Origin of the sequence: Delftia acidovorans SPH-1 (assembly GCF_000018665.1) — a bacterium.
GTDB lineage: Bacteria > Pseudomonadota > Gammaproteobacteria > Burkholderiales > Burkholderiaceae_C > Comamonas > Comamonas acidovorans.
Genome location: NC_010002.1, coordinates 446084 through 501236, shown reverse-complemented (window position 1 = coordinate 501236; position 55153 = coordinate 446084). Strand labels below are relative to the sequence as shown.

Below are 55153 nucleotides of genomic sequence, written 5' to 3'. Positions count from 1 at the left end.
AACGCGGGCCATCCCAAGTGACCGCGTTCCATCCGGGGCCTGCCAGAAGGCCGGCCCATTTTTAAAGCTCAGAAAAGGAAACTCATCATGAAACTCGTCTCAACCGCAACGCTGATCGCAGCCTTGTCTTTCTCCGCCATCACCTTCGCTCAATCCGGTGACATGGGCGGCATGAAGATGGAGGGCAAGGGCATGCAGAACTGCATGGATATGAAGGGAATGAAGGGCATGGACATGAAGGACATGGATGCCAAGAAGTGCCAGGACATGATGAAAGGCATGGACGCCAAAGGCACCGCCAAGTCCGCGGCCCATGAGGCCGATGCCGTGGTGAAGGAATTTGACGCGGTCCAGGGCAAGGTCACCCTTGCGCATGGCCCCGTCAAGAGCCTGGGGTGGCCCGCGATGACCATGGCGTTTGGCGTCAAGGACAAGGCCCTGTACGACAAACTCGCCGTGGGCGCGAAAGTCCACGTCGGGTTCAAGAAAGAGGGTGACGGCTACGTCGTGACCTCGGTCAAATAACGCGCCGCAGACGATGTGAGCCTGCGACTACGGTGAACGCGCACGCGTTTCGTAGTCGCATCCTTCCTGCAAATTGATCAAGGTGATCAGCATCGTCACCCAAGGCGTTTTTCTGTTTCACCGCAGATGCAGGGCGATCCCGGCCACTGGAGCATGGCCGGCCACGCTGTCGTGCTGCGCATTGAACCCCTGCGGGTTTCGCCCCATGCGGGCTCTCATCGCTGACACCTCCGGCCCAACTTGCTGACCAGGGCCTGCGCGCTGCGCTTGCCAAGACCGGGTGTAGCTGGATGGTGGGGTGTGGCGGCTTGCTGTCTCCCCATGGTGCCACGGCGTTCGCGCCGTAAAGGGCGGCGCGCCATGGGCGCTTGCGGCCTGCGGCCGTCGTGCCCCTTGACGGCTTGCGCTGCGCCGTGACCCGCAGGGGCTGGGCAATTCCGCCCGGCATCCTTTCAGGAGTTCAGCATGAACTACGCATTCATCACCGACGAGCAGCGTGCGCTGCTGCTGGCCAACGGCCGCGCATCCTTGGAGAACCCGGACTTCGATCCGGCGCCCGTAGTCAAGCTGTTCACGCCCGATGCGGGCGCGACCTGGCTGCTGACCGAGATTGATCCCGACGACCACGACCACGTCTTTGGTCTTTGCGACCTGGGCCTGGGGATGCCGGAAATCGGCTGGGTCAGCCTGGGCGAGCTGGCAGCGGTGCGCGGGCGGCTGGGGTTGCCGATCGAGCGTGACCTGTCTTTCCGCGCCGAGAAGCGGTTGAGCGCCTATGCGCGCGATGCGCGCTTGGCCGGGCGGATCGCTGTCTGACCTGGCCTTGGGAGCGCCGCAAGGCGCTCCTTGTGCTTTCTCGACCATCGAAGGAGATCAATGCCATGAGCAGCCATCACGACTACATCATCGAAATCACGGCGCAGCACGATGCGCTCAAGCCGTTCGCGCCGGAGAACGGCCAGCCCTTGCGCTTCAAGATCGGCGACGCGGTGATCTACACCAACGAGTACGGCGCACAGTTCCGGCGCCGCGTCACCGGGTTCTACCAGCCCACCGGGCTGTCGGGTCTGTACGCGCGCGGTGCGCGATACCTGCTGGACTCGTCATCGCCGTGGATGCCGGTTGCGGAATCCAGCCTGCGTCCTGACGACTCGGCATGATGCCTACGCGCCCCTGACGGGGCGCTGCGCGCTTCGCTTGCCTCCAGGGGAAAGCCCTGCGGGCTATCCCCGCCGCGCGATGCTTGGCACCCCTCAAAGACCGCCGAACCGGCTGCGCCGGATCGGCCAGACAACATCAGCCGCAGATCGACGATGCCTCGCGTTTGCTCATCCTGATCCAGTTGTTCATTCCACTTTGAAGGCTGGGCGTCCCCGGCCACCTGGGAGATAGCCGGTCGCGCTGTCGTGCGCGTGGCGCATCGAGCCGCCTGCGGCGTCTCGCCCCTTCGGGCTTCCATCGTTCCCTCGCTCCGCTCGGCTGACGCCTCCGGCCCGGCTTCCAGCTTCGGGCCTGCGCGCTTCGCTTGCCGTGCGGTCGGTGTGTAGGGACGGCCGTTGCCATGTCCAGCCGTCTTCCCTGACTTCATCACCTTCACCGCGACTGTAGCCCGCGGCTGTGTGCCGTCAAGGCGCGCAGGGCCGTGTCCTCGGCTGCGCCTGCGGGCCGCACCAACCCTGCGCTTGTCTCCTTGACGGCCCCCGTCCGCGCGCTCCTGACCGTCGCGGGCGATGAACTCAGGAAGGACGGTGGCAACAGGGCCAACCGGGTTCCTCGTGCCGACCGCACCGAACAGCCGAAAGGCTGGGCTCCGAATCTAGGAATCCGGTGTGCGGTTTTCTTCAACAGCCTTTTTGTTCAGGAGAACGACATGCTTGCAACCCGTTTCGCTTCCCACTCCCCGGCGCTGCGCAGCGGCTACCCGCTGTCCGATGACCAGATTCGCAGGGTGGCCCCGTCCATCTTCGCGGATGCACCGCATGAGAGCCGTTCCGAGCGGTACGCCTATATCCCCACCGCCGCCGTGCTGACCGAACTGCGCAAAGAGGGGTTTCAACCCTTCATGGTGACGCAGACCCGCGTGCGCGATGAAGGCAAGCGCGAGCACACGAAACACATGCTGCGCCTGCGCCATGCCAGCCAGATCAACGGCGCGGAAGCTAACGAAATCGTGCTGCTGAACTCCCATGACGGCACGAGCAGCTACCAGATGCTGGCCGGAATGTTCCGCTTCGTGTGCAGCAATGGGCTGGTGTGCGGTGACACCGTGGCCGATGTGCGCGTACCCCACAAAGGCAACGTGGCCGGGCACGTCATCGAAGGCGCTTATGAGGTGTTGAGCGGCTTCGAGCGGGTGAAGGAATCGCGCGACCTGATGCGCGGCATCACCTTGGACGATGGCGAATCGGAGGTGTTCGCCCGTGCTGCGCTGGCGTTGAAGTACGACGACCCGGACAAGCCAGCGCCTGTCACCGAATCGCAAATTCTGATGCCGCGCCGCTTCGACGACCGCCGCCCGGACTTGTGGAGCGTGTTCAACCGCACTCAAGAAAACCTCACCAAAGGCGGCCTGTCCGGGCGCAGCACCAACGGACGCAGGCAGCAGACCCGCCCCGTGCAGGGCATTGATTCCGACATTCGGCTGAACCGTGCCCTGTGGCTGCTGGCCGATGGTATGCGCCAGCTCAAGGCTTGAACCGTTCCCCCGCCGGAGGGGCGGTTCCCCTCCATTTCCTTGTTTCACTTATTGGAGATTCACCATGAACGCCGTTACCACTACCGAAGCCCGCGCCGTCCACACCGCAGCCAGCAGCGCAGCGAACGTGCTGCAAGCCGCCGACCCGAGCAAGCACATGATTCTGGTTCCGCTGTCGCGGCTGGTGCTGCGCCCCACGGGCCGCAATGTGCGCAAGACCCCGCGCATGTCCATCCCCGAACTGGCCGCGAGCATCCAGGGCGTTGGCCTGCTGCAAAACCTGATCGTGATTCCCGCCGCTGATGGCGAGCATTACGAGGTGGTGGCCGGTGGCCGACGCCTTGCAGCCCTCAAGCTGCTGGCGAAGAAACACCGCATCGCCAAGGATTGGGAGGTGCCTTGCCTGCAGGTGGCCGATGGCACGGCCCGCACGGCCAGCCTCACCGAAAACGTGCAGCGCGAAGCCATGCACCCCGCAGATCAGTTTGAAGCGTTTGCGGCATTGGTGGCCGAGGGCCGGCCCATCGAGGACATTGCGGCGGATTTCTCCGTCACGCCGCTGGTGGTGCAGCGCCGCTTGAAGCTGGCGAATGTCTCGCCCCGCCTGATGGCCGACTATCGCGCCGATGCCGTGACGCTGGATCAGTTGATGGCGCTGTCCATCACCGACGACCACGCCGCGCAGGAGGCCGCGTTCTATGATGCGCCACAGTGGCAGCGCAACCCGTCCAACTTGCGCGAGCGGCTGACCGAGCGCGAGATTGGGGCATCGCATCCGCTGGTGCGCTTTGTCGGGTTGGACACCTACGAGCAGGCAGGCGGAGGCATCCGCCGCGACCTGTTCGCGGAAGGCGATGCGGGCGTGTACCTCAACGATGCCGCTCTGCTGGAAACGCTGGTGCGCCAGAAGCTGGCGAGCATTGCCGACACAATCCGCACCGAGGGCTGGGCATGGGTGGATGCCACGCCGGGCGTGACCCATGCCGACCTGCACGCCTTTCAGCGTGCGCCGAGGGAGCGCCGCGCACCGGGCAAGCGCGACGCACAGCGCATCGAGAAGTTGCAGGCCAAGATGCAGGAAGTGGCCGAAGCCATTGATGCCGCGATGGACGCCGACGACGAGGACAAGGCCGAAGCCTTGCAGGAAGAAGGCGAGCGCCTGGGCGAGCAGTTGCAGGCATTGGAGGATGGCTTGCTGGACTATGCCGCGAGCGTGAAGGCCGCAGCCGGTGCCATCGTCACCATCGACCGCAACGGCGAAGCCGTCATTCATCGCGGGTTGCTGCGCGAAGCCGAGGCCAAGGCGCTGCGCACGCTGGAGAAGCTGCGCCAAGGTTTTAGCGGCGCGGAAATCGAAGGCGACGACGACGGCGAAGATGCCGACGAAGCACCCAAGGCCGCAGCCATGTCCGACCGGCTGGCCCAACGCTTGAGCGCCCACCGCACCGCCGCGCTGCAAACCGAAGTCGCCCGGCATCCGCAGGTGGCGCTGGCGGCGCTGGTGCATGGCATGGTGCAAACCATCTTGCAGGGCAGTCACTACGGCCACGATCTGCCGCTGGGGGTTCGCCTCACGGTGCAGGACAGGCTGGAAGGCATGGCCCCGGACTGGCCGGAATCGCCTGCTGCTGTGGCTCTGCACGAGGCGCAGCAGGCATGGGGCGAGAAGCTGCCCGAGGACAGCGCCGAACTGTTCGCTGCGCTGCTGGCGATGGAGCAAGGCGAACTGGTCAAGCTGCTGGCCGTGTGCGTGGCTTCGACGGTGGACGTGGTGACGCCGCGTGCCACGGTGCAGCAGCCGGGCGCGGAACTAGCGCAGGCCGTGGGGCTGGACATGGCCGCGTGGTGGCAGCCGACTGCCGAGGGGTATTTCCGGCATGTTCCAAAGGCCGTGATTCTGCGAGCCGTGGGCGAGTACGCGCCCGAGCACGTCACCCGGTTGGCAAAGCTGAAGAAAGCCGACATTGCCAGCGAAGCCGAACGACTGGCCGATGGTACGGGCTGGATGCCCGCCATCTTCAAGGCCATAGGCTCGCAGGGAGCTGCGCAGGAGGAAGGCCCGGAACAGGACGCCCCGGAGGATGCCGAGGTAATGGCGGATGAACCCGCCGAGGCGCTGGCTGCTTGACCCGCGCCAATGGCAATCGCCCCGGCCTTGACCGGGGCGCTTCGCTGGAAGGAGAACCGCCCCATGACCCGCACCACGACCAGCCGCCCGCGCATGGCGGCGATCTACGCGCCCGGCACGGTGCGCGCCCGCCGCTGGCGCGGCGATGGCGACGTGTGCGGCTACCTCCCGCCCTCGGGCTGGACGACGCGCGCCGACCTCGCCGACATTCACCCCATCACGGGACGCGCCTTGCCGCGCGCCGTGTGGTGGCTCATCAAAACGAAGGAATAACCGCGATCAGCACCGCGCCCAGGCCGTTCCGTCCTGGGCGCGGTAAAAGCCCAATCCGGGCGCGGCGGTGGCCGCGCCCGGTGTTGAAGGCCCAACAGCTCCATCAGAACGCCGCCGCCTTCGCTGGCACTCAGGCGGCGGCGTTGAAATTGCCGGGCGTCACGCCCGGCAACGCGCTGTCGGGTTTTCCGGCTGCGCCTCATGCCGTCTTTGCTGTTGTTATAATATAGCCCCCTAGACTATATTAATTGTCGGCTGTCATGTCCCATACCTCTCGCCAGAAAGACAAGCTGGTCGCCCGTGTTCGCCGCATCAAAGGGCAGTTGGAAGGCATCGAGCGCGCTTTGGAATCAGACGCGGCGTGCGTGGAAGTGCTACGCCAGATCGCGTCAGTGCGCGGCGCGGTCAATGGCCTGACCGCCGAGGTGATGGAAGACCATTTGCGCGAGCACGTCCTGGAAGTTGAAACGGACAAGGAGCGCCGCCAGGGCGGCGAGGAAATGGTCGAGGTCATCCGAGCCTACATGAAATAAACCCGCCGCCCGCCGGCGACCTTTTCCAGATGACAGGGACTCCCCGATGACAATGACCTATACCCCCTCGGCCTCAGGCCACGACCATTTCTTTCTCGGCAGCGACCACCAGCGCAATGAGCGCAAGGTGTGGCTGGTGATCGCTCTCACGGCCAGCATGATGCTGGTGGAAATCGTGGCCGGTTCGATCTACGGCTCCATGGCGCTGGTGGCCGATGGATGGCATATGTCCACCCATGCGGGCGCGATGCTGATTACCGCGCTGGCCTACCGCTTTGCGCGCCAGCATGTGGGCAATCCGCGCTTTACCTTCGGCACGGGCAAGCTCGGCGATCTGGCCGGCTTCGCCAGCGCGATCGTCCTGGCCTTGATTGCCCTGCTGATCGCTTGGGAAAGTCTGGTACGGCTCACCCAACCCATCCATATCGACTTTAACCAGGCGATCGCCGTGGCTGTCGTGGGCCTGGGCGTCAACCTGGTCTGCGCTTGGCTGCTGAAGGACGACCATGCGCATCACGGTCACAATCATGGACATCACCACCACGATCACGACCATCATGTGCCAGGCAAGAGCCGCGACAACAATCTGCGCGCCGCGTACATCCATGTGTTGGCCGATGCGCTGACATCCGTATTCGCCATCGTCGCGCTGCTGCTCGGCCGCAGCTACGGCTGGCTGTGGGCTGATCCGGTCATGGGTGTGGTGGGCGCGCTGGTGATTGCCCGCTGGTCATGGGGGCTGATCCGGGACTCCGGCAGCGTGTTGCTCGATGCGGCAGTCGAGGGCGAGGAAGTGCGGCAGGAGATTCGGGAGGCCGTGGAGCCGACGGGAAGCGAGGTTACAGATCTGCATGTCTGGCAGGTGGGGCCAGGGCATTTCGCGGCCATCGTCTCACTGGTGGCTCGGGAGCCCCAGGAGCCCGCGCACTACAAGGCACTGCTCGCGCATATTCACGAACTGTCGCATGTCACGATCGAAGTGCAGCGCGGGGCCGCATGAGCATCGGCGTCACCTTGAAGGCTTGGGCCAGGCGGATCAAGCGTGATGGCGTGACGCTGTGGTTTGCCGGCAAGCATCCCGGCACGCCTTGGTATGCCAAGGCGCTGGGGCTGTTCGTGGTGGCCTATGCGCTCAGTCCCATTGACCTGATTCCAGACTTCATTCCGGTGCTGGGTTATGTGGACGATGTGATCTTGTTGCCCGTGCTGATCTGGTTGACTGTGAAGCTGCTGCCATCCGATGTGCTGGCGCAATGCCGTATTCAGGCCGATGAATGGATGCTGGCGGAAGGCGCCAAGCCGCGGAGCCGGTTCGGGGCAGTGATGATCGTGGCGCTGTGGCTGGTGATGGGGGTGGCATTGTGGTTCTGGCTCATGCCGCATCTTTAGTTTTTCCTGAGGGCATATTGAATGGCATGGGCGTGTCGGCGCGAAGCGCCGCCGGGCTTTCGAGCTGCGTCCCGTGCTTCGTGCCGAATTACGGCCATTCGGCTTCAATCCCTCACGCCTTCGCGCCTGCGCTTGCCTCCTGAGGATCGGCGCAAGGCTCATCCCTGCCGCGCGGTGCTTGACGCCCGTCGAATACCGCCGAACCGGCAACGCCGGATCGGCCAAGCCGGCGCCCCCGCCGCGATGGGCGGGGAACTGGCGAATACGCTGGAGCTTGCTGCGGCAGGTTGTACGGATGCGTGCCGTCCCCGACGCTGACGGTTCCTGCCCATCACGTTACGAAGGACGGTTCACGGGCATCCCGCCCGGCATCGCTATGGAGCTTCCATGCCACGCCTCAAGACTGGCGCCGCAAGGTGTGACCGGGGCGTTCTCGCCCGTCATTGGGGTGTTGACCTGGCCCGCGTCTGGGAGCGAGCCAGTGCAGCGTTCGTGCGGGGATGCCGAGTCAGCCCTGTCTCCTTTCGAAGCGGTTCGGCCCAAGGCGTCCTTGTCTTGTTGTGAATCCTGGCGGTGGCACGGCTGCGCCTCGGGCTTTATGGCTGCAACCGTCCGGCGAAAACAATTTCCCCCTGCGCTGCGCGCATTCCTCGCGGGACAAATTCTTTTCGCCTCCCGGTTCTCCACTGCGTTGCGACCGCAAGCGGTGCAGCCAGCCCGTCTCCCGCCGGTCGGATCACAACAAGGACGCGATGGGCGCGAACCTTGTTCAATCGTAAGGAGATTCATCATGGCAACCATCGGCACCTTCACCGCGGACAAAGACGGCTTCACCGGCACGCTGCGCACCCTGACCCTCAACGTCAAGGCCAAGCTGGTTCCCAACGACAAGGGGGACAACGAACACGCCCCCGACTTCCGCGTGCAGGCGGCGGGCTTCGACATCGGCGCGGCGTGGAAGAAAGTCAGCAAGGCCGAACGGCCCTACGTGTCCGTGACCCTCGACGATCCTTCGTTCCCAGCAACGGTCTATGCCCGGCTGATCGAGGAAGAGGACGGCACGCACACGCTGATCTGGTCGCGCAGCAAGCCCCAGGCGGCCTGATGGCCGCCAGCGCCCCGCCCACGCGGCGGGGCGCCGTGCCGCTTTCGCAGAGCTGCATGGAAGCCTGGTCATTGCAGGAGCGTGGCCCATGTTGGGCCGCTTCTGTTGAGGCATGGGGCGAGTCTGCGGCTGCAAGAACGGCCGGGCGTGTCGGTGCCTTGCACCGCCGGGCTTAGCTGGCTGCGCCCCGTGCCGTCTTTGTCGTCACGGCCATTCGGCGCCAATCCCTCACGCCTTCGCGCCTGCGGCGCTGCGCGCGTCGCTTGCTCCAGGGGATCGGCGCAAGGCCCATCCCCGCCGCGCTGCACTTGGCGCCCCTTGAACACCGCCGAACCGGCTTGCGCCGGATCGGCCGGGCCAGCGCCTACGGCGGGGCCGCCGCTGCGAGCTGGCTTTCAGCCTCGCTCATTAGCACTGCCGTGCTGCATTCGAGCGCGCCAGCGATCTTGAAAATGATCGCCAGCGTGGGCATGTGCTCGCCGCGCTCGATCTTCCCCATGTGGGAACGCTCGATGCCGGCCTGGTGTGCCAGCGATTCCTGCGCGATGCCGCGCTCCATCCGCAGAGCACGCACCGCCGCGCCGAAGGCGTGGGCCAGCTCGGCGTCATGGGTGGTGGAGCCGGCCGGTCGGCCGCGCTGGACGGTTCGCTTCTGCATAGACAGAAGCGTCAATTCGCAGCACAATTAAAACCACGTTATCTTTAACTCATTCATTCCGAATCAATCCTTTTTCGTGCTTCTACGTCTTTACAGAAATACGCATTTGCGGTTTTTCACGGAAGCACAAAACCGAATCCGTGCATTTCCTCAAATCCGCCGATACGGCTTTACGCTTTCACGCTTCGGTGGATTTGTTCCAAGAAAGGGCTGCCCATGAACCGACTCATCACCGAGGACGAGCGCAGGCAGTTGCTGGCCCACGGCCAGAATCGCGCCGCTGGCGGCTCCATCGACCCGTTGCCCGTGGTGCGGTTGTTCACGCCGGACGCGCATCTCACTTGGCTGCTGGCCGCGCTCGATCCGGCCGATGGCGATACGGCCTTTGGCCTGATCGACCTGGGGCTGGGAATGCCCGAGCTGGGCACCGTGAAGCTGTCCGATCTGGAATCCATCGTCGGGCCACGCAAGCAGCCCGTGATGCGGGATCGGTATTTTCAGGCGGCACGCCCGCTGTCGGAATATCTGCGGCTGGCCCAGGAGAATGGTTCCATCCTCGATTGAACCGTTCGCACTGCGGCCAAGCGGGGCGTATTGGGACTATTTCAGTCTTATTCCAGACCTGTCCGGTCTGAATCCGCACTCTTGCATTCAACCCGTGCTGGTGTGACCCAATCAGTCACGATCTTTTATGCGGGTACGGGCACGGTGTTTTGTGCCGCATGACGTTGTCGGGTCGGGCGGTCGTCGCATTCGGACGGGATTCGCAATACACCGGAGCCAATCAGTCTTGACACCGCATGTTACATGCTTGAATTGATGCAGATGATGGTTTTGATCTGGATGCGATAGCTTCGTTTTGATCGGCCCGTGGCGACGTTCCTGCTGTTCGACAGGAGCTTTCGTCATGGTCAGCCCTCACCATTTCCCGCACTGGTATCCCACCGCCGCCTACCTCTACGTTCTGCGGCTCGATGCACTCGCACTGGCCTGTGAGTACCTGCGGCGCCATCCCGACTACCGGCTCGACTGGCTGCACCGTCATCGCCGGCCGCAGGCGGCACAGCACGCGGCGCATCGCTGGGGCTTACGCCTGCTGGAAGACCCAGCCTTGGATGCGCGCGACGCGCATCCGGCCTGGCTCCCCGGCCATGCCGGCGTGGTGCAGCTCTACCCCGATGCCGACCCACCGCAGAATGCCACCGCCTTCGCGTTCTGGCGCATCCCTGGTCACAAGCAATTGATCCACGATGGCAAGCGGCTGGTGCTGATCGCGCGCAGCCCTGGCCATTGCCTGCGCTTCGCGCTGGCACCCGGCCTGGAGGACGGCATGGCTGTCGCCTATGCCCATCACGGCGGTGCTGCCGCACCTGCACGCGGCCATGCGCCCGGTGCGGCGCTGGCCAATGCTCGGCCCCGGCCATCGCATTCGGCCTTGCTGGAACTGCACACCTTGCAGGCGCTCGACGCAACCCTGGCGGGTGCGTCCTTGCGCGATGTGGCCGAAGGCTTGTTCGGCGTGGATGCCGCAGCCGGTTGGTACAGCGACGGCGGCCTGCGCTCCAAGGTGCGCCGCCTGACGCGGCGCGGCGATGCGCTGATGCGCGGCGGCTATCGCCGCCTAGCACAGCTTGCGCCGCTTGAGAAGGGTCGTTTTGAAGGCCACGCAAAACGACCCTGAGCAAGAGAGCTTCATTTTCTGAGACTGCCTCCATCCGGTTGCGCTGTGTGGCCGGAGCCCTGCAACCGATGGAGGTTCTCACCATGCGTCCTGCTCCCTTGCGGCCTGCCGCCGCTCCCGCAACCACCTCGGCCGCTGTCGCGCAACCGCAGCGTTATCTCACCAACGACGAAGCCGCCGACTACCTGCGACTGTCACCGCGCACGCTGGAAAAGCAGCGCGTGCTGGGCGGCGGCCCCAAGTTCCGCAAATTCGGCCGCCGCGTCATGTACGCCGTGGCCGATCTCGATGCCTGGGCTTCCGAGCGCAGCTTCGAGAGCACATCCGATCCCGAGTACGCCGAGCAGCATTCGGCGGACAGCCGTGCGCGCTGACCGCTGGCGCGCGGGTGGCTTTCGCCATGTCCAGCCCTGCGCTGCCGTCCCGGCAGCGGCTCGTGCCAGAGCGCGAACAGCTCGACCTGTTCCGTGCCCTGCCGGGCGACATGGCGCCGCGCGACAGCCAGGATTTGATGGCCTTTCCGTTCTTCTCGCTGGCGAAGTCGCGGCGCGTGGCGCCGATCGACTTCCGCGCCAGCGGCATCACGATCCGCGTGGAGGGAACGCAGGAGCATGGCATCGCCACGATTTGGGATGCAGATGTGCTCATTTGGGCGGCTTCGCAGATTGTGGAGGCGCGCGACGCGGGCTTGCGTCCATCGCGGCTCATGCAGGCCACGCCCTACGAGATCCAGCGATTCATTGGGCGCGGTACGTCGCTGCGCGACTACCAGCGCCTCAAGGCGGCCTTGGATCGCCTGCAATCCACGACGGTGGCCACGTCCATTCGGGAGACCACGGGAAGACGGCTGCACCGCTTCTCGTGGATCAACGAATGGAAGGAACTGGCCGATACCAAGGGCACGCCCTTAGGGCTGGAGCTGATCCTGCCGGACTGGTTTTACGCGGGCGTCATGGATGCCGCGCTGGTGCTGACCATCGACCCAGCGTATTTCCGGCTCACGGGCGGCATCGAGCGATGGCTGTACCGGCTGGTGCGCAAACACGGCGGGCGACAGCCGGGTGGTTGGCAATTCGATTTCCGACACCTGTATCGGAAATCGGGCAGTGCCACGCGCTTCTCAGACTTCGCCTACGACCTGCGCGCACTGGTCGCGCGGCAGTCGCTGCCCGGCTACGTCCTAGGCATCGAGCGGATGCCGGACAACAGCGCCGAGCTGCTGACCTTCCGGCCCGTGCCGTTCGCGGCACGGGGATAAACGGTGCGCAGCTTGTGGACGGGCTCGTGCTATCAGGAGTACGAGGTATCGTGCTATCGGGAGTACGACTCTCGTGCTATCAGGAGTACGGATCGGCCGCAAAGCCAATAACGGCGCGGGTTTCGGCCTCCCCTAACTTCCCTAACTTAAAACATCTAACTGGTAGTAGAAGCGCCGCACCTCGGTGGAAAACCGCCACGCGGCGCGAAGCACAGCGGCAACAACCGGGCTTTCCAACAGGGAGGGCCAGGCCATGATCGTCGCGCTGCTCAACCAGAAAGGCGGCGTCGGCAAAACCACGCTGGCTACCCACATCGCTGGCGAGCTGGCGATGCGCGGCCAACACGTCGTGTTGCTGGACGCCGACCCGCAAGGCTCCGCGCTGGACTGGACGCAGCGCCGCAGCCAGCAAGGTTTGCCAAGGCTGTTCAGCGCCGTGGGCCTCGCACGCGAAACGCTGCACCAGGAAGCGCCAGAACTCGCCAGGCGGGCCGATCACGTCGTCATCGACGGGCCGCCGCGCATCGCCGCCTTGGCGCGCTCCTCGCTGCTGGCGGCCGAGCGCGTGCTGATCCCGGTGCAGCCCAGCCCCTACGACCTGTGGGCCAGCGCCGAGATGGTGGCGCTGATCCGCGAGGCGCAGGTGTTTCGGCCTGCGCTGCGCGCGGCCTTCGTCATCAACCGGCGCGTGAGCACCACGGTGATCGGACGCGAAGCACGCGGCGCGCTGGCCGAGCAGCCGCTTCCTGCGCTGCGCGCGGAAGTGCATCAACGCATCGTGTTCGCCGACAGCGTGGCTGCTGGCCGGCTGGCACGCGAGACGGCGCCGGACAGCGTCGCCGCGCGCGAAATCACCGCACTGGTGGACGAACTGCTGCGGTGGCCGACATGAGCAGCCCCGCCAGCAAGCGCACGACAAAGCGCGTCGGCATCGGCGCGCGTCCGCCCGCGAATCCGCACGCCGAGGCGTGGATTCGCCAGGGCGACGCCGATGCGCTGGGCAAGGGCGACCTCTACACCGCACGCCTGACGCTCGACATCACGCCCGCAATGCGGGCGCGCATCAAGGTGTCGGCGTTCACGCAAGGCGTGACGGTGGCCGAACTGCTGCGCGGCCTGCTGGAGCGCGAGTTTCCAGAACAACGCAGGGAGAACACACCATGACCGCATCCGCTTCGTCTGCCCCCGCGCCTGTTGCCTTCGCGGCCACGGCTGCACCGTCGCCGCCACTCCTAGCACACGCGACGGGGCCAACATCAACGCCGCTAACGCGCGTTTCGCTGGCCTTCCTGGAGCACCGTTTCAAGCTCTACCTGCGCTTCGGCGAACCGGCGCGCACGCTGCGGCTCGACCGCTGGCGCAGTCTCGCCGTATTCATGCCGAATGCCATGTTCTGCCGCATTCGCTGGCAGTCCACCGACTACGGCACTGTTCGCTGGCAGCTCATGGTGATGCAGGCTTGCACGCCGCTGGACGCGGCGCAGCGCATCCCCGGTGTGCAGCCGGGCGCACGCCTGCTGCTGCACACCGAGGGCGAGAACCAGGTGCGCGCCGTGCTGGAGCGCATCGACGCCATCGAGGCGCTGGGGATCGCGCCATCCGCCGCTTCACCCGCGTACTGGCGCACGCTCGCCAACCGGCTCGCTGCGCGCCTGCCGCTGCCCGAATACACCGCCGAGCGGCACGCCGGATGGCTCATCGGGAGGGCGCTGCCATGACCGCCGTTTCGACTGTCGGCACCGCGCCGCGTCCTCGCTCACGCCTGCGCGCTCGCATCGTGCTCGCGTGCCTGTCTGCCTGCGGCCTCGCTGCGCTGGCCTGGGCGTCCTTCGTGCATCCGCTGCCGCGCATCATCTACAACCCGTCCGACAGCGTGGCGGTCGGCTGGTATCGCGTGGAACCGCTCCACCAGCGTACCGACTCGCTGCACCAGCCTTTGTCCGTTGGCAGCATCGTCTTGACCACGTTGCCGGCAGACACCGCCGCGCTGGCCGCGCAGCGCCGCTACCTGCCGGCGCGCGTGCCGCTGCTCAAGCGCGTGGGCGCCGTCGCGCCGCAAACGGTGTGCGTGTTTGATGCGCTGGTCTGGATCGACGGCGTGCCGGTGGCCGCCGTGCTGCCCGCCGACCGGCTGGGCCGTCCGCTGCCTTCCTGGCGGCAGTGCCGCCAGCTTCGGCCTGGCGAACTGTTCCTCTTGAGCGTGACCAACCCGGCGTCGTTCGACAGCCGGTATTTCGGGCCGGTCAGCGCATCCGCCGTGATCGGCGTCGCGCATCCGATCTGGCTGGAATCCCGCCCATGATGGCCGTCGATTCGCTGCACGTTGCCATGCATCTCATCGTGCCATCGGGCGTGTCGTCCTGCTGGTCGTCGCCGTGTCGTCGCGCGTGCAGTGCGGGTGCATTCGCACCGCACTTCGCGCTGTCTCCGGCGCAGCCGTCCAACGTGCAGGCGTCTTGCCTCGAACGCGCCCGGCCTGCGGCCGTATCCGCGTTCGCCGGCGCGCTGGCTGCTGGTGCAGCAGCGCCACCGGGCCGCGATTGCCGGGAGCGGATGCGGGAGGCAAATGCGGAAGGCAAGACAAAAGGACGCGGCACCGGGCCGCGTCGAAAGCCTGTCTGCACGTGGGGGTGGCGCGGCACGGAGCGGCTTTGCCGCCGTGCCGCTTGGGGCGCGAAGCCCGCGCCGATGCAGTCATGTCCACGTGCTTCGCACGCCCGGACACGCCAGAGCTTGCAGGGAGCCCAGCCATGACCAACCGCCGCGATGACGATTTCCGCATCCGCCCCAGCGCCCCGAAGAACCGGGGCCAGGGCTTCGTTTCCAAGGTGCTCAAGCAGGCAGGAAAGGCCAGCAGCGGCAAGTCGGCGGTGCGCCGTCCTGGCGGCAGTGGCAAGGGCGCCGGCATCGGCCAGCGGCCCGGCTCGCGGCTGGGACGCGGCCACACGGCGGCGCGCTTCGCGGGCGCGAAGCTCACGCCCATGTCGCGGCGCGTGACCATCAAGACGCTGCTGGTCAATCAGCAGCGGGCCAGTCCGCAGTCGCTCGCCAAGCACCTGCGCTACATCGAGCGCGACGGCGCCGGCCGCGACGGCGAGCCAGGCCAAGCCTATGGGCCGCAGACCGATGCTGCCGGCCTCGACGCCTTCAAGGAACGCTGCGCCGACGACCGGCACCATTTCCGCTTCATCCTCTTGCCGGAGGATGGCGCGGAACTGGACGACCTGCGCACCTACACGCGGCATCTCATGGGCCGCATGGAAGCCGACCTGGGCACACGGCTGGAATGGGTGGCGGTCGATCACTGGAACACCGACAACCCGCACACCCACTTGATCGTGCGCGGACGCGACGACACCGGCAAAGACCTCATCATCGCGGGCGACTACATCGCCGATGGCTTCCGGCATCGCGCGTCCGAGCTGGCGACCGAATGGCTGGGGCCACGCACCGAGCTGGAGATCCAGCAGACCTTGCAGCGTGAAGTGGATCAGGAGCGATGGACGAGCCTGGATCGCACGCTCAAACGCGAACTGGGCGACGATGGCTTGGTGCATGTCGAACGGTTCAACGAACCGCGGCTGCAACGCCAGCGCCTGCTGCTGATCGGCCGCCTGCAACGCTTGCAGCGCCTGGGCCTGGCCGACGAGATGCAGCCGGGCACCTGGGCCGTCCACGCCGATGCCGAAAAGACGCTGCGCGCCCTGGGCGAGCGTGGCGACATCATCCGCACCATGCAGCGGGCCATGCGCGGCGAGCCGCGCGAGCTGGCGGTGTTCGAGGCGGGCGACGATGGCCGAACCATCCTCGGCCGCGTGGCCGCGAAGGGGCTGGCCGACGAGCTGCGCGACCGGGGCTATCTGGTCATCGACGGCGTGGACGGCAAGGCCCACTACGTCGCGCTCAACACCCGCGACGAACTGGCGAACTATCCGGCCGGCGCGGTGGTGGAGGTGAAGGGATCGGCCGATGTGCGCGCGGCCGACAAGAACATCGCCGCGCTGGCGAGCGATGGCCTGTACCGCACCGACCACCACCTCGCCATCGCGCAGGGTCAGGCCATGCCCGGCCGCGATCCACAGGAAGTCGTCGCAGCCCATGTCCGTCGGCTGGAAGCCTTGCGCCGCGCCGGCATTGTGGAGCGCGTGGCCGAAGGTCTATGGAAGGTGCCGGACGATCTGCCCGAGCAGGGCCGCCGCTACGACGCGCAGCGCCTGGGCGGCGTGGCCGTGGAGCTGAAATCGCACCTGCCCATCGAGCGGCAGGCCCGAGTGATCGGGGCCACCTGGCTCGACCAGCAGTTGATCGGCGGCGGCTCGGGTCTGGGCGACCTGGGCTTTGGCGGCGAGGCCAAGCAGGCGATGCAGCAGCGCGCCGACTTCCTGGCCGAACAGGGACTGGCCGAGCGGCGCGGGCAGCGCGTGATCCTGGCGCGCAACCTGCTGGGCACGCTGCGCAACCGGGAACTGGCACAGGCCGCGAAGGACATTGCCGGCGAAACCGGCCTGGAGCATCGCCCGGTGGCCGATGGGCAGCGCGTGGCCGGCATCTACCGGCGCAGCGTCATGCTCGCCAGCGGGCGCTACGCGATGCTCGATGACGGCATGGGATTCAGCCTAGTGCCGTGGAAACCAGTGATCGAGCAACGGCTAGGTCAGCAACTTGCTGCCACTGTACGCGGCGGTGGCGTGTCATGGGAGATTGGACGGCAGAAAGGCATGTCCATCATCTGACGAGCAACCTGCTTCCGACGAGTCGAAACTGCGCCCATCCACGATCTGCATTCTCCCGCAATGGCGAGAGGCCAACTTAAGCGATGCGAGGCAGCGTTAGATCAAATTTAGTCGCTGTATCGCTGGACGTTGCCTGCACATGTCCACCATGAGCTTCGGCAATTGATTTGACGATGGCCAGCCCTAGCCCTGCACCTGCGTTCTTTCGTTGGCGGGCAGGATCTACTCGGAAAAAGCGATCGAATAACTTCGGCAGATCAGCCTCCGAAATTCGCTCGCCCGGATTTTCGACACTTATCGTTGTCCATCGCTCATCTTGCGCCAAAGCGACTGTAATACGCGACCCATAGGGAGTATGACGGATTGCGTTGGAAAGAAGATTGTTGAGCGCCCGCAGCAACATCTCACGATCCGCTCGTATTGGTTCGGCAGCACCCTTTGCGTAAAGTGTGATGTTGCGGTCTTCAGCTAATGCCTCGAAGTAGTCAAACAAACCTCGGATCAACTCAGCCAAGTCGATTTCGCCGAGGCGGAGATTTCGAGGGTCATTTTCCGTTTGAGCTAGAAACAACATGTCGCCGATCATGCGACTCATGCGATCAAACTCCTCCAAGTTGGAGTAGAGGATCTCCCGATATTCCTCTGCACTGCGGGGTTGCCCGAGCGCCACATGGGACTGCGTAATCAGGTTGGTAACGGGTGTACGCAACTCGTGCGCAATGTCGGCGGAAAAGTGCGACAGGCGGACAAACCCTTCCTCGATTCTGGCCAGCATGTCGTTGAAGGCGACCACAAGTTCAGCCAGTTCTATAGGTACGTCCAGAGGATCAAGTCTCACATCTAGCTTTGAAGAGCGGATCGTGCGAATCTCCTCGTTGACCTTGCGGATTGGAAGGTGGCCCCATTGCACGGCCAGCCAAGCCACCCCGAGCGCAATGCAGAGAACAAGGCAGGTCGCCCACCAGAGCATGCGCTTGAACTCTGCCAAGAAATCGAGATGAAAGCCGATGTCCATGGCAGCGACGATGCGGTAGCCAGGTGCCGCCGAATCGTCGGCAGGCAGTTGTAGCGCCACACCTCGATAAGACCTCTGATTCTCTTGCCACACCGTCAAATCGTCGGCGGTGATGCGGTTGACCAACTTTTTGCTGCTGGCAAGTTTCGACAGGTCAGGACCCGGCGTGGCATAGATGGTATTGCCCGGCCGATCATAGACACCATAGGTCATCCCATGATGTCCTGCCACTGCATTGGCTAAATGCTGCCGCAACTCATCTTTGTCCATGTCATTAGCGATCTGTCGCAACGGCTCTGCCAAGGCCGTGACCACTGCGTCCAGTTCATGGGCGTCCTGTTGGGCAAAGTGGTGCTCCAGGGATCTAACGACAACCCAGTTGAACGCTAGAAATACCAAGGTAGTGGCAATGCCAACCAGGGCCGTGACCCTCAATGCAAGCGACGCGGGACGGCTTCGCCGTGGCTTATGGCGCGAGGTCATCATCAGGCGCATCGAGCGTGTATCCCATGCCACGTACAGTGTGGATGAGCTTTGGATTGAACGCATCGTCGATCTTTGCGCGCAGACGACGGATGGCCACATCAATGACGTTGCTGTCGCTGTCGAAATTCATGTCCCATACCTGAGACGCAATCAACGAACGCGGCAGAACTTCACCCTGTCGGCGTGCCAGCAGTTCGAGCAACGCGAACTCCTTGCTGGTGAGATTGATGCGCTGACCAGCGCGCGTTGCACGTCGGCGCGGCAAGTCCAGCACCAAATCGGCAACTTGGATGCGATCAGGCTGGCTCGGAGCGCTTCCGCGTCGCAGCAGCGTCCGCACCCGCGCCAGCAATTCCGAGAACGCGAACGGCTTGACGAGATAGTCGTCTGCCCCCAGTTCCAACCCCTTGACGCGGTCATCTACGCTGCCACGTGCGGTTAGAAATAGCACAGGGACTTGTTTGCCAGCATCTCGCAGCGAACGCACGATGCGCCAGCCATCGACATCCGGCAGCATGACATCCAAGACCACCAAATCGTAGGTCTCGCTCATGGCCAAGTGGTGTCCGTCCAATCCGTTACGCGCCAGATCCACGACGAACCCTGCCTCCATGAGACCTTGGCGGACGTAATCCGCCGTCTTGTTCTCGTCTTCAACGACCAACAGCTTCATCGCATGCCCCATGAAATCGCTGCGGCGTAAGGAATTTTGCCGCCCACGATGCCCCATTCATCTGCTTCTTAGGGGCAATGTAATAGTCGCTTCCTGCCACGAAGATGACGCGACCATTACATGAATGTAATCCAAGGGTCATTCATCCGAAAGTGGTCACTCCATAGCATGACCTCCATGCGTCGAACCGTGCCGCCCAAGACCAAAGGCGGCTCTAAAGACGACTTTCAAGTTATCTATGGAGGATTTCAGGCCATGCCGCCTCGTTCGCCCTTTGTAATCGCGCCCCCACTGGGCCTGTCTCGTCGGCGTTTTGTTCAGGGGCTGGCCGCTGGCGGCGTCCTGGCCGGGCTGTCCACCCCGGCGCTCAGGGCATTTGCCCAACAAGGCTCCGCGACGCGCGGTGCCGCCCCTGTGCTGAAGGGCACCGAGTTCGACTTGGTGATCGCCGAATCGCCCGTGAACTTCACGGGCAAGCCAGGCGTGGCTACGACCATCAACGGCTCGCTGCCGGCACCGACATTGCGTTGGCGTGAGGGTGACACCGTCACAATCCGTGTGACCAACAAGCTGCGTGAAGCCACATCCATCCACTGGCACGGGATCATCCTGCCGTATCAGATGGATGGCGTGCCGGGCATCAGCTTCAATGGCATCGCTCCCGGCGAGACCTTCACGTACCGCTTCAAGGTTCAGCAAAGCGGCTCCTACTGGTACCACTCGCACTCCGGCTTCCAGGAACTCACGGGCATGTACGGGGCGATCATCATCGACCCCGCTGGTGCCGAGACCATCCGCGCCGACCGTGACCACGTGCTGCTGTTCTCGGATTGGACCGACGAAGACCCGATGCGGGTGTTCACCAAGCTCAAGTCCCAAAGCGGCTACTACAACTACAACCAACCTACCGTCTTCGACTTCTTCCGGGACGCCTCGCGCGACGGCATGGCCGCTGCGATCGACAAGCGCAAGATGTGGAACGAGATGCGGATGAATCCGACGGATCTCGCCGATCTGTCTGCCGCCACGCTGACCTATCTGGCCAACGGCGTCACCCCCGCCGGCAATTGGACGGCGCTGTTCCGACCGGGTGAGCGCGTGCGGCTGCGCATGGTCAACGGTGCGGGCAACACCTTCTACGACGTACGCATTCCCGGACTGAAACTCACGGTGGTGCACGTCGATGGTGTTGACATGGAGCCGGTGACGGTCGATGAGTTCCGATTCGGTCCGGGCGAAACCGTCGATGTGATCGTCCAGCCACGGGATGACGCTTACACGATCTTCGCCCAGGCGATGGACCGGACAGGCTACGCGCGGGCCACGCTGGCCGTGCGTGAAGGTCTTCAAGCTCCCGTGCCTGCCCTCGATCCGGTCGAATGGCTGACCATGAACGACATGATGGGCAGCATGATGGGGGGCATGGACCACGGCGGGTCCGGCCAAGCCATGGAGATGACGGGCATGACGGGCATGACGGGCATGACCGGGATGACCGGGATGGGCTCGGGTTCGATGTCCGGGATGGATCATGGGGCGATGGCTGGCATGAATCACGGCGCCATGAACCACGGTGGCATGGCGATGGATCACAGCCAACACGCCGCGGCGGCGGGGGGACTGGCCGTGCCCAGCACTACTGCTCGCCACGCTCGCACCGAGTATGGTGCCAGCACGGACATGCGCGTTGACATGGCGCGCACCAACCTCGATGACCCCGGCATCGGACTGCGCAACAACGGTCGGCGAGTGTTGACCCTCGCGGATCTGCATACCCCGTCGGGGCCGCTGGACAAGAGAGGCCCTGGCCGGGAGGTCGAACTGCACCTCACGGGCAACATGGAACGCTACGCATGGTCCCTGGACGGGCTGGAGTTCGGAAAGTCCACGCCGGTGCACTTCAAACACGGCGAGCGGCTGCGGGTCATTCTGCACAACGACACCATGATGACCCATCCCATGCACCTGCACGGCATGTGGAGCGAGCTGGAAAGCCCCGACGGTCGCTTCCTTGCGCGCCGCCACACCCTGCCGGTGCAGCCGGCACAACGCATCAGCTTCCTGGTGACAGCCGACGCGCTCGGCCGCTGGGCGTGGCACTGCCACCTGATGTTCCACATGGATGCCGGCATGTTCCGCGAAGTCGTGGTGTCTTGAACCCAGCGCACAAGGAAGACCAAGAATGTCCAAAGCACTCCCCACTCGCGCACTGGCCACGACGCTTCTGGCCCTGGTAAGCGTCGCCGCCCAGGCACAAGCACAGAACGACCATGCAGCGCACGGCCAGGCCGACGCTCAAACGGCCGCGCCATCCACTCAGACCGTGGCTCCTGCCGCCGACCCGCACGCGGGTCACGCGACGTCGGCGAGCGGCTCGACCGCGGCCCCGGCCATGGATCACGGCAACATGCAGATGCAGGGCGGGTCGGCGCCTCCTGACGCCCGCGATCCGCATGGCTACTCCAATGGCCTGACATTGGGATCGGGCGACTACGCCGTACCCGGTGTGCCGCGGCTGATGCTGGCCGACGAACACAGGTTCTTCTCGTTGCGCGGCGAAACCCTGGAACGCCGCTTCACGCGCAAAGGGGACGATTCCACGGCCTACAACCTCCAGGCTTGGTATGGGACGACCTACAACAAGGCCGTCGTGAAGGCCGAAGGCGATATCGCCAAAGGAAAGCTCGAAAAATCGCGTACCGAGCTTCTCTGGGGGCACGCCGTCGCACCGTACTGGGACACCCAGCTCGGCGTTCGGGTGGATAACGGAAAAGGCCCGAGCCGTCAATGGTTGGCTTTCGGCATCCAGGGCCTCGCCCCCTACTGGTTCGAGCTGAAGGCGACGGGCTACGTGGGAAGTGGCGGACGTACGGCGCTGCGTGTCGAAGGCAGCTACGAGCTGCTGCTGACCCAGCGACTGATTCTGGAGCCTCGTGCCGAATTGCAGTTCTATGGCAAGGACGACCCGGAACGCGGTATCGGCAAGGGCTTGGCCGAAGCGTCTGCTGGCTTGCGCCTGCGCTATGAATTCAGTCGCCAGTTCGCCCCCTACATCGGCGTGGAACGGGCGGGCAGCTTCGGACGCACCGCGGACTATGTGCGCGCCGAAGGTGGCCGCGCGCAGCAGACGCGCTGGGTGGCTGGCGTGCGATTCTGGTTCTAGAACCTTGTGGGTTTGATCATCTGATGAGAGGCAATCTATGAACATGCACTACGACAGAAGCCAGGGCAAAGTGCCGAGACGCCAAGCATTGATCGCTGGCTTGTTGGTGATGGCACTCGCAGGACCGAGCCTGGCGCAGAGCCGACCGATCGCCAAGGTGTGGAAGGACCCGAGCTGCGGTTGCTGCAAGGACTGGGTCTCACACCTGCAAGGCGCAGGCTTCGATGTGCAGGTTCTTGACACCGGGAACACGGCAGCGCGCACGCGGCTGGGCATCCCGCAGAAGTACGGTTCGTGCCACACGGCGCAGATCGGCGGCTATGCCATCGAGGGTCATGTGCCTGCCTCGGACATTCAACGCTTGCTGCGCGAAGCCCCGCAGGCCATCGGCCTCGCGGCGCCGGGCATGCCGGTCGGTTCGCCCGGCATGGATGGTCCGGCCTATGGTGGACGCAAGGACGCCTACGACGTGCTGCTGATCGGGAAAAACGGTAGTAGCACGGTCTATCAGTCGCATCGCTGACCATCCATCAACCCTTTTCCGTGGAGATATGCCATGCAGCATCAGCACACACAGACCCCCAGCGATCGTCCCCGGTTCTGGCGATCGCGCTACGGCGTGGCGTTCCTCATCATCGCCGCTGTCGCCGCGTATTTCCTGCTCAAGGAGCACACGGCACATGTTGCCGGCTATCTCCCCTTCCTGCTGCTGGCGGCTTGTCCGCTGATGCACCTGTTCATGCACCGTGGTCACGGCCACGGCGGACACGATCATGCCGCGCGTCAGGGTGAGGAAGGTGCCGCACCCGCCAAGGAGCAGAAGCAATGAGTCGCGTGCTCGCACCGTGCGAGCACGCGACGCCGCGCTTGTCTCCTTGCGCGCCTGCGGCCTGCTGCGATCACCAGACACCAACGGTTAACGGCGGAGGGCACTTGTCACTATGAATTCACCCAGCAAGTCTTCAGGACATGAGCACGCAGGCATGGCGGCGGGTGCCACAACGTCCGGCCCGCATACGCACCACCATCACGCCAGCCATGCCGGCAGTGACGACGCGGGCGGGTCCTCAAGCCACTCGCAGCCCGATGCCGCGACGCGCGATCCGGTGTGTGGCATGGCGGTCACGGCGGCGTCGGAGCACCGCTCCACGCACTTGGGGAACACGTACTTGTTTTGCAGCACCGGATGCAAGGCCAAATTCGACACCGATCCGGCGCGATATGCCAGCGGTGGCGCGGGCATAGGCACAGGCAGCGGCCATGCGCCGCATCACCATGCCAGCACCGCAGTTTCACCGGCCCCGGCGGCATCGCCAACCGCACCCGGAACGATCTACACCTGCCCGATGCACCCGGAGATCCGCCAGGATCATCCGGGAACCTGCCCCAAGTGCGGGATGACGCTGGAGCCCCTGCTGCCCGACCTCGACGACGACAACCCGGAGTTGCGTGACTTCTCGCGTCGCTTCTGGTGGACCTTGCCGTTGACGCTCGTGGTCCTGGCGCTGGCGATGCTGGGCGAGCGGCTGCACCTGATGGACATGGCTACGCAGAGCTGGGTCGAGTTGGTGCTGTCGTTGCCGATCGTGCTGTGGGCCGGCTGGCCCTTCTTCTCCCGCGGCTGGCTGTCCGTGGTCAACCGCAGCCCGAACATGTGGACACTGATCGGCCTGGGAACGGGTGCGGCATTCATCTACAGCGTCGTGGCAACCGTTGCGCCGGAAGTGTTTCCAGCCTCCTTCATGTCCATGGGACGGGTCGGCGTGTATTTCGAGGCCGCCGCCGTCATCATCTCGCTGACACTGCTCGGCCAGGTGCTGGAACTCAAGGCCCGCTCCCAGACTTCGGCGGCTATCAAGTCGCTGCTGGGGCTGGCGCCCAAGACCGCGCGGCGCATCAATGCGGACGGCAGCGAGGAAGACGTGCCGCTCAGCCATGTGCACGTCGGCGACCTGCTGCGCATCCGACCCGGCGAGAAGGTGCCGGTGGATGGCATCGTGCACGAGGGCAGCAGCTCGATTGACGAATCCATGCTGACCGGCGAACCGCTGCCCGTCAGCAAGCGCGCGGGCGACAAGGTCATCGGGGCCACACTCAACACCAACGGCGCGCTGGTCATGCGTTCGGAGCGGATCGGCTCGGACACCGTTCTATCGCAGATCGTCCAGATGGTCGCCCAGGCGCAGCGTTCCAAGGCACCGATGCAACGCATGGCCGATGTCGTTGCCGGCTACTTCGTGATGGCCGTCGTCGCCATTGCGGTCACGACGCTCTTTGTATGGGGATTCTTCGGGCCACAGCCCACCTGGGTCTATGGACTGATCAATGCGGTGGCCGTCCTGATCATCGCCTGCCCGTGCGCGCTGGGTCTGGCCACGCCGATGTCGATCATGGTCGCAACGGGCCGTGGCGCCACGCAGGGCGTGTTGTTCCGCGATGCCGCGGCGATCGAGAATCTTCGCAAGGTCGATACCCTCGTCATCGACAAGACAGGAACCCTGACCGAAGGCCGACCTGCTTTCGATCAGGTCGTCGCAGCACGCGGCTTTACGAACGATGAGGTGCTGCGTCTTGCGGCCAGCCTGGACCAGGGCAGTGAACACCCCCTGGCCGACGCCATCGTGCAGGCCGCGCGTGCCCAGGGCCTCCAACTCGTGAAGCCTCAGAGCTTTGAATCGGGAACCGGCATCGGCGTGCGCGGAAAGGTTGAGCACCGGCAACTGGCGTTGGGCAACACAGTGCTGATGGAACAGTCTGGCGTATCGGTGGAACCGCTCGTACCCCAGGCCGAAACTCTGCGCGGCGAAGGGGCCAGCGTCATGTACTTGGCTGTGGACGGGCAACTCGCGGGTTTGCTCGCCGTATCCGACCCGGTCAAGGGCAGCACCCCCGAGGCCCTGGCCGCGTTGAAGGCTGCGGGCCTGCGGGTCATCATGGCCACCGGGGACGGGCAGACCACCGCCAAAGCCGTCGGTGCACGCCTAGGCATCGACGAGGTGCATGGTGAGGTCAAGCCGGCGGACAAGCTCATGTTGATCGAGCGGCTGCAGAAAGAAGGCCGCATCGTCGCCATGGCCGGAGACGGCATCAACGACGCGCCGGCCTTGGCGAAGGCAGACGTGGGCATCGCCATGGGAACGGGAACCGACGTGGCGATGAACAGCGCTCAGGTCACGCTGGTCAAGGGCGACCTGCGTGGCATTGCTGTCGCTCGCACGCTCTCGGTGAGTACCGTGGGCAACATGAAGCAGAACCTCATGTTCGCCTTCCTCTACAACGCGCTGGGCATCCCCATCGCCGCCGGGGTTCTCTATCCCCTCACGGGCTGGTTGCTGTCGCCCCTGATCGCAGCATTGGCGATGAGCCTGAGTTCGGCATCGGTCGTGGGCAACGCCTTGCGGCTGAGAGCGAGCCGACTGTGACCGAAACATCTTTCAGAACCAACAGGAGTCTGCTATCGCCCAGCGAACCGTTTCTTTCGTTCCACGCCGTTGCGAAGGTGCAAGCCTTATCTCGGCATTTCGTTCTTAAACCACACCTCACACATCCAGGTAGAAACTTCTATGACCCGTTCACATTTCATCGCCAAGCTCGTCGCGCCGATCGCTGCTGGCCTGTTCGCCACCGCCGCATTCGCGCATCCTTCGCTGGTGTCTTCAACGCCGGCCGACAAGTCGCAGGTTTCCGCGCCAGCCACCATCGAGCTGAAGTTCTCCGAAACGCTGGTGCCGCAGTTCTCCGCCGCAAGCCTTGTCATGACGGGCATGCCGGGAATGGCGAGCCATGGCCCGATGAAGATCAACGCCAGCGTCGCGGGTGCCGGCGACGGCAAGACCATGGTCATCACGCCGGCACAGGCGCTCCAGCCGGGCGACTATCGCGTCGAATGGCGTGCCGTCTCCTCGGACACGCATCCGATCACGGGTAACGTCACCTTCAAGGTGAAGTAAGCCCATGGCCGGGGATTGGTTGACCATCGTCCTGCGCCTGGCGCTTTATCTGGACCTGGCGGCGGCGTTTGGCGTCGCCATGTTCGGACTCTATGCTTTGGGCAACGACGAGCGATCCTCGACGATCTCGCGCCGCTATCGCGTACTCATTGGCGCATCCGCCGCCATCGGCATTGTCCTGTCGATGTGGGGCATGACGGTCATGGCCAAGGCCATGTCCGGCGCCCAAAGCTACGCGGAGCTGTCAACGCACGTTTTCGACATGCTCATTACGGGCACGCACATGGGCATCGCCTGGTGCATTCGCATCCTGGCGTTAGTGACGTGTGTGCTCATCGCAGTGTTGCGCATGAATTCAACACTGCGTTTTGCAGCGATGGCCGCTTCCAGTGGTGTGGCGTTGGCGACCCTTGCATGGGCGGGACATGGCGCCATGGATGACGGCGTGCGCGGATACATTCATCTCGCTTCGGACATCACGCACCTCTGGGCGGCCGGTGCCTGGGTAGGCGCATTGATCGCGTTCTTGGTGCTTGCGGCGAACAAACCAAATACCGGGCAAGGCTCAGTAGAGATCCTGAGCCGAACATCCAATGGTTTCGCTCGGATAGGTACTGTGATCGTGGCGGCACTCGTCGTGACCGGAGCCCTGAATTACCTGTTGATCGCTGGGCCATCGCTTGATCCGCTCTTCTCAACGCTCTATGGCCGCCTGCTCGTAGGAAAACTCCTGTTGTTCGGAGGAATGCTCGCGCTGGCGGCAGCCAATCGGTTTCGACTGAGCCCAAGTCTGGAGGCGGCATTGAGAACAGGCAACCACGCACACGCGGTCGTCAAGCTACGGCAGAGTCTGTTCACGGAGGCGACATTAGCCGTTCTGGTTTTGGCGAGCGTTGCGTGGCTTGGCATCCTTTCTCCCAACGGCACCTAATCCTTGACTGGCACCAAATGACAGCACATGAATTGAATGTAATGCACGGGTAAGCGATCTGTAGATCGCGCGCTTCTACATTTAACGGCGCGGCGCAAGTTGTCGTCGTTTTCACAAAGGAGTCGATCATGAAATCGCAAATTGTCATTGCCGCCCTGTTGAGCGCCCTCTCCGTGCCTGCCTTCGCCGGTCATGCAGCAGCCCAGGCAGCCAAGGAGATGGTTCCGCTGGCTGACGGGGGAACGCTGTACGTCTTCAAGGATGGAAAGATGGCACAGGAAAGTCGCTTCGGACGCGCCGTGTATCAATCCATCGGCGCCTCAGTGGCGACGAAGGACGGGCGGAACATTGCCATTACCAGCAATGAAGTTGCTCGCCTCAGCTCGCTGCTTGAACAGGAGCACGGCGGGTAATTCGCGCGATCTGCTGATGCCTCCCAATGGCGTCAGAAAGAAGTCCCAGCGCCTGTCCGATTCGGATAGGCGCATGGCCTTCGGTGACTACCCCGGACAGAAGATTCAATGTGTAGGTTCAAATAACACTTAATAGGAGATTGATTTGTGGAGCTTCGTCATCTACGGTGTTTCCTCGCTGTAGCAGAGGAGCTTCACTTTGCCCGCGCTGCCGAGCGGTTGCACATCGACCAATCTCCGTTATCTCGCACCATCAAGGAGTTGGAGGAAGAACTCGGCGCACGCCTGTTTGTCCGCACCACTCGCAGCACACAACTGACCCGCGCTGGACGGCTGTTTCTGGAGCACGTTCAGCGAGTCTTTACAGTGCTGGAGCAGGCCCGCGATAGTGTCAAGTCCGCCGCCAACGGCTTTTGCGGCCAGTTGCGTATTGCCTTGTCCGATGGCGTCACGCCTTCGCGCCTGCCGGCATTGCTGGCGCGCAGCCGCGAAGAGGACCCCGAGGTGGAAATCCGATTGTTCGAGGTGCCTTTGGATCAGCAGATCAAGGGGCTTCATAGCGACCTGTATGACGCGGGCTTCTCGATGGCAGAGGATGCAGGTGATGGCATCATCGTCACTCCTGCATGGGAAGACGAATTGATGGTGGCGGTACCAGCCCGCCATCCGGTGCTTGCCTTCAAACAGATCCCGCTGAAGGAGGTGTTGCGCCATCCGCTGGCGCTGGGCGACCCAGCAGTGTGCGAAGGCCACGCGCGCCAGGTCGATCGGTTCCTACGCACATGCGGACAAGAGCCGCTGATCGCGCAGCGCGTGGCGACCTTCGACGTGATGATGACTTTAGTCTCCGCCGGCTTAGCATTGGGCTTGGCGGGCGAGGCGCACATTGCTTCCAGCCGCGAGCCGGGAGTCGTGGCCCGGCGCTTGGCGGGCAAGCCGACTATGCTCATGACCTATCTGCTGCGCCGCGATACGGAGCCGTCCGAAATGCTGGCTCGATTTATCGAACGAGTAGATTTTATTGATTCGGCTGATGAACTCGGCATCCCCGAAGACCTTCCACGCGACCGATAGTAGGAATAAGGCTATGAACAAAGTGATATTGCTGATATTGGTCACTGCACTGCCTGCATGCGGTCCTTCTCAACCTTCGGAAACCGTGGATGCGCTCGTAGCCAATCCCGAACGCATCAAAGAGATTCAACGTCAATGCAAGGAAGACCGCGCGAAGGTTGGCGACGAACTATGTCTGCGTGCTGCCGAAGCCGCCAAACGGCGATTTTTCGGTGATCGGCCCGAGCAAAAATCCAAGTAGGTTATCTCTCGGTCGCTTCGCTGCGACGAAGTTCTCGCTGTTACCTCACTACGCCGCAATGCGCTCGCGCTTGCGGCGTTTTTATTGCTTTCGCCACTAAAGGAAATCTGACTTTTTGGGCCTAAATTGCCGCCACATCGGCCTTTGACCGACCTGCGCGAACGCCTTGATCCTCAGTGCTGCGGCACCTCTGTGTGCCGTGATCGGAGGCGAGGTTATGCAAGGGACGAACGTGCTGTTCGGTCAGATCGCCGTGGTATTCGGCATCGTGATCGCTGGCGTATGGAGCGCCACGCAATGGACAGCAGCAGCCCTTGGCTACCAGCTACGCCTTGGCTCGCCCTGGTTCGATCTTCTCGGCACACCGATCTACCACCCGTGGAAACTGTTCGAGTGGTGGTTCTTCTTCGATGCCTACGCGCCGCGCGTGTTCGATACCGGCGGCGCCATCGCGGGCGGCAGTGGCCTGCTGGCGGTGGTGGTCGCCATCGGTATGTCGATCTGGCGCTCGCGCCAATCGCGGCTGGTTACGACCTACGGCTCGGCACGCTGGGCGAACGCGGATGACATTCGCAAGGCTGGCCTCACGCAGCCGGCCGGCGTGTTCCTCGGCCAGCACGACCGCCAGTACCTGCGGCATGAAGGCCCGGAACACGTCCTGACCTTCGCGCCCACGCGCTCGGGCAAAGGTGTGGGCCTGGTGGTGCCGACGCTGCTTTCCTGGCCAGCCTCGGCCGTCATCCACGACATCAAGGGCGAGAACTGGCAGATCACCGCCGGTTGGCGCTCGCGCTTCTCGCATTGCCTGCTGTTCAACCCGACCGATGCGAAGTCAGCGGCCTACAACCCGCTGCTGGAGGTACGGCGCGGCGCGCATGAGGTGCGCGACGTGCAGAACATCGCGGACATTCTGGTTGATCCCGAAGGTGCGCTGGAGAAGCGCAACCATTGGGAAAAGACCTCGCACGCGCTACTGGTTGGGGCCATCCTGCATGTGCTCTACGCAGGCGAAGACAAGACTCTGCGCGGCGTCGCCAACTTCCTCTCCGACCCGGCCAGTCCGTTCGAGCTGACCTTGCATCGGATGATGACTACGCCGCACCTCGTGAACGAGGAAGGTGGTGGCCCACATCCCGTGGTGGCATCCGCTGCGCGCGAAGTCCTCAACAAGAGCGATAACGAACGCTCGGGCGTGCTGTCCACGGCCATGTCGTTCCTCGGCCTGTACCGCGATCCCACGGTGGCCGAAGTCACCTCGCGTTGCGATTGGCGCATCGCTGACCTGATCGCTGCCGAGCATCCGGTATCGCTGTACCTCGTGGTGCCGCCTTCGGACATTTCGCGGACGAAGCCGCTCATTCGCCTGATCCTCAACCAGATCGGCCGGCGCCTCACCGAATCGCTCGACGGCTCCGACGGCATTCAGCGCCGCCACAAGCTGCTGCTGATGCTCGATGAGTTCCCGGCGCTGGGGCGGCTCGACTTCTTCGAGACGGCCCTGGCCTTCATGGCGGGCTACGGCATCCGCAGCTTCCTCATCGCGCAGTCGCTCAACCAGATCGACAAAGCCTATGGCCAGAACCATTCGATTCTGGACAACTGCCATGTGCGCGTGACGTTCGCCACGAACGACGAGCGCACGGCCAAGCGCATTTCCGAAACGCTCGGCACCGCTACCGAGCTGCGCGCGCAGCGCAACTACGCGGGCCATCGGCTCGCGCCGTGGCTGGGCCACCTGATGGTGTCGCGCCAGGAAACCGCGCGCCCGCTGCTGACGCCGGGCGAAGTCATGCAGCTTCCGCCTGACGAGGCCGTGGTGATGGTGTCCAGCGTGGCGCCGATCAAGGCGAAGAAGCTGCGCTACTACGCGGACGCCAATTTCAAGCGTCGCGTGCTGCCACCGCCCGCGCTGGCGGATGGGCAGTACGCCGACGCGCCGCCATTGCGGCCCGACGACTGGAGCGGGTTGGCGATTCCGTCCGTGCCCGCTGCACTGGCCGCCGCGTCCGCTGATGGCCTGGAGAACTTGGGTTCGGCCGACGACGGCGGCCCGCGCCGTCAGCCCGAACTCTCCGAAACCGTCGCCTACGACTCCGAGCTGGCCGCTCCCACGGCCGACCTCGCGCTGCTCGATGACGACGACGACCTGCCGCTTCCCCTTCCTCGCCAGCTTGATCCGGCCATGCAGCGCAGCGCCCGGCTGGCTTCCCTCGACCCCAACGACGGAATCGAGCTATGAGCCACTATCGCCTCAACCTGTTCATCCAGCCGGAGCACGCCAAGCGGCTCGATGAGCTGGCCGCCAAGAAAGGCGTGTCCAAGTCGTCCATCGTCGCGGCGGCGCTCGCATCATGGCTGTCGCCCGATGCCGCCGACCAGCGCGAGGCGGCCATTGCCAAGCGGCTGGATCGCCTCTCGCGCCAGGCCGATCGCATGGAGCGCGACCAGAACATCGCCATCGAAACGCTGGCGCTGTTCATCCGCTACTACCTGACCGTGAGCACTCCGGTTCCCGAGGCGCACCAAGACGCGGCACGCGCGCAAGGCAAGGCGCGCTTCGAGCAGTTCACCGAGCAGCTTGGCCGCCACCTGCTGCGGGGCCGCAGCCTGGTGCGCGACGTGGTGGAGGAACTGCATCCCGACCCAATGCGGATGGAAGACGCGGCGGCAGCCGCGCAAGCGCAGGAGCGTGCCTCATGAGCGCCGCGCCTTCATCCCTCACCACCTCGCTCGACCGCCGCATCCAGATGCTGCGCACGGCGATGGGGCCGCTGATCGCCGCCGCGCTCGAAGACCCGGACGTGGTGGAGGTGATGCTGAACCCCGATCGCACCCTTTGGGTGGATCGGCTTTCCAGTGGGCGCGCGCCGATGGGCGCGGAGTTGCCGGAGACGGACGGCGAGCGAATCATCCGCTTGGTCGCGGCCCACGTTGGCGCAGAAGTCCATCGCGGGCAACCGCTGCTGTCCGCCGAGTTGCCCGAAACCGGCGAACGCTTCGAGGGCATCTTGCCGCCCGCTGCGCCGGGGCCGGCCTTCGCGCTGCGCAAGCGCGCCATCGGCGTCATCCCTCTGTCGCGCTACATCGAGGACGGAATGATGACCGCCGAGCAGGCGGGCTTTCTCGTTCGCGCCGTGCGCGAGCGCCAGAACGTCCTGATCGCAGGAGCCACGAGCAGCGGCAAGACCACGCTCGCCAATGCGCTGCTGGCCGAGATCGCCGCCACGGGCGACCGCGTACTGGTGCTCGAAGACACCATCGAGTTGCAATGCGCGGCCCGCGACCATGTGCCGCTGCGCACGCGCGCCGGCGTCGTGTCCATGACCGAACTGGTGCGGTCGTCCATGCGCCTGCGGCCTGATCGCGTCGTCGTCGGCGAGGTGCGCGGCGCCGAGGCGCTGGATCTCATCAAGGTGTGGGGCACCGGCCATCCGGGCGGTATCGCCACGATCCACGCCGGCTCCGCGCTCGGCGCGCTGCTGCGCCTGGAGCAACTGATTCTCGAAGTGGCGGTGAACCCGCCGCGTGCGCTGATCGCCGAGGCGGTCAACGTGGTGATCCATATCGCCGGGCGCGGGCGCAAGCGCCGCATCGAGAGCATCGCCCGCGTCGTCGGCTTTGACGGCGTGGGCTACCGATTGGCGGATTGGGAGGCGGACGCGCTGGACACGCCGTTTCCCGAGTTGTCGCCAAACCCCGATGCCGTACCCGCTGCGGCGACTTCCTCATCCCTTGACTCACTTGGAGAACTGCCATGACGCAGATGACCATTCCTGCTTTCCGTTTTTCTGCAAATCCGGCTTTGCGTCTTGCGCGGCTGCGCTGCCTGGCCCGTCCTGCGGGGCAAGGGCTGCTGCTGGCCGCGTTGCTGTTGTTCCTGGCCGGAGCCGCGCAGGCCGCCGGTTCCTCGATGCCGTGGGAAGGCCCGCTGCAATCCATCCTCGAATCCATCCAGGGGCCGGTGGCGCGCATCGTCGCGGTCATCATCATCATCGCCACGGGCCTCGCGCTCGCGTTCGGCGACACGTCCGGCGGGTTCCGCAAGCTGATCCAGATCGTATTCGGTCTGTCCATCGCGTTCGCCGCTTCGAGCTTCTTCCTGTCGTTCTTCAGCTTCTCCGGCGGGGCGGTCGTATGAGTGCCCCTGACACCTTCGCGGACGGCTTCGAGGTGCCGCTGCATCGCTCGCTGACCGAGCCGATTCTGCTGGGCGGTGCGCCGCGCACCGTAGCGATCGCTAACGGCACGCTGGCCGCCGCTGTCGGCCTGGGCCTGCAACTGTGGATTCCGGGCGTCGTGCTCTGGATCGTCGGCCATTCGCTGGCGGTGTGGGGTGCGCGCGTCGATCCGCAGTTCATGCAGGTCTTCGCCCGGCACATCAAGCACCGCCCGCTGCTGGACGTGTGAGGGGAGGACGCCGCGATGCTGAACCTCGCCGAATACCGCCAGCGCCCGGCCTTGCTTGCCGACTGGCTGCCCTGGGCCGGGCTGGTCGCACCGGGCGTCGTCTTGAACAAGGACGGCAGTTTCCAGCGCACGGCCCGGTTTCGCGGGCCTGACCTCGACAGCGCGACGCAAGGCGAGCTGATCGCCACGTCGGCGCGGTTGAACAACGCGCTGCGCCGCATGGGATCGGGCTGGGCGCTGTTCATCGAAGCCGAGCGCCGGCCTGCGGCCGACTATCCGCACTCGGAGTTTCCCGAGCCGCTTTCGTGGGTGGTGGAGGAAGAACGCCGGGCCGCCTTCGAGGAATCGGGCCATCACTTCGAGAGCGGCTATCACCTGACGTTGCTTTACCTGCCGCCGGAAGAATCCCGCGCCCGTGCAGCCAAGATGCTCTACGAGAACACACCGACGAATGGCGTGGACTGGCGCGAGCGGCTGCAAGCCTTCGTCGCGGAAACGGATCGCGTCTTTGACCTGCTCGACGGCGTGATGCCGGAAATCGTCTGGCTGGATGACAGCCAGACGCTGACCTACCTGCACACGACCATCTCGACGCGGCGCTACCGCGTCGGTGTGCCCGAAGTGCCGTTCCACATCGACGCCCTGCTGACCGACTCGCCGCTGGTCGGTGGCCTGGCGCCCATGCTGGGCGACCAGCACCTGCGCGTGGTGTCGGTGCGCGGTTTTCCGACCTCGACCTGGCCGGGGATTCTGGACGACCTCAACCGCTTGGGCTTTGCATATCGTTGGAGTACGCGCTTTCTCTGTCTCGACAAATCCGAGGCGGAAAAGGAACTCACCCGCCTGCGCCGCCAGTGGTTTGCAAAAAGGAAGAACGTCATCGCGCTGCTGCGCGAAACGATCTTCCAGCAGGAAAGCCCGTTGGTCGATACTGACGCCAGCAACAAGGCGACCGACGCCGATGCCGCCTTACAGGAGCTGGGCAGCGATCAGGTCGCCTTCGGCTATCTCACCGCCACGGTGACGGTGCTCGATGCCGACCCGGCCGTAGCCGACGAGAAGCTGCGCATGGTGGAGCGGGTCATCCAGGGGCGCGGCTTCGTCACCATCCCGGAAACGCTCAACGCCGTGGATGCGTGGCTGTCATCCATTCCGGGCAACGCTTACGCCAACGTGCGCCAGCCCATCGTCTCGACGCTGAACCTAGCACACATGATGCCGGTGTCCGCAGTATGGGCGGGGCCGGAAAAGAACGACCACCTCGACGGCCCGCCGCTGATCGTCACGCGCACCGATGGCGCGACGCCGTTCCGGCTGGTGACGCACATCGGCGACGTGGGCCACACGCTGGTCGCAGGCCCGACCGGCATGGGCAAGTCGGTCTTGCTCGCCACGCTGGCGATGCAGTTCCGTCGCTATCGCGGTTCGCGCATCTTCGCCTTCGACATGGGCCGCTCGATGCGGGCCACGATCCTGGGCTTGGGCGGCGAACACTACGACCTGGGCACGGATGGCGAAATCGCCTTCCAGCCCTTGGCACGCATCGACCGCGAGGGCTACCGCACCTGGGCCGCAGAATGGGTCGAAGGCCGCTTGCTGCACGAAGGCGTGGCGGTCGGCCCCGACGAGAAGGCGGCTATCTGGTCGGCGCTTGGAAGCCTCGCCGGTGCGCCGGTGGAGCAGCGCACGATGACCGGCCTGTCGGTGCTGCTGCAATCGAACGCGCTGCGCCAGGCGCTCGCGCCCTACGTGCTCGGTGGTGCGCACGGCAAGCTGCTGGACGCTGACCACGACCGGCTCGGCATGGCCGACGTGCAGTGCTTCGAGATGGAGGAGCTGATGCACAGCAAGGCCGCCGTCATGGCCGTGCTGCATTACCTCTTTGCGCGCTTCGATGAACGCTTCGACGGATCGCCCACGCTGCTGATCCTCGATGAAGCGTGGTTGTTCCTCGATGACCCGGTGTTTGCCGCGCGTATCCGCCAGTGGCTCAAGACGCTACGCAAGAAAAACGTGTCGGTGATCTTCGCCACGCAGTCGCTCGCGGACATCAAGGATTCGAGCATCGCCCCCGCGATTATCGAAAGCTGCGCCAGCCGCATCTTCCTGCCGAACCCGCAGGCGACTGAGCCGCAGATTCGCACGATCTACGAAGGCTTCGGCCTCAACAGCCGGCAGATCGAGATCGTCGCCACCGCGCAGCCCAAGCGCGACTACTACTACCAATCCCGCCTCGGCAACCGCCTGTTCGACCTCGACCTGGGGCCGGCCGCGCTGGCGTTTGCGGGCGCTTCCACGCCGCAAGACCAGCGCGACATAGACCGCGTGCTGCTGGACGCCGGCGTACCCGGCTTCGCGGGCGCCTGGCTGCGCCATCGCGGCCTCGATTGGGCGGCCGACCTGCTGCCCTCGTTCCCCGGCCTTGCGCCGGGTTCCCTCGCTGATCAACCCCTGGAGAACCTGTCATGAAAAAGCGTCTTGTCGCCGCCGCAATCGCGGCCATGCTTTGCACCGCCACCGCCCATGCGCAATGGGTCGTGGTCGATCCCACCAACCTCGTGCAGAACACGCTGACCGCGATCCGCACGCTGGAGCAGATCAACAACCAGATCCAGCAGCTTCAGAACGAAGCGCAGATGCTGATGAACCAGGCGCGCAATCTCGCCAGCCTGCCATCCAGCGTGGTCGGCCAGTTGCGCGCCAATCTGGCGACCACGCAGCGGCTGATCGACCAGGCGCGCGGCCTGGCCTACGACGTGACGAATCTGGATCGGGAGTTTCAGCGCCTGTATCCCGAGCAGTACGCCGCCACGGTGAGCGGCGACCAGATGTACCGCGACACGCAGGAGCGATGGAAGAACACGCTCAACGGCTTGCAGACCACGATGCGGATGCAGGCCCAGGTTTCGCAGAACCTGGGCGAAGACGAAAGCGTGCTCGCCGACCTCGTGGGCAAGAGCCAGTCAGCCGAAGGTGCGTTGCAGGCGATGCAGGCCATGAACCAGTTGCTGGCCTTGCAGGCCAAGCAGTCGATCCAGTCGCAGCGGCTCCAGATCACGCAGGATCGCGCTGCCGCGCTGGAACTGGCGCGGCAGGCGGCGGCCACGGAGCGCGGACGTGAGATGACGCGCCGCTTCCTGGGCAGTGGCACGCCGTACACGCCGCAAGCCGTCGATTTCTACAACCACTGACGAGGTGCGGCCATGAAGTACGCGCCTGTCGTGTTCGCTCTCGCGTTCCTGCTGTCCGGCTGCGATCAGCCGCTGTCGGTGGCTTCACTGGCCGCCGATCCATCCCGGTTGCACACGCTGCGCGCGCAGTGCCGCACGGGCGCGCACGACGGCGCGTTTTGCGCGCAGGTGGCCCAGGCCGACCTGCGGCGCTTTCTCTCCGGCCAGACCGGGCCGAGCGAGTATCAGACGCTAGCCGACCTGCCGCCGATTCCGCCCAGCTTCGATGAACCCGCCGATGCCGATGCGCCTGGGCAGGAGGACTCACCATGAACGACGTAACGATCATCGACCGCTTCCTCGATACCTTCTCGCGCTACATCGACTCGGGCTTTGGACTGCTGCATGGCGAGGTGGCGTTTCTGACCGCCACGCTGATCGTCATCGACATGACGATCGCCGGGCTGTTCTGGGCGATGGGCCATGCCGTCGGCCAGGGCGAGGACGTGATCGCCAAGCTGATCCGCAAGGTGCTGTACGTCGGTGCCTTCGCCTACATCATCGGCAACTTCAACACGCTGGCCGGCATCCTGTTCCGCTCCTTCGCCGGGCTGGGCCTAACGGCCAGCGGCTCGACCTTGAGCATGGAGAACTTCCTACACCCTGGGCGGCTGGCCAAGGTCGGCATCGACGCCGGTGCGCCGATCCTTGAGCAGATCGGCAACATGGCGGGCTTCCCCGAGGTGTTCGTGAACATCACGCCCATCGTCGTGATGTTCCTCGCGTGGTTGATCGTCATCCTGTGCTTCTTCGTGCTGGCGATCCAGCTTTTCATCACGCTGATCGAGTTCAAGCTGACCACGCTCGCCGGCTTCGTGCTGGTGCCGTTCGCGCTGTGGAACAAGACCGCGTTCCTCGCCGAAAAGGTGCTGGGCAACGTGGTGTCGTCCGGCATCAAGGTGCTGGTGCTCGCCGTCATTGTGGGCATCGGCTCGGGGCTGTTCGCCGAGTTTCAGGTACATCCCGCCGAGCCATCCATCGACCACTCCGTGGTCGTGATGCTGGCCTCGCTGACCCTGCTGGCCTTGGGCATCTTCGGGCCAGGCATTGCAACCGGGCTGGTGTCTGGCGGGCCGCAGCTTGGCGCGGGTGCGATGGCCGGTGCTGCGCTGGGCGCTGCGGGCGCTGCCGTTGCCGTCGGCGCCGCAGCCACGGGCGTCGGCGGCGCGGTAGCTGCTGGAGCGCGCATGGCGCCCGCTGCCGCCAAGCTGGCCGGCAGCGGCGCGCGGGCTGCCGCTGGGGCTGCCAGCAGTGCACGGTCGGCGTTCCAGGCCGGTTCCGCTTCGGCCGGCGGCGGCCTCAAGGGTGCCGCTGCGGGCTTCGGCAATGTCGCCAAGACAGGCGCTCAGGCAGCCGGGCAGAAGGTGGCCGATGGCGCGCGTTCGATGAAGGAACGTGCCGCCGCAGCTTTCCGCCAGGAAGGCACGACTTCGGCGGGAGGCGGTACAGCCGCCGCATCGGGCGGCCCAGCGTCTGGTGGTGATACGCCCTCCACCGCGCCGCAGGAGCAACCCGCCTGGGCCAAACGCCTGCATCGCCGCCAGCAACTCACCCATGCCGCAACCACCGCCGCCCACACGCTGCGCGGGGGCGACGGCGGCAGTTCCAGCCAGGGGCCGAGTCTGCGCGATTCCGATTCCTGATCTTCAAGGAGAACACCCATGCGATTCAAACGACCGCAGGTGCGCTATGCCGACACGCCGCAGCCTGCTACTCCGTACCAATCCGCCGCACAGGTGTGGGACGAGCGCATCGGCTCGGCCCGCGTGCAGGCGAAGAACTGGCGTTTCATGGCCTTCGGCTGTCTCACGCTGGCCGTGCTGATGGCCGGGGGCCTGGTCTGGCGCTCGGCGCAATCCATCGTGACACCCTATGTCATCGAGGTGGACAACGCGGGCCAAGTGCGCGCCGTGGGCGAGGCCGCTACGCCGTACCGGCCCAGCGATGCGCAGATCGCCTACCACCTGGGCCGCTTCATCGGCCTGGTGCGCTCGCTGTCCATCGACCCGATCGTGGTGCGGCAGAACTGGCTGGACGCCTACGACTACACCACCGACAAGGGCGCCGTGGTGCTCAACGAGTACGCCCGCGTGAACGATCCGTTCGCGCGCATCGGCAAGGAGTCGGTGACGGTGCAGATCACCAGCGTGACCCGCGCCAGCGACGCCTCTTTCAACGTGCGCTGGACGGAACAACGCTTCGTCAACGGCGCTCCTGCTGGCACCGAACGCTGGAACGCGGTGATTTCCATCGTGCAGCAGACCCCGCGCACCGAACAGCGCCTGCGCAAGAACCCGTTGGGCATCTACGTCAACGGCCTGTCGTGGAGCCGCGAACTGGATTCTTCCGAAGGAGCCAAGCCATGAACCCGTCTTTCCGTACTTACGTTTCCGTGCTGGCGCTCGCGGCCCTGGCGGGCTGCGCCACCCAGGGCAAGCCGCCGCCGACCATCTCGCTCGATGAGCCGGTGCAGGCGCAGCCGCTGCCGGAGCCGCCTGCACCTGTGGAGGCGGTCGCTGTGCCCGAGGTGCTGCCGATGCCGGCACAGTTGAAGCCAGCGCCCGAGGGCGAAGAAGCCAAGCCGGCGCCGGAGCCGGTCGACGAGAAGGTGCGCGTCTCACGGGCCAATACCGAGGCGCGCGTCGCGCCCACGCGCGAGGGCTACGTCAACGCGATTCAGGTGTGGCCTTTCACGGACGGCGCGCTGTATCAGGTCTATGCGGCCGTGGGCCGCGTGACCGTGATCGCGCTCCAGCCCGGTGAGGAACTGGTGACGGTGGCCGCTGGCGACACGGTGCGCTGGATCGTGGGCGACACATCGAGCGGCAGCGGGGATGCGCTGCGCGTGAACGTGATGGTCAAGCCCATCCGCTCGGGCCTCAAGACGAATCTCGTTGTAACCACCAGCCGACGCACCTATCTGCTGGAACTGACCTCGACAGAGAAGACATGGATGGCGTCGATATCCTGGGAGTACCCCAAGGACAAGATGCTCGCCTTGCAGCGCCAGGCGCAGGCGGCCAGCGCCGCCGCGCCGGTCGAGACCGGGCTGTCGCTGGAGAAGATCCGTTTCCGCTATGCCATCAGTGGCAGCAATCCGCCGTGGAAGCCGCTGCGCGCCTTCGATGACGGCGAGAAGGTATATATCCAGTTTCCCGCCGGCATCGCCCAGGGCGAGTTGCCGCCGCTGTTCGTGATCGGTGCGCAGGGCGACGGGCAATTGGTGAACTACCGCTTCCGCTCGCCGTATTTCATCGTTGATCGCTTGTTCGGCGCTGCCGAGTTGCGCTTGGGCGGGGACAAGGGCGACGTGGTGCGGATCGAGCGCACCGACGGCACGCGGGGGAACTGACCATGAGCCAGGACGACACCCCCGACCTCACCACGCCGCAGGCGGGCAAGGTCGCGCCCGAGGCGGTGGCGCTACGCGCCCAGCCGTGTCCGGTCACGCGCCTGAACCGGCGCACGCTGGCCGTCCTCGTCGGCGGCCTGTCGGTCGCCGTGCTCGGGGCCACGATCTGGTCATTGCAGCCGCATCGGCGCGGCACTGGCGAACAGACCGAGCTTTACAACGTGGATCGCGTATCGAAGTCCGAGGGGCTGGATGGCCTGCCTTCCGACTACTCGAAGCTGCGGAAGGTGCCCGAGTTGGGGCCGCCGCTGCCGGGCGATCTTGGCCCCGCCATCGTCGCTTCGCAGCAGCCGGCCGTAGCCGCTTACGCGGCCCCCGGCCACGATCCGAATGACGCTTTGCGCAAAGAGGCGGAAGCCGCTGCGGCTTCGTCGGTGTTCTTCCGCTCCGGCGGCCAGGGCCAAGGCCAGGCCGCAACGGTGGCGCAGGCGGCGCCGGGTGCGCCGGGTGCTGCAAGCGCGCTCGCAGCCTTCGACCCGCTCGCCGCCGGGCCGGCCTCGACGGCGGCCCAGCCCGCCGACCCGACCGCCACGCAGAACCGGCAAGACCAGAAGGAGGCGTTCCTGAAAGGCGGCTCTACGGAAACCCGCAATTCCGGCAACCTGGCGCTGCCGGCGTCGCCGTATCAGGTGATGGCCGGTACGGTGATCGCCGGGGCGCTGGTCACAGGCATCAAGTCCGATCTTCCGGGCGATGTGATCGCCACCGTCACGGAGCCCGTCTATGACACGGCCACGGGCAAGTTCCTGCTGATCCCGCAGGGATCGCGCATCCTCGGGCGCTACAACAGCCAGGTCAGCTACGGGCAGAGCCGCGTACAGGTGGTATGGAACCGGGTCATCCTGCCCGACACGTCATCGCTGACGCTCGACAACCTCGTGGGCACCGACCCGGCCGGCTACGCCGGCCTGGAAGACGACGTGGACTGGCACTGGAACCGCGTCTTCGCCGGCGCCGTGTTGACGACGCTGCTGGGCGTGGGCGCCGAGCTGGCCGCGCCGGAGAACCGCCAGGACGGCAACCGCATCGTCATCGCCGGGCGCGACAGCGCACAGGACAGCATCAATCAGGTCGGCCAGGAGATCACTCGGCGCAACATGAACATCCAGCCGACGCTGACAGCACGACCGGGCTTGCCGGTTCGGGTGATCGTGGCGCGCGACCTCGTGTTGCGTCCTTACCAACCCATGTTCTATCAGCTTGGAGGTGCGCGATGAGTACCGCCCGAAAACTCCGCCTCGGCCCGTTGCCGTCCAGCGGTAGCACGAAGCTGACGTTCACCTGCCCGGCCAGCCTGAAAGCCGACCTGGACGCCTACGCCGCACTGCACGCGCAGACGTATGGCGAGGCCGTCGATGCAACGACGTTGATCCCGCACATGCTGGAGACGTTCATGGCGGGGGATCGGGGATTCAGAAAGGGAAGCAGGGGCAAGGCCGCACCGCCGAAGTCGGGTTGACGATGTGGACGCATCCACCACCCACTCACGATGAAAGCGCAGCCCTCGGGTTGCGCTTTCGCTTTCTGGGGATGGATTGCGACAGGCCGGGGCATAAGATGGCTATGCGATCTTGCCCGCTGCGGCGCCCCTGCGTTTGCCACCGCAAAGCGCCCATGTGGCACCTAGCCAGAAATGCAGCAAGCGCGCGCCGCAGCCCGAATCTAGGCTAACCTATTGCCCCATAAGACCTTTTGCGCCGCTGCATGACCTCACAAAAGACTTGACAGCGGACATTTTTCATGCCCGGGCCGGACTGCGCACAAAACCGTAGCGTTGCGGCAACGTCTGTGCCGGCACCTCTTCACAGGCAGGCAGCATGCCGGCGTCCAGCGCGGCAGCGGCATCGACCATGTCCTGCGTATGGACCAGGCCCAGGCCGGAGGGCATGGCCAGATACAGGCGCCCTGTCTCATCCATCAAAACCTCCTTGATGTCTGCGGCCTGCAGCTCTGCCCCTGTATGGCTGTGCATCTGCAGGCGCTCGCCATCCCAGCGCAGCCGCCATATCCAGGGTGTGCTTTCCAGTTCCACGTACACGCGCTGGGGACCATTTTGGAAAAACCACCGACCGTCGGGCTCGGCAAGATAGTTGCGGGCGATGAAGTCCGCCAGCTTTTCGTTGCGCACCTCCGCGCCCTTGGCTCCCGGGATGCCGCTGTCGAAAGCGCCGCAGGCCTGGGCCTCTTCATCGCGCAGATACCAGCGCCCGCGCTCGTCCAGCCCCAGCCAGCCGCTGCAGGCGGGCACATGGGGCCATTTGGCCATGGCCTGCTTCACGATATCGTCCATTGCATTCATCCTTGTTCGCTGTCTGCCAGCCACTGCGTGACGGCCTGCGGCATGCCCAGTACATGCCCTGGCCAATGTCCCTGTGCAAAACCCACATGACCGCCATGCGGCGGTTGCCACAGCGTAACCCGTGGGCCGACCTCGCCTGGCCCTGGCAGGCTGCATGCAGGCACAAAAGGGTCGTCCAGCGCATTGAGCAGCAGCGCGGGCACGGCAATGCTGCCCAGCACAGGCTTGGCTGCCGCCCGGCGCCAGTAGTCGTGCGCATCGAGAAAGCCATGCACGGGTGCCGTGAACGCGTCATCGAACTCCTTCAGATCGCGCGCGCGCACCGCGGCATCGCGGTCGAAGAGGCCGGGAAATTGCGCCCATTTGACCCGCGCCTTGGGCACCAGCGTGCGCAGGAACATGCGTGTGTAGATCCAGCGGTTCAGCCCTTGCCCCAGCGCCATGCCGCCAGCCGCCAGGTCCAGCGGCGCACTCACCGCCGCCAGGGCCTGGACCACCTCGGCCGCCTTGTCTGCCTGCAGACCGGCCCAGCGCGCAAGCGCATTGCCGCCCAGGGAAACACCCACGACATGGAGCGGGCGGGAAGACCGTGCGCGCAGGCGGCGCAGTATCCAGTCCACCTCCTGCACATCGCCCGAGTGATAGGCGCGCGGGCCCCGGTTGACCTCGCCGCTGCAGCCGCGAAAGTGCGGCACGGCCATGTGCCAGCCACGCTGCGCGGCCACCCAGGCCATGGCCTGGGCATAGTGGCTGTTCGCCGAGCCTTCAAGGCCATGGAAAAGCACCAGCCATGGCGCGTCTACAGGCGGGGTGGGAGCACCGCCGAAGGCGACATCGATGAAGTCCCCATCCGGGGTATCCCAGCGCTCCCAGCGCCAGGCGGGCGCCGCCTGGCCCACCGGCCAGCGGCGCGCGAACAGTGCCGGCCAGATGGTCTGGGCGTGGCCCCCGGGCAACCAGCGCGCCGCCGTGAATTCGTGCATAAAAGCCCTGTTAGCAGTCCTTGCCACACCGCTGCGCAATGGCCTTTGCCCTACAGGGCAGCAGGCCGGGCGCGCAGCACAATCGCCAGCATTGCGCATGCGTCGTGCGCGATACTGTTTTCCATTGTCGCTTTCAGGTTGCCATCTTATGAAACGTCTACTCGCCACGCTTGCCACGGTCCTGGCATTGACCGGCTGCGGCTACAACGACTTCCAGCGTCTTGACGAACAGACCAAGTCGGCCTGGAGCGAGGTGCTCAACCAGTACCAGCGCCGTGCCGACCTGGTGCCCAACATCGTGGCCTCGGTCAAGGGCGAGGCCAATTTCGAGCAGGAAACCCTGACCAAGGTGGTGGAGGCACGCGCGAAGGCCACCTCCATCCAGGCCACGCCCGAGCTGGTCAACAACCCCGAGGCCTTCAACAAGTTCCAGCAGGCGCAGGGCGAGCTGTCCAGTGCCCTGTCGCGGCTGATGGTGGTGGCCGAGCGCTATCCCCAGCTGCAGGCCAACCAGGGCTTCCGCGACCTGCGCGTGACGCTGGAGGGCACGGAGAACCGCATCACCGTGGCGCGCAACCAGTACATCCAGGCCGTGCAGTCCTACAACGTGCTGGCGCGCAGCTTTCCGACCAATCTGACGGCCAAGGTCTTCAGCTACGAACCCAAGCCCAGCTTCAGCGTGCAGAACGAGGCCGAAATCTCCCGTCCGCCCACGGTGGACTTCGGCAACAAGTAAGCCGTGACCATGTCCCTGGTGCCACTGTGGCGCATGCTTTGCGCCCTTGTCCTGACCATGCTGCTGCTGCCCGGGAGCACGCTGGCGCAGGCGCCGCAGCCCGTGCCGGCCCTCTCGGCGCGGCTCATCGACCAGACGGGCACGCTGTCGGCCGATGAGGCACGCGCCATTGAGGACAGGCTGCGCGGCATCGAACAGAAGTCGGGCTCGCAGGTCGTCGTGCTGATGGTGGCCACCACCGCGCCCGAGGACATTGCCGCCTATACCTGGCGCGTGGCCAGTGACTGGAAGATCGGCCGCCGCGACGTGGGCGACGGCCTGTTGGTGGTGATTGCCAAGAACGACAGGCGCATGCGCATGGAAGTGGCCCGCGCGCTGGAAGGCGCGATCCCCGACCTGGCGGCCGCGCGCATCATCGACCAGCAGATGGCACCGCGCTTTCGCCAGGGGGACTATGCAGGCGGCATCACCGCTGCGCTGGACCAGGTGGCAGCGCGCATTGCGGGCGAGCAACTGCCGGCGCCCTCCTCCAGCCCCCAGTCTTCCAAAAGCCCGGACAGGGGCTTCGACATGGAAGACCTGATGCTGTTCTTCTTCTTCGGCGTGGCCGTGGTCGGTCCCATCCTGCGCTCGGTGCTGGGCCGGCCGCTGGCCTCCGTGCTGGCGGGGGCAGGCGCCGGCATTGCCGCCTATGTGGTGACGGCCAGCCTGCTCGTCGCCGCAGGAGCGGGAGTCGTCGCGCTGCTGTTCACTCTGCTGGGAAGCGGCCGCTCCGGCAGGGGTGGCGGCGGTGGATGGGGCGGTGGCGGCGGCTTTGGCGGCGGCGGCGGCCGCAGCGGTGGCGGGGGCTTCAGCTCCGGCAGAGGCGGCAGTTTCGGGGGCGGCGGCGCCTCGGGGAGTTGGTGAAATGGCGGCTGCAATCACAGGCTTTGTTCAGCGTCTGCTCCGGCTGCTGCGCCACCATTGGGCCGAAGGGCAGTTGCGCCGTGCACTCCCGCCTGAAAGCCTGGCGGAGCTGGAGCGCCTGATCACCATGAGCGAGCAGCGCCATACAGGCCAGATTCGCATCTGCGTCGAACCCGGACTGCCGCCCAGCTACCTGTGGCGCGACGCCACGCCGCGCGAGCGCGCCATCACGCTGTTCGGCAAGCTGCGCGTCTGGGATACCGAACACAACAACGGTGCCCTGATCTATCTGCTGCTGGCCGACCACGCCATCGAAATCGTCGCCGACCGCGCCCTGGCGCGCACCCTGCCGGCGGAACAATGGCAAACGCTGATCAGCGACATGGGTGCCGCCTTTCAGGGCGGCCATTACGCCATGGGCATGACAGCAGCCCTGGAGCGCGTGAGCCTGCTGCTTGAAACCAACTTTCCGCGTGACCCGCTGCAGCCTGTGCACGATGGCAGCGACAATCTTCCCGATGCTGTCGTGATACAGCACCACTGAAAGGCAGGCAGGCTGCGCAGGCCGGGCCGAGCCACCCCCTTCATCAAGCTATCGCGGGCACGGAGGCTGTGATAGCGTCACGCCATTTCATCAAGGAGCATCCACACCATGAAGAACACCCTGGCCCGCCTGGGCCTGCTGGCCGCCGTGCTGACCCTGAGCGCCTGTGCAAGCCCCATCCTCGACGACTCGCAGGAATATGACTATGTGCTCAGCTGCAAGCTGCGCGAAGACGACCCCAAGCGCTGCGAGCAACAGATCCGCGCCCTGTGCCCCGTGCCCGCCAAGGCCGTGACGCACAAGTCGCGCACGGTGGACCCCAAGGACAATGCCGTGACCTACGTGTACCAGGCCCGCTGCGGCGACTGAGACGCCTGCGCACCATGAAAAAAGCCGCCCGAAGGCGGCTTTTTTGCGGCTGGTCCCGGGAGGGCTCAGCGCTTTTGGCGGAACTTGCGCAGGGCCGCGATCTGAGCTGCCATGACGGCCAGCTCGGACTGGGCACGTGCCAGATCGACTTCGCTCTTGGCGTTCTTCAGTGCTTCCTCGGCTTCGAGCTTGGCCTTCTCGGCCTTCTCGGCGTCCAGGTCGGCACCGCGGATGGCGGTGTCGGACAGCACGGTCACACAGTTGGGCTGCACTTCCAGGATGCCGCCGGCCACGAAGACGAACTCTTCGCTGCCGTCCGCCATCTCGATACGCACCGAGCCGGGCTTGATGCGCGTGATCAGCGGAGTGTGGCGGGGAAAAATGCCCAGTTCGCCGGATTCACCGGGCAGGGCGACAAAGCGCGCTTCACCGGAGAAGATGGACTCTTCGGCACTGACCACATCAACGTGGATGGTGTTCATCTTTGCTCCTCAGAAAAGGTGGGACTGGAACTTGGAACCGGCAGGGCCCAGATCGGGGACACCGAGCAAGGGCCGCCCCGCAGCGAGGGTGTCGTCCCCCTCCCCCGCGAAGCGGGTAGAGAAGGGGAAGCGACGCAGTCGCTCAGGGGGTGCCGCAGGCTCAAGCCGCCAGTTTCTTGGCCTTCTCGAAGGCTTCGTCGATGGTGCCAACCATGTAGAAGGCCTGCTCGGGCAGGTGATCGCACTCGCCAGCGCAGATCATCTTGAAACCACGGATGGTTTCAGCCAGCGACACGTACTTGCCGGGAGCGCCAGTGAACACTTCGGCCACGTGGAAAGGCTGCGACAGGAAACGCTGGATCTTGCGGGCGCGGGCCACGGTCAGCTTGTCTTCGGGAGCCAGCTCGTCCATGCCCAGAATGGCGATGATGTCGCGCAGTTCCTTGTAGCGCTGCAGCGTGCCCTGCACTTCGCGGGCCACCTTGTAGTGCTCTTCACCCACGACTTGGGGGTCCAGCTGGCGGCTGGTGGAGTCCAGCGGATCGACGGCGGGGTAGATACCCAGCGAAGCGATGTCACGCGACAGCACCACGGTCGAGTCCAAGTGGGCGAACGTCGTGGCAGGCGAGGGGTCGGTCAAGTCATCGGCAGGCACGTAAACGGCCTGGATGGAAGTGATCGAACCGACCTTGGTCGAGGTGATGCGCTCTTGCAGGCGGCCCATTTCCTCGGCCAGCGTGGGCTGGTAGCCCACGGCGGAAGGCATGCGACCCAGCAGAGCGGACACTTCGGTACCGGCCAGCGTGTAGCGGTAGATGTTGTCCACGAAGAACAGCACGTCCTTGCCTTCGTCACGGAAGGCTTCGGCCATGGTCAGGCCGGTCAGCGCCACGCGCAGACGGTTGCCCGGGGGTTCGTTCATCTGGCCGTAGACCATGGCCACCTTGGAGTCGTTCAGCGACTCCTGGTTGACCACGCCGGCGTCCGACATTTCGTGATAGAAGTCATTGCCTTCGCGGGTACGTTCACCCACACCGGCGAACACCGACAGACCACCGTGGCCCTTGGCGATGTTGTTGATGAGCTCCATCATGTTCACGGTCTTGCCCACACCGGCGCCACCGAACAGACCCACCTTGCCGCCCTTGGCGAAGGGCGAGATCAGGTCGATCACCTTGATGCCGGTTTCCAGCAGTTCCTGCGAAGGCGACAGCTCGTCATAAGCCGGTGCCTTGCGGTGGATGGGAGCCGTCAGCGCCTGATCCACGGGACCGCGTTCGTCGATGGGATTGCCCAGCACGTCCATGATGCGACCCAGCGTCGCCTTGCCCACGGGCACGGTAATGGGGTTGCCGGTGTTGGACACCATCAGGCCGCGACGCAGACCGTCGGACGAACCCAGGGCGATGGTACGCACAACGCCGTCACCCAGCAGTTGCTGCACTTCCAGCGTCAGGGCCGAGCCGTCGAGCTTCAGGGCATCGAACACCTTGGGCATTGCGTTGCGGGGGAACTCGACGTCCACCACAGCGCCAATACATTGAACAATCTTGCCTTGCACTTGAGCCATTTTTTGCTCCAATTAGTTTGTCTGTTGAGCTGCTTTACACAGCAGCGGCGCCAGCCACGATTTCCGACAGTTCGGTCGTGATGGCTGCCTGACGCGTCTTGTTGTAGACCAGCTTCAACTCGCTGATGACGTTGCCGGCGTTGTCGGTAGCGGCCTTCATGGCCACCATGCGCGCCGATTGCTCGGACGCCATGTTTTCCGCGACAGCTTGGTAGACCAGGGACTCTGCGTAGCGCACGAGCAGCTCGTCGATCACGGACTGCGCGTCGGGTTCGTAGATGTAGTCCCAGCTATGGCCAGACGTCTTCTCGGCCTGCATGCTCTCGGACGACAGGGGCAGCAACTGCTCCACCACCGATTCCTGCTTCATGGTGTTGATGAACTTGGTGTAGCTCAGGTACACCGCGCTCAGCTTGCCCGCTGCATATGCATCGAGCAGCACCTTCACAGGGCCGATCAGCTTTTCCAGATGGGGCGTATCGCCCAGACCCGTCGCGTGCGAAACCACCTTGGCGCCGACACGGTTCAGAAAGCCCAGACCCTTGTTGCCAATGGCCACTGCTTCTGCCGACACGCCTTGATCCTGCAGCTCCCGCAGCTTGGCCGTGACAGCACGCAACACGTTGGTGTTCATGCCGCCGCACAACCCCTTGTCCGTCGTCACCACGATGACGCCGGCTGTCTTTGCATCACCGTTCACTTGCATGAACGGGTGCACGTACTCGGGGTTGGCTTGGCCAAGATGGACTGCAATGTTGCGGATCTTTTCGCTGTACGGGCGTGCAGCCAGCATCCGTTCCTGCGCCTTGCGCATCTTGGATGCGGCCACCATTTCCATGGCTTTGGTGATCTTCTTGGTGTTTTCCACCGATTTGATCTTGCCGCGAATTTCCTTACCTGCTGCCATGATGGCTCCTCGTCCGGTTTAAGCGAACGACTTCTTGAACGCAGCGATGGCGGCGTTCAATTCGGCTTCGGAATCCTTGTCCATGGCCTTGGAAGCGTTCAGCTTGTCGATCAGGGCGCCGTGGCTGGTCTTCAGGAACTGGTGCAGACCAGACTCGAAAGCCAGCACTTGCTTGACCTGGATGTCGTCCATGTAGCCCTTGTTCACTGCGAACAGCGAAGCGCCCATCAAAGCGGTGGACAGGGGGCTGTACTGGGCCTGCTTGAGCAGTTCGGTCACGCGGGCACCGCGGTCCAGCTGCTTGCGGGTGGCTTCGTCCAGGTCGGAGGCGAACTGCGCGAAGGCAGCCAGCTCACGGTATTGCGCCAGGTCGGTACGGATACCGCCGGACTGGCCCTTGACCAGCTTGGTCTGTGCAGCACCACCGACGCGCGACACCGAGATACCGGCGTTGATGGCGGGGCGGATACCGGCGTTGAACAGGCTGGTTTCCAGGAAGATCTGACCGTCCGTGATCGAGATCACGTTCGTGGGCACGAAGGCCGACACGTCACCGGCCTGGGTTTCGATGATGGGCAGTGCCGTCAGCGAACCCGTCTTGCCCTTGACTTCACCCTTGGTGAAGGCTTCGACGTAGTCGGCATTCACGCGGGCTGCACGTTCGAGCAGGCGGCTGTGGAGATAGAACACGTCGCCGGGGAAGGCTTCGCGGCCCGGGGGACGGCGCAGCAGCAGCGAAACCTGGCGGTAGGCCACGGCTTGCTTGGACAGGTCGTCATAGACGATCAGGGCGTCTTCGCCGCGGTCGCGGAAGTACTCGCCCATCGTGCAGCCGGAGTAGGCCGACACGTACTGCATGGCAGCGGATTCGGAAGCGGTGGCAGCCACGACGATGGTGTATTCCATCGCGCCGGCCTGCTCCAGGGCACGCACCACGTTCTTGATCGAGGAAGCCTTCTGGCCGATCGCAACGTAGATGCAGGTAACGCCCTGACCCTTCTGGTTGATGATGGCGTCGATGGCCACGGCGGTCTTGCCGGTCTGGCGGTCGCCGATGATCAGTTCGCGCTGGCCACGGCCGACGGGCACCATCGAGTCGATGGACTTGATGCCGGTCTGCAGGGGCTGGTCCACGGACTGGCGTGCGATCACGCCGGGAGCGACCTTCTCGATCACGTCCGTCATCTTGGCGTTGATCGGGCCCTTGCCGTCGATCGGCTGACCCAGGGCGTTGACCACGCGGCCGATGAGTTCGGGGCCGACGGGCACTTCCAGAATACGGCCCGTGCACTTGACGGTGTCGCCTTCGGAGATGTGCTCGTACTCGCCCAGAATCACGGCGCCGACGGAGTCGCGCTCGAGGTTCAGCGCCAGGCCGAAGGAGGGCTGGCCATCCTTGCCTGCGGGGAATTCCAGCATTTCGCCTTGCATCACGTCCGACAGGCCGTGCACGCGCACGATACCGTCGGTCACCGAAACCACGGTGCCTTCGTTACGGATGTCGCTGCTGCCAGCCAGACCCTCGATGCGGCTCTTGATCAGTTCAGAAATTTCTGCGGGATTGAGTTGCATGACTCTTTCCTTCTTTAGCTTTGGTTAGCCGAGACCTCAGTCGCGTTGTTACGCAATGAGGGCCGCTTTCATTTGTTCCAGGCGGGCCTTGACGGACGTGTCAAGAACTTCATCACCCACCACGACGCGGATGCCACCGATCAGGGACTGATCTTGCTGCACCGACAGGTTCAGCTTTCGGCCGAAACGCTTCTCCAGCGAAGTCCCGAGGGCAGCCAGAGCGGCAGCATCTATGGGAAAAGCGCTTTGAACCACGGCGTCGGACGAGCCACCGGCGCGGTTCACGAGGCTGCGAAACTGAGCCGCCACTTCTGGCAGGGCTTGCAGTCGGCCGTTTTCAATGATGACGCGCAGAAAGTTGCGAGCGGCATCAGGCAATGCCGAGCCGGCCACGCCGCTGATGACGTCGAACAGTTGTTCGTCGGTCACCTTGGGGTCGTCGGCCAGCTGGCGCAATTGCGGATTGGCGGCAATCGCCGCCAATTCCTCCGCCCAGGCAACAGTGCCGGACAGGTCAGCACCCTGCTGGGTGCTGGCCTTGAACAGGGCATCTGCGTAAGGACGGGCAATGGTGGCGAGTTCTGCCATGTTTGCTCTTCCTTACAGCTCGGTCTTCAGGCGGTTCAGCAGGTCGGCATGGACGCCGGCATCCACTTCCTTGCGCAGGATCTGCTCGGCGCCCTTGACGGCCAGCGCAGCCACTTGCTCGCGCAGGGCTTCACGGGCCTGGACTGTCTGCTGCTCGGCCTCGGCGCGGGCAGCAGCAACAATCTTGTTGCCTTCTTCGGAGGCACGGGCCTTGGCTTCTTCGATGATGGCCTGGGCACGGCGTTCGGCGTCCGCAAGCCGCGATGCCGTTTCGTTGCGCGTCTGGGCCAGTTCCTGCTCGACGCGCTTGTTGGCGGCGGCCAGGTCAGTCTTGGCCTTGTCGGCAGCAGCGAGGCCATCGGCGATTTTCAGAGCTCGTTCATCCAGCGCCTTCGCGATCGGGGGCCACACGAACTTCATCGTGAACAGCACCAGGATCAGGAAAACGATGGCCTGGACGAACAGGGTCGCGTTGATACTCACGGCAACACCTTTCTATCTAGGGCGTTGATCGGAGCTTAGGCCAGGACGAAGGGGTTGGCGAAAGCGAACAGCAGAGCGATAGCAACACCGATCAGGAAGGCAGCGTCGATCAGACCGGCCAAGATGAACATCTTGGTTTGCAGTTCGTTGATCAGCTCAGGCTGACGTGCCGACGATTCCAGGAACTTGCCACCCATCAGGGCGATACCGATCGAAGCGCCGATAGCGCCCAGACCAACGATCAGACCACAAGCCAGAGCGACGAGACCGAGAATGTTTTCCATGATGACTCCTGAGATTAAAGAAAGAGAAAGGTTGAGAGGGAAAGGAAATGGTCAGTGGGCTTCATGTGCCTGGCCGAGATAGATCAGCGTCAGCATCATGAAAATGAAGGCCTGCAGGGTGATGATCAGAATGTGGAAGATCGCCCAGATAGAGCCTGCAATGATGTGCCCCAAGGGGAGCAACACACCGGAAAGCGACATGGCAGCCGCACCGCCCATCAGAGCGATCAGACAGAACACCAACTCACCAGCGTACATGTTGCCGAACAGTCGCATGCCATGCGAAACCGTCTTGGCGACATATTCAATGATCTGCATGGCCAGGTTGATAACACCCAGGATCAGTGCAAACACGGGATTCTTGCTGGTGCCGAACGGAGCGGTCACCAGTTCGTGGGCCCAGCCGCCCATGCCCTTGATCTTGATGCTGTAGAAGAAGCACAGGATCAGCACGGCCGAGGACAGGCCCAGCGTGGTCGAGAGGTCAGCCGTGGGAACGACACGCAGGTAGGCGTGCGAGTCACCCTGGACGCCCTGCCACAGTACCGGCAGCAGGTCCACGGGAAGCATGTCCATGGCGTTCATCATGAAGATCCAGACGAACACGGTCAGTGCCAGGGGAGCGATGAACTTGCGGCTTTGCGCGTTGTGGATGTTGGCCTTGGCCTGGTTGTCCACCATCTCGACCAGCAGCTCTACAGCCGCCTGGAAGCGGCCCGGAACGCCCGATGTGGCCTTGCGCGCGGCAAGCCACAGCACGAACAGGCTCAGCACGCCCAGCGTGGCGCTGACGACGATCGAGTCCAGGTTGATGACCGAAAAGTCGATGATCGACTTTTGCTTGATGTTCTGGAGGTGCTGCAGGTGGTGAACGATGTATTCACTTGCAGTAGGTGCGTGCGCGTCTGCGGCCATCGGTCAACTTCTCTTCAAATATCAATCGGTTTTTCGGACATTGGCCCGCACTATCAGCGCGACCCAATACGTTTTCATGACGATCACCAAGCCCGCCAGCAGCGCCAGCCAACTCAGCCCCGGGACCAGCTTGGGTGCAGCCGCCAGCATGGCAATGCACAGCACCAGCTTCACCAGTTCCCAGCCAAAAATTCCCACCATGGCGGCTGCAGCGCCGCCCGGCCTCTTGCGCACGACGGCGCGCGCAAACAGCGCAGCCGGCAGCACCACCGACAAGGCGCCATAGGCAGCCGACCATCCGACCTCGGCGCGCCCCGTCACCAGCCACGCGACCAGTGCCACCAGCACGCCAACCACCGCCTGGACCACCACGAAGCGCCACACAGACATCTGCGGGTTTCGCGTGCGCCACTCCTGAGCCTCCTCGGAGGTCAGGGGCTTGAAGTCGGAATCCTCGCCCTCAAGTTCCCTGTCAGCGTCTGTGTCAGCGGCGTAGTTTTTCATTGAGTTCTCGAAGGCCGCAGACCAGACAAGACTTTTTCACAAAGCCTCTGATTATAAGTAAAAACCCCTGCCGAACGATAGGGGTTGTTACGGGCATGCCCAAAACGGCGGCGGCAGCCTGGCTGTGTGGCAGCAGGCCAACAACGCCAGCCTCGCACCGCAGGCAGCTTGTTTGTTGTGTGTGGAGTTTCGTGACCGGCGGCGCGGCAGCCCCAGGCTGCGACATGGCCGCGAACGATAGCGCACAATCGCCTCCAACGCCAAGCGATTAACCTTGATTCACCTATGACCGACGCCCCCACCCCCTCCTCCGCACCAGCAGCCGCGCCGGGCGCGGACCCGCGCAAGGACTCGTTGATCGAGTACCCGTCGCAGTTTCCCATCAAAGTCATGGGCATCAAGGCCGAGCATCTGGTGCATGAAATCACCCAGATCGCCGAGCGCTTCGACCCCGCTTTTGACCCCAGCACCATCGAGTTGCGCCCCAGCAGCAGCGGCAAATACCTGGGTGTCACCGTCACGGTGACAGCCACCAGCCGCGAGCAGCTCGATGACCTGTACCAGGCATTCACCTCGCACCCGCTTGTGAAAGTGGTGCTTTGAGCGCCCCAGCCGCCGAGCTTGCGCAGACGCTGGACTTGCGCCTGCTGGGCCGTACCGACTACGAAGCCACGGTGCAGGCCATGCAGGCATTCACGAGCGGCCGCGATGCCGGCACGCGCGACGAGCTCTGGATCTGCGAGCACGCCCCGCATTTCACGCAAGGCCTTGCCGGGAAAAGTGACCACTTGCTGAACCCTGGCGACATTCCCGTGGTCGCAACCAACCGCGGCGGGCAGGTCACCTACCACGGCCCGGGCCAGGTGGTCGCCTATCCGTTGCTGGATCTGCAGCGCCTGGGCTACTTCGTCAAGGAATACGTGTTCCGCATCGAAGATGCGGTCATCCGCACGCTGGAGCATTTCGGCATCACCGGCCACCGCGTGGAAGGCGCCCCCGGCATCTACGTGCGTCTCGACGATCCTCGCAGCCACGCCATGCTGGCCCAGCGCCCGCAACTGCGTGTACCCGGCTCGCCCGCGCCCCAGCCCGATTTTTCGGGGCTGGGCAAGATTGCAGCCCTGGGCATCAAGGTCAGCCGGCATTGCACCTATCACGGCGTTGCCCTGAATGCCGCCATGGACCTGGAACCCTACGAACGAATCAACCCTTGCGGCTATGCAGGACTGCAAACGGTGGACCTTTCTACAATCGGCGTTCAGACAACCTGGGACGAAGCCGCGCGCGTGCTGGGACGACAGTTGCAGCGCCGCCTAGCCCCCTGAATCCAGAACCATGACCACCAACACCGTCGTGCGCGAAGCGCAGTCCCAAGCCGAGTACAACCCGCTGGCCAAGCAGAAGGCGGCAGCGAAGCTTTCGCGCATCCCGATCAAGGTCGAGCATGGCGAGGCCCTCAAGAAGCCCGATTGGATCCGCGTCAAGGCGGGCAGCCCCACCACGCGCTTCTACGAGATCAAGGACATCCTGCGCGCCAACAAGCTGCACACGGTCTGCGAGGAAGCCTCCTGCCCCAACATCGGCGAATGTTTCGGCAAGGGCACGGCCACCTTCATGATCATGGGCGACAAGTGCACGCGCCGCTGCCCGTTCTGCGACGTGGGCCACGGCCGCCCCGACCCGCTGGACACCAACGAGCCGCTCAATCTTGCCAAGACGATTGCCGAGCTGCGCCTGAAGTACGTGGTGATCACCAGCGTGGACCGTGACGACCTGCGCGATGGCGGCTCGGGCCATTTCGTGGAGTGCATCAAGAACATCCGCGAGCTCTCGCCGCTGACCCAGATCGAGATCCTGGTGCCCGACTTCCGCGGCCGCGACGACCGTGCGCTGGAAATCCTCAAGGCCGCACCTCCCGATGTGATGAACCACAACCTGGAGACCGCACCGCGCCTGTACAAGGAAGCGCGTCCCGGCTCGGACTACCAGTTTTCGCTGAACCTGCTCAAGAAGTTCAAGGCCTTGCACCCCAAGGTTC

The 55153-nt window shown here is 64.6% G+C and carries 63 protein-coding genes (1 of these 63 only partly in view); 49 read left to right on the top strand and 14 right to left on the bottom strand.

The genetic code is table 11. The features are described 5' to 3' along the window. The first annotated feature begins 87 nt into the window (after positions 1 to 87). From DACI_RS02360 to DACI_RS02315, 10 genes are all read left to right on the top strand, one after another. Complete coding sequence (locus DACI_RS02360) at positions 88 to 525, top strand: copper-binding protein (protein WP_012202403.1); 438 nt, start codon at positions 88 to 90, stop codon at positions 523 to 525. Between the two features lie 465 nt (positions 526 to 990). After that, complete coding sequence (locus tag DACI_RS02355) at positions 991 to 1341, top strand: DUF2958 domain-containing protein (RefSeq protein WP_012202402.1); 351 nt, start codon at positions 991 to 993, stop codon at positions 1339 to 1341. Between the two features lie 65 nt (positions 1342 to 1406). Further along, positions 1407 to 1685, top strand: coding sequence for a hypothetical protein (locus DACI_RS02350; RefSeq protein ID WP_012202401.1), 279 nt, complete (start codon positions 1407 to 1409; stop codon positions 1683 to 1685). Positions 1686 to 2395: 710 nt separating this feature from the next. After that, on the top strand, positions 2396 to 3220 hold the full coding sequence (locus DACI_RS02345; protein WP_012202400.1) for a DUF932 domain-containing protein: 825 nt from the start codon (positions 2396 to 2398) through the stop codon (positions 3218 to 3220). A gap of 64 nt (positions 3221 to 3284) precedes the next feature. Beyond that, on the top strand, positions 3285 to 5348 hold the full coding sequence (locus DACI_RS02340) for a ParB/RepB/Spo0J family partition protein (protein ID WP_012202399.1): 2064 nt from the start codon (positions 3285 to 3287) through the stop codon (positions 5346 to 5348). 63 nt (positions 5349 to 5411) lie between these two features. Then, the gene (locus DACI_RS02335) at positions 5412 to 5621 is read left to right on the top strand and encodes a hypothetical protein (RefSeq protein ID WP_012202398.1); all 210 of its coding nucleotides are present in this window, start codon (positions 5412 to 5414) and stop codon (positions 5619 to 5621) included. A 260-nt stretch (positions 5622 to 5881) separates the two neighbouring features. Beyond that, positions 5882 to 6154, top strand: a complete 273-nt coding sequence (locus DACI_RS02330; protein ID WP_012202397.1) for a metal/formaldehyde-sensitive transcriptional repressor — start codon at positions 5882 to 5884, stop codon at positions 6152 to 6154. Between the two features lie 52 nt (positions 6155 to 6206). Continuing rightward, entirely contained in the window at positions 6207 to 7154 is a 948-nt protein-coding gene (gene dmeF / locus DACI_RS02325; RefSeq protein ID WP_017405395.1) for a CDF family Co(II)/Ni(II) efflux transporter DmeF, read from the top strand. Then, positions 7151 to 7543: a YkvA family protein gene (locus DACI_RS02320; RefSeq protein ID WP_012202395.1), complete on the top strand. Its 393-nt coding sequence runs from the start codon at positions 7151 to 7153 to the stop codon at positions 7541 to 7543. Before dmeF ends, DACI_RS02320 begins: the two co-directional genes overlap by 4 nt. 790 nt (positions 7544 to 8333) lie before the next feature. Then, a complete protein-coding gene (locus DACI_RS02315) occupies positions 8334 to 8648 on the top strand; it encodes a DUF736 domain-containing protein (RefSeq protein WP_016451571.1) in 315 nt (104 codons plus the stop codon). A 364-nt stretch (positions 8649 to 9012) separates the two neighbouring features. Here DACI_RS02315 and DACI_RS02310 read toward each other — a convergent pair whose 3' ends face one another. Continuing rightward, entirely contained in the window at positions 9013 to 9306 is a 294-nt protein-coding gene (locus DACI_RS02310; protein WP_012202393.1) for a helix-turn-helix domain-containing protein, read from the bottom strand. Between the two features lie 216 nt (positions 9307 to 9522). Between DACI_RS02310 and DACI_RS02305 the strand changes: the two genes are divergently transcribed. From DACI_RS02305 to DACI_RS02265, 9 genes are all read left to right on the top strand, one after another. Then, the gene (locus tag DACI_RS02305) at positions 9523 to 9870 is read left to right on the top strand and encodes a DUF2958 domain-containing protein (RefSeq protein WP_012202392.1); all 348 of its coding nucleotides are present in this window, start codon (positions 9523 to 9525) and stop codon (positions 9868 to 9870) included. Positions 9871 to 10213: 343 nt separating this feature from the next. Continuing rightward, positions 10214 to 10987, top strand: coding sequence for a DUF2285 domain-containing protein (locus DACI_RS02300; RefSeq protein ID WP_012202391.1), 774 nt, complete (start codon positions 10214 to 10216; stop codon positions 10985 to 10987). 83 nt (positions 10988 to 11070) lie between these two features. Further along, positions 11071 to 11361 carry a helix-turn-helix transcriptional regulator gene (locus DACI_RS02295; protein WP_016451569.1) on the top strand — a complete coding sequence of 97 codons (291 nt, stop codon included), beginning with the start codon at positions 11071 to 11073 and terminating at the stop codon, positions 11359 to 11361. Positions 11362 to 11387: 26 nt separating this feature from the next. Next, complete coding sequence (locus tag DACI_RS02290; RefSeq protein WP_012202390.1) at positions 11388 to 12245, top strand: replication initiator protein A; 858 nt, start codon at positions 11388 to 11390, stop codon at positions 12243 to 12245. A 253-nt stretch (positions 12246 to 12498) separates the two neighbouring features. Next, positions 12499 to 13137, top strand: coding sequence for a ParA family partition ATPase (gene parA, locus DACI_RS02285; protein ID WP_012202389.1), 639 nt, complete (start codon positions 12499 to 12501; stop codon positions 13135 to 13137). Beyond that, complete coding sequence (locus DACI_RS02280; RefSeq protein ID WP_012202388.1) at positions 13134 to 13409, top strand: hypothetical protein; 276 nt, start codon at positions 13134 to 13136, stop codon at positions 13407 to 13409. Before parA ends, DACI_RS02280 begins: the two co-directional genes overlap by 4 nt. After that, entirely contained in the window at positions 13406 to 13963 is a 558-nt protein-coding gene (locus DACI_RS02275) for a DUF2840 domain-containing protein (protein ID WP_012202387.1), read from the top strand. Before DACI_RS02280 ends, DACI_RS02275 begins: the two co-directional genes overlap by 4 nt. Further along, on the top strand, positions 13960 to 14547 hold the full coding sequence (locus DACI_RS02270; RefSeq protein WP_012202386.1) for a S26 family signal peptidase: 588 nt from the start codon (positions 13960 to 13962) through the stop codon (positions 14545 to 14547). Before DACI_RS02275 ends, DACI_RS02270 begins: the two co-directional genes overlap by 4 nt. Positions 14548 to 14995: 448 nt before the next feature. Continuing rightward, entirely contained in the window at positions 14996 to 16978 is a 1983-nt protein-coding gene (locus DACI_RS02265; RefSeq protein WP_033945451.1) for a relaxase/mobilization nuclease domain-containing protein, read from the top strand. A 76-nt stretch (positions 16979 to 17054) separates the two neighbouring features. Here DACI_RS02265 and DACI_RS02260 read toward each other — a convergent pair whose 3' ends face one another. Together DACI_RS02260 and DACI_RS02255 are read right to left on the bottom strand one after the other, a co-directional pair. After that, on the bottom strand, positions 17055 to 18476 hold the full coding sequence (locus tag DACI_RS02260) for a heavy metal sensor histidine kinase (protein WP_428148544.1): 1422 nt from the start codon (positions 18474 to 18476) through the stop codon (positions 17055 to 17057). Next, positions 18460 to 19152: a heavy metal response regulator transcription factor gene (locus DACI_RS02255; protein WP_012202383.1), complete on the bottom strand. Its 693-nt coding sequence runs from the start codon at positions 19150 to 19152 to the stop codon at positions 18460 to 18462. The genes DACI_RS02260 and DACI_RS02255 overlap by 17 nt, the downstream gene beginning before the upstream one ends. A 255-nt stretch (positions 19153 to 19407) precedes the next feature. Here DACI_RS02255 and DACI_RS02250 point away from each other — a divergent pair, with 255 nt between their 5' ends. From DACI_RS02250 to DACI_RS02140, 23 genes are all read left to right on the top strand, one after another. Further along, a complete protein-coding gene (locus DACI_RS02250; RefSeq protein WP_012202382.1) occupies positions 19408 to 21309 on the top strand; it encodes a copper resistance system multicopper oxidase in 1902 nt (633 codons plus the stop codon). A gap of 25 nt (positions 21310 to 21334) precedes the next feature. Next, positions 21335 to 22315: a copper resistance protein B gene (locus DACI_RS02245; protein WP_012202381.1), complete on the top strand. Its 981-nt coding sequence runs from the start codon at positions 21335 to 21337 to the stop codon at positions 22313 to 22315. Positions 22316 to 22352: 37 nt separating this feature from the next. After that, positions 22353 to 22838, top strand: coding sequence for a DUF411 domain-containing protein (locus DACI_RS02240; RefSeq protein WP_003090303.1), 486 nt, complete (start codon positions 22353 to 22355; stop codon positions 22836 to 22838). A gap of 33 nt (positions 22839 to 22871) precedes the next feature. Then, positions 22872 to 23144, top strand: a complete 273-nt coding sequence (locus DACI_RS02235) for a DUF2933 domain-containing protein (RefSeq protein WP_008063316.1) — start codon at positions 22872 to 22874, stop codon at positions 23142 to 23144. A 154-nt stretch (positions 23145 to 23298) separates the two neighbouring features. After that, complete coding sequence (locus tag DACI_RS02225) at positions 23299 to 25737, top strand: heavy metal translocating P-type ATPase (RefSeq protein WP_079383069.1); 2439 nt, start codon at positions 23299 to 23301, stop codon at positions 25735 to 25737. A gap of 141 nt (positions 25738 to 25878) precedes the next feature. Next, positions 25879 to 26265 (top strand): copper homeostasis periplasmic binding protein CopC, encoded by a 387-nt coding sequence (gene copC, locus DACI_RS02220; protein WP_008063308.1) that lies wholly within the window; start codon positions 25879 to 25881, stop codon positions 26263 to 26265. 4 nt (positions 26266 to 26269) lie between these two features. Further along, complete coding sequence (copD, locus tag DACI_RS02215) at positions 26270 to 27196, top strand: copper homeostasis membrane protein CopD (protein WP_008063304.1); 927 nt, start codon at positions 26270 to 26272, stop codon at positions 27194 to 27196. A gap of 128 nt (positions 27197 to 27324) precedes the next feature. Continuing rightward, a complete protein-coding gene (locus DACI_RS02210; protein ID WP_016451563.1) occupies positions 27325 to 27609 on the top strand; it encodes a CopK family periplasmic copper-binding protein in 285 nt (94 codons plus the stop codon). A 147-nt stretch (positions 27610 to 27756) separates the two neighbouring features. Further along, positions 27757 to 28683 carry a LysR family transcriptional regulator gene (locus DACI_RS02205; protein WP_012202378.1) on the top strand — a complete coding sequence of 309 codons (927 nt, stop codon included), beginning with the start codon at positions 27757 to 27759 and terminating at the stop codon, positions 28681 to 28683. A gap of 13 nt (positions 28684 to 28696) precedes the next feature. Continuing rightward, positions 28697 to 28924, top strand: coding sequence for an EexN family lipoprotein (locus DACI_RS30870; protein ID WP_016451559.1), 228 nt, complete (start codon positions 28697 to 28699; stop codon positions 28922 to 28924). A gap of 217 nt (positions 28925 to 29141) precedes the next feature. Next, positions 29142 to 31163: a conjugal transfer protein TraG gene (locus DACI_RS02200; protein WP_012202376.1), complete on the top strand. Its 2022-nt coding sequence runs from the start codon at positions 29142 to 29144 to the stop codon at positions 31161 to 31163. Then, positions 31160 to 31624, top strand: coding sequence for a ribbon-helix-helix protein, CopG family (locus DACI_RS02195; protein ID WP_012202375.1), 465 nt, complete (start codon positions 31160 to 31162; stop codon positions 31622 to 31624). The genes DACI_RS02200 and DACI_RS02195 overlap by 4 nt, the downstream gene beginning before the upstream one ends. Further along, entirely contained in the window at positions 31621 to 32682 is a 1062-nt protein-coding gene (trbB, locus tag DACI_RS02190; RefSeq protein WP_012202374.1) for a P-type conjugative transfer ATPase TrbB, read from the top strand. The genes DACI_RS02195 and trbB overlap by 4 nt, the downstream gene beginning before the upstream one ends. Beyond that, positions 32679 to 33062, top strand: coding sequence for a TrbC/VirB2 family protein (locus DACI_RS02185; protein ID WP_012202373.1), 384 nt, complete (start codon positions 32679 to 32681; stop codon positions 33060 to 33062). The genes trbB and DACI_RS02185 overlap by 4 nt, the downstream gene beginning before the upstream one ends. Next, entirely contained in the window at positions 33059 to 33331 is a 273-nt protein-coding gene (locus tag DACI_RS02180; RefSeq protein WP_003103993.1) for a VirB3 family type IV secretion system protein, read from the top strand. Before DACI_RS02185 ends, DACI_RS02180 begins: the two co-directional genes overlap by 4 nt. 15 nt (positions 33332 to 33346) lie before the next feature. Continuing rightward, positions 33347 to 35800, top strand: a complete 2454-nt coding sequence (gene trbE, locus DACI_RS02175) for a conjugal transfer protein TrbE (RefSeq protein ID WP_012202372.1) — start codon at positions 33347 to 33349, stop codon at positions 35798 to 35800. After that, the gene (gene trbJ, locus DACI_RS02170) at positions 35797 to 36522 is read left to right on the top strand and encodes a P-type conjugative transfer protein TrbJ (RefSeq protein ID WP_012202371.1); all 726 of its coding nucleotides are present in this window, start codon (positions 35797 to 35799) and stop codon (positions 36520 to 36522) included. Before trbE ends, trbJ begins: the two co-directional genes overlap by 4 nt. Before the next feature lie 12 nt (positions 36523 to 36534). Then, a complete protein-coding gene (locus tag DACI_RS02165) occupies positions 36535 to 36834 on the top strand; it encodes a hypothetical protein (protein WP_012202370.1) in 300 nt (99 codons plus the stop codon). Next, the gene (gene trbL, locus DACI_RS02160) at positions 36831 to 38204 is read left to right on the top strand and encodes a P-type conjugative transfer protein TrbL (RefSeq protein ID WP_012202369.1); all 1374 of its coding nucleotides are present in this window, start codon (positions 36831 to 36833) and stop codon (positions 38202 to 38204) included. Before DACI_RS02165 ends, trbL begins: the two co-directional genes overlap by 4 nt. Before the next feature lie 18 nt (positions 38205 to 38222). Continuing rightward, complete coding sequence (gene trbF, locus DACI_RS02155) at positions 38223 to 38927, top strand: conjugal transfer protein TrbF (RefSeq protein WP_012202368.1); 705 nt, start codon at positions 38223 to 38225, stop codon at positions 38925 to 38927. Continuing rightward, positions 38924 to 39913: a P-type conjugative transfer protein TrbG gene (gene trbG / locus DACI_RS02150; RefSeq protein ID WP_012202367.1), complete on the top strand. Its 990-nt coding sequence runs from the start codon at positions 38924 to 38926 to the stop codon at positions 39911 to 39913. Before trbF ends, trbG begins: the two co-directional genes overlap by 4 nt. Positions 39914 to 39915: 2 nt before the next feature. Continuing rightward, complete coding sequence (locus DACI_RS02145; RefSeq protein ID WP_012202366.1) at positions 39916 to 41190, top strand: TrbI/VirB10 family protein; 1275 nt, start codon at positions 39916 to 39918, stop codon at positions 41188 to 41190. Then, positions 41187 to 41432: a DUF2274 domain-containing protein gene (locus tag DACI_RS02140; RefSeq protein ID WP_012202365.1), complete on the top strand. Its 246-nt coding sequence runs from the start codon at positions 41187 to 41189 to the stop codon at positions 41430 to 41432. The genes DACI_RS02145 and DACI_RS02140 overlap by 4 nt, the downstream gene beginning before the upstream one ends. A 279-nt stretch (positions 41433 to 41711) precedes the next feature. On the opposite strand, the gene DACI_RS02135 is transcribed toward DACI_RS02140, so the two are convergent. Continuing rightward, positions 41712 to 42263, bottom strand: coding sequence for a DUF2946 family protein (locus tag DACI_RS02135; RefSeq protein WP_012202364.1), 552 nt, complete (start codon positions 42261 to 42263; stop codon positions 41712 to 41714). Between the two features lie 5 nt (positions 42264 to 42268). Continuing rightward, the gene (locus DACI_RS02130; RefSeq protein ID WP_012202363.1) at positions 42269 to 43255 is read right to left on the bottom strand and encodes a YheT family hydrolase; all 987 of its coding nucleotides are present in this window, start codon (positions 43253 to 43255) and stop codon (positions 42269 to 42271) included. Positions 43256 to 43403: 148 nt separating this feature from the next. On the opposite strand from DACI_RS02130, the gene DACI_RS02125 reads away from it, so the two are divergent. The 4 genes from DACI_RS02125 to DACI_RS02110 all read left to right on the top strand — a co-directional run bounded on the left by DACI_RS02125 (position 43404) and on the right by DACI_RS02110 (position 45810). Beyond that, positions 43404 to 43991 (top strand): LemA family protein, encoded by a 588-nt coding sequence (locus DACI_RS02125; protein ID WP_012202362.1) that lies wholly within the window; start codon positions 43404 to 43406, stop codon positions 43989 to 43991. Positions 43992 to 44024: 33 nt separating this feature from the next. Then, positions 44025 to 44897 (top strand): TPM domain-containing protein, encoded by an 873-nt coding sequence (locus DACI_RS02120; protein ID WP_012202361.1) that lies wholly within the window; start codon positions 44025 to 44027, stop codon positions 44895 to 44897. Between the two features lies 1 nt (position 44898). Beyond that, positions 44899 to 45441 (top strand): TPM domain-containing protein, encoded by a 543-nt coding sequence (locus tag DACI_RS02115; RefSeq protein WP_012202360.1) that lies wholly within the window; start codon positions 44899 to 44901, stop codon positions 45439 to 45441. A 108-nt stretch (positions 45442 to 45549) separates the two neighbouring features. Continuing rightward, on the top strand, positions 45550 to 45810 hold the full coding sequence (locus DACI_RS02110) for a hypothetical protein (RefSeq protein WP_012202359.1): 261 nt from the start codon (positions 45550 to 45552) through the stop codon (positions 45808 to 45810). A 65-nt stretch (positions 45811 to 45875) separates the two neighbouring features. On the opposite strand, the gene DACI_RS02105 is transcribed toward DACI_RS02110, so the two are convergent. The 9 genes from DACI_RS02105 to DACI_RS02065 all read right to left on the bottom strand — a co-directional run bounded on the left by DACI_RS02105 (position 45876) and on the right by DACI_RS02065 (position 53115). After that, positions 45876 to 46292 carry a F0F1 ATP synthase subunit epsilon gene (locus DACI_RS02105; protein ID WP_012202358.1) on the bottom strand — a complete coding sequence of 139 codons (417 nt, stop codon included), beginning with the start codon at positions 46290 to 46292 and terminating at the stop codon, positions 45876 to 45878. A gap of 160 nt (positions 46293 to 46452) precedes the next feature. Next, positions 46453 to 47862, bottom strand: a complete 1410-nt coding sequence (atpD, locus tag DACI_RS02100; RefSeq protein WP_012202357.1) for a F0F1 ATP synthase subunit beta — start codon at positions 47860 to 47862, stop codon at positions 46453 to 46455. A gap of 34 nt (positions 47863 to 47896) precedes the next feature. Then, positions 47897 to 48769, bottom strand: a complete 873-nt coding sequence (atpG, locus tag DACI_RS02095; protein ID WP_012202356.1) for a F0F1 ATP synthase subunit gamma — start codon at positions 48767 to 48769, stop codon at positions 47897 to 47899. A gap of 18 nt (positions 48770 to 48787) precedes the next feature. Continuing rightward, positions 48788 to 50341: a F0F1 ATP synthase subunit alpha gene (atpA, locus tag DACI_RS02090; protein ID WP_012202355.1), complete on the bottom strand. Its 1554-nt coding sequence runs from the start codon at positions 50339 to 50341 to the stop codon at positions 48788 to 48790. 48 nt (positions 50342 to 50389) lie between these two features. Further along, positions 50390 to 50929: a F0F1 ATP synthase subunit delta gene (locus DACI_RS02085; RefSeq protein WP_012202354.1), complete on the bottom strand. Its 540-nt coding sequence runs from the start codon at positions 50927 to 50929 to the stop codon at positions 50390 to 50392. 12 nt (positions 50930 to 50941) lie between these two features. Beyond that, entirely contained in the window at positions 50942 to 51412 is a 471-nt protein-coding gene (locus tag DACI_RS02080) for a F0F1 ATP synthase subunit B (RefSeq protein ID WP_012202353.1), read from the bottom strand. Positions 51413 to 51447: 35 nt separating this feature from the next. Further along, on the bottom strand, positions 51448 to 51696 hold the full coding sequence (gene atpE, locus DACI_RS02075; RefSeq protein WP_011803767.1) for a F0F1 ATP synthase subunit C: 249 nt from the start codon (positions 51694 to 51696) through the stop codon (positions 51448 to 51450). 51 nt (positions 51697 to 51747) lie between these two features. Continuing rightward, positions 51748 to 52611, bottom strand: a complete 864-nt coding sequence (atpB, locus tag DACI_RS02070) for a F0F1 ATP synthase subunit A (RefSeq protein WP_012202352.1) — start codon at positions 52609 to 52611, stop codon at positions 51748 to 51750. A gap of 21 nt (positions 52612 to 52632) precedes the next feature. Beyond that, the gene (locus DACI_RS02065; protein WP_012202351.1) at positions 52633 to 53115 is read right to left on the bottom strand and encodes an ATP synthase subunit I; all 483 of its coding nucleotides are present in this window, start codon (positions 53113 to 53115) and stop codon (positions 52633 to 52635) included. Between the two features lie 285 nt (positions 53116 to 53400). On the opposite strand from DACI_RS02065, the gene DACI_RS02060 reads away from it, so the two are divergent. The 3 genes in view from DACI_RS02060 to lipA are tightly spaced (at most 10 nt apart) and all read left to right on the top strand, a layout consistent with a single transcriptional unit that may run on beyond the window. Next, entirely contained in the window at positions 53401 to 53718 is a 318-nt protein-coding gene (locus DACI_RS02060; protein ID WP_012202350.1) for a YbeD family protein, read from the top strand. Further along, positions 53715 to 54440 carry a lipoyl(octanoyl) transferase LipB gene (gene lipB, locus DACI_RS02055; RefSeq protein ID WP_012202349.1) on the top strand — a complete coding sequence of 242 codons (726 nt, stop codon included), beginning with the start codon at positions 53715 to 53717 and terminating at the stop codon, positions 54438 to 54440. Before DACI_RS02060 ends, lipB begins: the two co-directional genes overlap by 4 nt. A 10-nt stretch (positions 54441 to 54450) precedes the next feature. Next, positions 54451 to 55153, top strand: partial view of a lipoyl synthase gene (gene lipA, locus DACI_RS02050; RefSeq protein ID WP_012202348.1) — the 5' portion only. Its footprint extends 278 nt past the window's final position; only the first 703 of its 981 coding nucleotides appear in the window; its start codon is at positions 54451 to 54453; its stop codon lies beyond the right edge, outside the window.

Coding starts and splice junctions, on each gene's coding strand:
- copD (WP_008063304.1), top strand. CDS start 26,270: ATGGCCGGGGATTGGTTGACCATCGTCCTGCGCCTGGCGCTTTATCTG.
- trbB (WP_012202374.1), top strand. CDS start 31,621: ATGAGCGCCGCGCCTTCATCCCTCACCACCTCGCTCGACCGCCGCATC.
- DACI_RS02260 (WP_428148544.1), bottom strand. CDS start 18,476: ATGACCTCGCGCCATAAGCCACGGCGAAGCCGTCCCGCGTCGCTTGCA.
- DACI_RS02280 (WP_012202388.1), top strand. CDS start 13,134: ATGAGCAGCCCCGCCAGCAAGCGCACGACAAAGCGCGTCGGCATCGGC.
- DACI_RS02275 (WP_012202387.1), top strand. CDS start 13,406: ATGACCGCATCCGCTTCGTCTGCCCCCGCGCCTGTTGCCTTCGCGGCC.
- trbJ (WP_012202371.1), top strand. CDS start 35,797: ATGAAAAAGCGTCTTGTCGCCGCCGCAATCGCGGCCATGCTTTGCACC.
- DACI_RS02125 (WP_012202362.1), top strand. CDS start 43,404: ATGAAACGTCTACTCGCCACGCTTGCCACGGTCCTGGCATTGACCGGC.
- DACI_RS02200 (WP_012202376.1), top strand. CDS start 29,142: ATGCAAGGGACGAACGTGCTGTTCGGTCAGATCGCCGTGGTATTCGGC.
- DACI_RS02235 (WP_008063316.1), top strand. CDS start 22,872: ATGCAGCATCAGCACACACAGACCCCCAGCGATCGTCCCCGGTTCTGG.
- trbG (WP_012202367.1), top strand. CDS start 38,924: ATGAACCCGTCTTTCCGTACTTACGTTTCCGTGCTGGCGCTCGCGGCC.
- DACI_RS02140 (WP_012202365.1), top strand. CDS start 41,187: ATGAGTACCGCCCGAAAACTCCGCCTCGGCCCGTTGCCGTCCAGCGGT.
- DACI_RS02355 (WP_012202402.1), top strand. CDS start 991: ATGAACTACGCATTCATCACCGACGAGCAGCGTGCGCTGCTGCTGGCC.
- DACI_RS02065 (WP_012202351.1), bottom strand. CDS start 53,115: ATGAAAAACTACGCCGCTGACACAGACGCTGACAGGGAACTTGAGGGC.
- DACI_RS02110 (WP_012202359.1), top strand. CDS start 45,550: ATGAAGAACACCCTGGCCCGCCTGGGCCTGCTGGCCGCCGTGCTGACC.
- DACI_RS02290 (WP_012202390.1), top strand. CDS start 11,388: ATGTCCAGCCCTGCGCTGCCGTCCCGGCAGCGGCTCGTGCCAGAGCGC.
- DACI_RS02185 (WP_012202373.1), top strand. CDS start 32,679: ATGACGCAGATGACCATTCCTGCTTTCCGTTTTTCTGCAAATCCGGCT.
- dmeF (WP_017405395.1), top strand. CDS start 6,207: ATGACCTATACCCCCTCGGCCTCAGGCCACGACCATTTCTTTCTCGGC.
- DACI_RS02305 (WP_012202392.1), top strand. CDS start 9,523: ATGAACCGACTCATCACCGAGGACGAGCGCAGGCAGTTGCTGGCCCAC.
- DACI_RS02060 (WP_012202350.1), top strand. CDS start 53,401: ATGACCGACGCCCCCACCCCCTCCTCCGCACCAGCAGCCGCGCCGGGC.
- atpD (WP_012202357.1), bottom strand. CDS start 47,862: ATGGCTCAAGTGCAAGGCAAGATTGTTCAATGTATTGGCGCTGTGGTG.
- atpE (WP_011803767.1), bottom strand. CDS start 51,696: ATGGAAAACATTCTCGGTCTCGTCGCTCTGGCTTGTGGTCTGATCGTT.
- DACI_RS02315 (WP_016451571.1), top strand. CDS start 8,334: ATGGCAACCATCGGCACCTTCACCGCGGACAAAGACGGCTTCACCGGC.
- copC (WP_008063308.1), top strand. CDS start 25,879: ATGACCCGTTCACATTTCATCGCCAAGCTCGTCGCGCCGATCGCTGCT.
- DACI_RS02320 (WP_012202395.1), top strand. CDS start 7,151: ATGAGCATCGGCGTCACCTTGAAGGCTTGGGCCAGGCGGATCAAGCGT.
- DACI_RS02300 (WP_012202391.1), top strand. CDS start 10,214: ATGGTCAGCCCTCACCATTTCCCGCACTGGTATCCCACCGCCGCCTAC.
- DACI_RS02265 (WP_033945451.1), top strand. CDS start 14,996: ATGACCAACCGCCGCGATGACGATTTCCGCATCCGCCCCAGCGCCCCG.
- DACI_RS02085 (WP_012202354.1), bottom strand. CDS start 50,929: ATGGCAGAACTCGCCACCATTGCCCGTCCTTACGCAGATGCCCTGTTC.
- DACI_RS02345 (WP_012202400.1), top strand. CDS start 2,396: ATGCTTGCAACCCGTTTCGCTTCCCACTCCCCGGCGCTGCGCAGCGGC.
- DACI_RS02115 (WP_012202360.1), top strand. CDS start 44,899: ATGGCGGCTGCAATCACAGGCTTTGTTCAGCGTCTGCTCCGGCTGCTG.
- DACI_RS02130 (WP_012202363.1), bottom strand. CDS start 43,255: ATGCACGAATTCACGGCGGCGCGCTGGTTGCCCGGGGGCCACGCCCAG.
- DACI_RS02145 (WP_012202366.1), top strand. CDS start 39,916: ATGAGCCAGGACGACACCCCCGACCTCACCACGCCGCAGGCGGGCAAG.
- DACI_RS02180 (WP_003103993.1), top strand. CDS start 33,059: ATGAGTGCCCCTGACACCTTCGCGGACGGCTTCGAGGTGCCGCTGCAT.
- DACI_RS02250 (WP_012202382.1), top strand. CDS start 19,408: ATGCCGCCTCGTTCGCCCTTTGTAATCGCGCCCCCACTGGGCCTGTCT.
- DACI_RS02255 (WP_012202383.1), bottom strand. CDS start 19,152: ATGAAGCTGTTGGTCGTTGAAGACGAGAACAAGACGGCGGATTACGTC.
- DACI_RS02165 (WP_012202370.1), top strand. CDS start 36,535: ATGAAGTACGCGCCTGTCGTGTTCGCTCTCGCGTTCCTGCTGTCCGGC.
- parA (WP_012202389.1), top strand. CDS start 12,499: ATGATCGTCGCGCTGCTCAACCAGAAAGGCGGCGTCGGCAAAACCACG.
- trbF (WP_012202368.1), top strand. CDS start 38,223: ATGCGATTCAAACGACCGCAGGTGCGCTATGCCGACACGCCGCAGCCT.
- atpB (WP_012202352.1), bottom strand. CDS start 52,611: ATGGCCGCAGACGCGCACGCACCTACTGCAAGTGAATACATCGTTCAC.
- atpG (WP_012202356.1), bottom strand. CDS start 48,769: ATGGCAGCAGGTAAGGAAATTCGCGGCAAGATCAAATCGGTGGAAAAC.
- DACI_RS02120 (WP_012202361.1), top strand. CDS start 44,025: ATGCTTTGCGCCCTTGTCCTGACCATGCTGCTGCTGCCCGGGAGCACG.
- trbL (WP_012202369.1), top strand. CDS start 36,831: ATGAACGACGTAACGATCATCGACCGCTTCCTCGATACCTTCTCGCGC.
- DACI_RS02105 (WP_012202358.1), bottom strand. CDS start 46,292: ATGAACACCATCCACGTTGATGTGGTCAGTGCCGAAGAGTCCATCTTC.
- DACI_RS30870 (WP_016451559.1), top strand. CDS start 28,697: ATGAACAAAGTGATATTGCTGATATTGGTCACTGCACTGCCTGCATGC.
- DACI_RS02360 (WP_012202403.1), top strand. CDS start 88: ATGAAACTCGTCTCAACCGCAACGCTGATCGCAGCCTTGTCTTTCTCC.
- DACI_RS02330 (WP_012202397.1), top strand. CDS start 5,882: ATGTCCCATACCTCTCGCCAGAAAGACAAGCTGGTCGCCCGTGTTCGC.
- DACI_RS02310 (WP_012202393.1), bottom strand. CDS start 9,306: ATGCAGAAGCGAACCGTCCAGCGCGGCCGACCGGCCGGCTCCACCACC.
- DACI_RS02270 (WP_012202386.1), top strand. CDS start 13,960: ATGACCGCCGTTTCGACTGTCGGCACCGCGCCGCGTCCTCGCTCACGC.
- trbE (WP_012202372.1), top strand. CDS start 33,347: ATGCTGAACCTCGCCGAATACCGCCAGCGCCCGGCCTTGCTTGCCGAC.
- DACI_RS02210 (WP_016451563.1), top strand. CDS start 27,325: ATGAAATCGCAAATTGTCATTGCCGCCCTGTTGAGCGCCCTCTCCGTG.
- DACI_RS02245 (WP_012202381.1), top strand. CDS start 21,335: ATGTCCAAAGCACTCCCCACTCGCGCACTGGCCACGACGCTTCTGGCC.
- DACI_RS02350 (WP_012202401.1), top strand. CDS start 1,407: ATGAGCAGCCATCACGACTACATCATCGAAATCACGGCGCAGCACGAT.
- DACI_RS02225 (WP_079383069.1), top strand. CDS start 23,299: ATGGCGGCGGGTGCCACAACGTCCGGCCCGCATACGCACCACCATCAC.
- DACI_RS02240 (WP_003090303.1), top strand. CDS start 22,353: ATGAACATGCACTACGACAGAAGCCAGGGCAAAGTGCCGAGACGCCAA.
- DACI_RS02340 (WP_012202399.1), top strand. CDS start 3,285: ATGAACGCCGTTACCACTACCGAAGCCCGCGCCGTCCACACCGCAGCC.
- DACI_RS02135 (WP_012202364.1), bottom strand. CDS start 42,263: ATGGACGATATCGTGAAGCAGGCCATGGCCAAATGGCCCCATGTGCCC.
- DACI_RS02295 (WP_016451569.1), top strand. CDS start 11,071: ATGCGTCCTGCTCCCTTGCGGCCTGCCGCCGCTCCCGCAACCACCTCG.
- DACI_RS02195 (WP_012202375.1), top strand. CDS start 31,160: ATGAGCCACTATCGCCTCAACCTGTTCATCCAGCCGGAGCACGCCAAG.
- atpA (WP_012202355.1), bottom strand. CDS start 50,341: ATGCAACTCAATCCCGCAGAAATTTCTGAACTGATCAAGAGCCGCATC.
- DACI_RS02335 (WP_012202398.1), top strand. CDS start 5,412: ATGACCCGCACCACGACCAGCCGCCCGCGCATGGCGGCGATCTACGCG.